48 protein-coding genes, 4 tRNA genes and 1 other annotated feature (2 of these 53 only partly in view) are annotated in these 57,671 nt (G+C 49.4%); of the genes, 22 read left to right on the plus strand and 30 right to left on the minus strand.

The features are described from left to right. Both EWA64_RS14405 and EWA64_RS14410 read left to right on the plus strand, forming a co-directional pair. A protein-coding gene (locus tag EWA64_RS14405; RefSeq protein WP_244881431.1) for a hypothetical protein crosses the window boundary here: on the plus strand, positions 1-19 show its end. 629 nt of this gene lie to the left of the window's left edge; 19 of the gene's 648 nt are visible here — the last part of the coding sequence; the start codon falls outside the window, past its left edge; it ends in the stop codon at positions 17-19. A 117-nt stretch (positions 20-136) separates the two neighbouring features. Further along, complete coding sequence (locus EWA64_RS14410; protein ID WP_061893895.1) at positions 137-787, plus strand: HAD family hydrolase; 651 nt, start codon at positions 137-139, stop codon at positions 785-787. A gap of 70 nt (positions 788-857) precedes the next feature. Here the strand turns inward: EWA64_RS14410 and EWA64_RS14415 are convergent, their stop codons facing one another. The 4 genes from EWA64_RS14415 to EWA64_RS14430 all read right to left on the minus strand — a co-directional run bounded on the left by EWA64_RS14415 (position 858) and on the right by EWA64_RS14430 (position 6,771). Then, on the minus strand, positions 858-2,498 hold the full coding sequence (locus tag EWA64_RS14415; protein WP_061893896.1) for a methyl-accepting chemotaxis protein: 1,641 nt from the start codon (positions 2,496-2,498) through the stop codon (positions 858-860). 294 nt (positions 2,499-2,792) lie between these two features. Then, on the minus strand, positions 2,793-3,500 hold the full coding sequence (locus EWA64_RS14420; protein ID WP_061893897.1) for an SDR family oxidoreductase: 708 nt from the start codon (positions 3,498-3,500) through the stop codon (positions 2,793-2,795). Next, the gene (locus tag EWA64_RS14425; RefSeq protein ID WP_061893898.1) at positions 3,497-4,882 is read right to left on the minus strand and encodes a DASH family cryptochrome; all 1,386 of its coding nucleotides are present in this window, start codon (positions 4,880-4,882) and stop codon (positions 3,497-3,499) included. Before EWA64_RS14425 ends, EWA64_RS14420 begins: the two co-directional genes overlap by 4 nt. 233 nt (positions 4,883-5,115) lie before the next feature. Next, a complete protein-coding gene (locus tag EWA64_RS14430; RefSeq protein ID WP_061893899.1) occupies positions 5,116-6,771 on the minus strand; it encodes a S1 family peptidase in 1,656 nt (551 codons plus the stop codon). A gap of 334 nt (positions 6,772-7,105) precedes the next feature. Between EWA64_RS14430 and EWA64_RS14435 the strand changes: the two genes are divergently transcribed. Beyond that, positions 7,106-8,164 (plus strand): GGDEF domain-containing protein, encoded by a 1,059-nt coding sequence (locus tag EWA64_RS14435; protein WP_061893900.1) that lies wholly within the window; start codon positions 7,106-7,108, stop codon positions 8,162-8,164. On the opposite strand, the gene EWA64_RS14440 is transcribed toward EWA64_RS14435, so the two are convergent. Next, positions 8,152-9,252 (minus strand): linear amide C-N hydrolase, encoded by a 1,101-nt coding sequence (locus EWA64_RS14440; RefSeq protein ID WP_061893901.1) that lies wholly within the window; start codon positions 9,250-9,252, stop codon positions 8,152-8,154. The two genes, EWA64_RS14435 and EWA64_RS14440, sit on opposite strands and share 13 nt — an antisense overlap. Positions 9,253-9,501: 249 nt before the next feature. On the opposite strand from EWA64_RS14440, the gene EWA64_RS14445 reads away from it, so the two are divergent. Then, positions 9,502-9,789, plus strand: a complete 288-nt coding sequence (locus EWA64_RS14445) for a hypothetical protein (RefSeq protein ID WP_061893902.1) — start codon at positions 9,502-9,504, stop codon at positions 9,787-9,789. Positions 9,790-9,817: 28 nt separating this feature from the next. On the opposite strand, the gene EWA64_RS14450 is transcribed toward EWA64_RS14445, so the two are convergent. The 8 genes from EWA64_RS14450 to EWA64_RS14485 form a co-directional block, all read right to left on the minus strand. Next, on the minus strand, positions 9,818-10,735 hold the full coding sequence (locus EWA64_RS14450; RefSeq protein WP_061893903.1) for a helix-turn-helix transcriptional regulator: 918 nt from the start codon (positions 10,733-10,735) through the stop codon (positions 9,818-9,820). Positions 10,736-10,845: 110 nt separating this feature from the next. Continuing rightward, a complete protein-coding gene (locus EWA64_RS14455; protein WP_061893904.1) occupies positions 10,846-11,856 on the minus strand; it encodes an alpha/beta hydrolase family protein in 1,011 nt (336 codons plus the stop codon). Positions 11,857-11,875: 19 nt separating this feature from the next. After that, complete coding sequence (locus tag EWA64_RS14460) at positions 11,876-15,001, minus strand: efflux RND transporter permease subunit (protein ID WP_061893905.1); 3,126 nt, start codon at positions 14,999-15,001, stop codon at positions 11,876-11,878. Further along, positions 14,998-16,134, minus strand: a complete 1,137-nt coding sequence (locus tag EWA64_RS14465; protein WP_061893906.1) for an efflux RND transporter periplasmic adaptor subunit — start codon at positions 16,132-16,134, stop codon at positions 14,998-15,000. Before EWA64_RS14465 ends, EWA64_RS14460 begins: the two co-directional genes overlap by 4 nt. Continuing rightward, positions 16,131-17,012 carry an ABC transporter six-transmembrane domain-containing protein gene (locus tag EWA64_RS14470; RefSeq protein ID WP_061893907.1) on the minus strand — a complete coding sequence of 294 codons (882 nt, stop codon included), beginning with the start codon at positions 17,010-17,012 and terminating at the stop codon, positions 16,131-16,133. The genes EWA64_RS14465 and EWA64_RS14470 overlap by 4 nt, the downstream gene beginning before the upstream one ends. Positions 17,013-17,133: 121 nt before the next feature. Next, positions 17,134-18,900 (minus strand): SulP family inorganic anion transporter, encoded by a 1,767-nt coding sequence (locus EWA64_RS14475; protein WP_061893908.1) that lies wholly within the window; start codon positions 18,898-18,900, stop codon positions 17,134-17,136. Between the two features lie 91 nt (positions 18,901-18,991). Next, entirely contained in the window at positions 18,992-19,894 is a 903-nt protein-coding gene (locus EWA64_RS14480; protein ID WP_061893909.1) for a pyridoxal-phosphate dependent enzyme, read from the minus strand. 81 nt (positions 19,895-19,975) lie between these two features. After that, entirely contained in the window at positions 19,976-22,264 is a 2,289-nt protein-coding gene (locus tag EWA64_RS14485; protein WP_061893910.1) for a YgiQ family radical SAM protein, read from the minus strand. 199 nt (positions 22,265-22,463) lie between these two features. Between EWA64_RS14485 and EWA64_RS14490 the strand changes: the two genes are divergently transcribed. The 3 genes from EWA64_RS14490 to EWA64_RS14500 all read left to right on the plus strand — a co-directional run bounded on the left by EWA64_RS14490 (position 22,464) and on the right by EWA64_RS14500 (position 26,009). Then, positions 22,464-24,953 (plus strand): EAL domain-containing protein, encoded by a 2,490-nt coding sequence (locus EWA64_RS14490; RefSeq protein ID WP_139045648.1) that lies wholly within the window; start codon positions 22,464-22,466, stop codon positions 24,951-24,953. A gap of 83 nt (positions 24,954-25,036) precedes the next feature. After that, a complete protein-coding gene (locus EWA64_RS14495) occupies positions 25,037-25,723 on the plus strand; it encodes an HI_1241 family integral membrane domain (protein WP_061893911.1) in 687 nt (228 codons plus the stop codon). A gap of 85 nt (positions 25,724-25,808) precedes the next feature. Next, positions 25,809-26,009 carry a DUF4250 domain-containing protein gene (locus EWA64_RS14500; protein WP_061893912.1) on the plus strand — a complete coding sequence of 67 codons (201 nt, stop codon included), beginning with the start codon at positions 25,809-25,811 and terminating at the stop codon, positions 26,007-26,009. A gap of 8 nt (positions 26,010-26,017) precedes the next feature. Here the strand turns inward: EWA64_RS14500 and EWA64_RS14505 are convergent, their stop codons facing one another. Beyond that, complete coding sequence (locus EWA64_RS14505; RefSeq protein WP_061893913.1) at positions 26,018-26,929, minus strand: LysR substrate-binding domain-containing protein; 912 nt, start codon at positions 26,927-26,929, stop codon at positions 26,018-26,020. A gap of 261 nt (positions 26,930-27,190) precedes the next feature. On the opposite strand from EWA64_RS14505, the gene metE reads away from it, so the two are divergent. After that, positions 27,191-29,479, plus strand: coding sequence for a 5-methyltetrahydropteroyltriglutamate--homocysteine S-methyltransferase (gene metE, locus EWA64_RS14510; protein ID WP_061893914.1), 2,289 nt, complete (start codon positions 27,191-27,193; stop codon positions 29,477-29,479). Between the two features lie 59 nt (positions 29,480-29,538). Here metE and EWA64_RS14515 read toward each other — a convergent pair whose 3' ends face one another. The 13 genes from EWA64_RS14515 to trpL2 form a co-directional block, all read right to left on the minus strand. Further along, positions 29,539-29,931 (minus strand): GspS/AspS pilotin family protein, encoded by a 393-nt coding sequence (locus EWA64_RS14515; protein WP_065819679.1) that lies wholly within the window; start codon positions 29,929-29,931, stop codon positions 29,539-29,541. After that, positions 29,932-30,228, minus strand: coding sequence for a YciI family protein (locus tag EWA64_RS14520; RefSeq protein WP_039433263.1), 297 nt, complete (start codon positions 30,226-30,228; stop codon positions 29,932-29,934). Positions 30,229-30,339: 111 nt separating this feature from the next. Continuing rightward, entirely contained in the window at positions 30,340-30,732 is a 393-nt protein-coding gene (yciA, locus tag EWA64_RS14525; RefSeq protein ID WP_061893916.1) for an acyl-CoA thioester hydrolase YciA, read from the minus strand. 79 nt (positions 30,733-30,811) lie between these two features. Beyond that, a complete protein-coding gene (locus EWA64_RS14530) occupies positions 30,812-31,375 on the minus strand; it encodes a septation protein A (protein ID WP_061893917.1) in 564 nt (187 codons plus the stop codon). Between the two features lie 149 nt (positions 31,376-31,524). Continuing rightward, on the minus strand, positions 31,525-31,776 hold the full coding sequence (locus tag EWA64_RS14535; RefSeq protein WP_039425771.1) for a hypothetical protein: 252 nt from the start codon (positions 31,774-31,776) through the stop codon (positions 31,525-31,527). 165 nt (positions 31,777-31,941) lie between these two features. Beyond that, positions 31,942-33,201 carry a dicarboxylate/amino acid:cation symporter gene (locus EWA64_RS14540; protein ID WP_061893918.1) on the minus strand — a complete coding sequence of 420 codons (1,260 nt, stop codon included), beginning with the start codon at positions 33,199-33,201 and terminating at the stop codon, positions 31,942-31,944. A 339-nt stretch (positions 33,202-33,540) separates the two neighbouring features. After that, positions 33,541-34,347 carry a tryptophan synthase subunit alpha gene (trpA, locus tag EWA64_RS14545; RefSeq protein WP_061893919.1) on the minus strand — a complete coding sequence of 269 codons (807 nt, stop codon included), beginning with the start codon at positions 34,345-34,347 and terminating at the stop codon, positions 33,541-33,543. After that, the gene (gene trpB / locus EWA64_RS14550; protein WP_039433271.1) at positions 34,347-35,537 is read right to left on the minus strand and encodes a tryptophan synthase subunit beta; all 1,191 of its coding nucleotides are present in this window, start codon (positions 35,535-35,537) and stop codon (positions 34,347-34,349) included. The genes trpA and trpB overlap by 1 nt, the downstream gene beginning before the upstream one ends. A gap of 24 nt (positions 35,538-35,561) precedes the next feature. Next, positions 35,562-36,980: a bifunctional indole-3-glycerol-phosphate synthase TrpC/phosphoribosylanthranilate isomerase TrpF gene (trpCF, locus tag EWA64_RS14555; RefSeq protein WP_061893920.1), complete on the minus strand. Its 1,419-nt coding sequence runs from the start codon at positions 36,978-36,980 to the stop codon at positions 35,562-35,564. Positions 36,981-36,991: 11 nt separating this feature from the next. Next, entirely contained in the window at positions 36,992-37,990 is a 999-nt protein-coding gene (gene trpD / locus EWA64_RS14560; protein WP_061893921.1) for an anthranilate phosphoribosyltransferase, read from the minus strand. Positions 37,991-38,008: 18 nt separating this feature from the next. After that, a complete protein-coding gene (locus EWA64_RS14565) occupies positions 38,009-38,587 on the minus strand; it encodes an aminodeoxychorismate/anthranilate synthase component II (protein ID WP_039462676.1) in 579 nt (192 codons plus the stop codon). 5 nt (positions 38,588-38,592) lie between these two features. Continuing rightward, positions 38,593-40,155 carry an anthranilate synthase component 1 gene (locus EWA64_RS14570; RefSeq protein ID WP_061893922.1) on the minus strand — a complete coding sequence of 521 codons (1,563 nt, stop codon included), beginning with the start codon at positions 40,153-40,155 and terminating at the stop codon, positions 38,593-38,595. A 132-nt stretch (positions 40,156-40,287) separates the two neighbouring features. Continuing rightward, positions 40,288-40,390 (minus strand) — a sequence feature (Trp leader region). Next, a complete protein-coding gene (gene trpL2 / locus EWA64_RS14575; RefSeq protein ID WP_039425796.1) occupies positions 40,337-40,462 on the minus strand; it encodes a tryptophan operon leader peptide in 126 nt (41 codons plus the stop codon). (Overlaps the previous feature by 54 nt.) 85 nt (positions 40,463-40,547) lie before the next feature. On the opposite strand from trpL2, the gene rnm reads away from it, so the two are divergent. From rnm to rluB, 3 genes are all read left to right on the plus strand, one after another. Next, entirely contained in the window at positions 40,548-41,462 is a 915-nt protein-coding gene (rnm, locus tag EWA64_RS14580; RefSeq protein WP_061893923.1) for an RNase RNM, read from the plus strand. After that, positions 41,459-42,079: an L-threonylcarbamoyladenylate synthase gene (locus tag EWA64_RS14585; protein ID WP_045568858.1), complete on the plus strand. Its 621-nt coding sequence runs from the start codon at positions 41,459-41,461 to the stop codon at positions 42,077-42,079. The genes rnm and EWA64_RS14585 overlap by 4 nt, the downstream gene beginning before the upstream one ends. A gap of 290 nt (positions 42,080-42,369) precedes the next feature. Continuing rightward, the gene (gene rluB / locus EWA64_RS14590; protein WP_061893924.1) at positions 42,370-43,326 is read left to right on the plus strand and encodes a 23S rRNA pseudouridine(2605) synthase RluB; all 957 of its coding nucleotides are present in this window, start codon (positions 42,370-42,372) and stop codon (positions 43,324-43,326) included. Positions 43,327-43,393: 67 nt separating this feature from the next. Here rluB and EWA64_RS14595 read toward each other — a convergent pair whose 3' ends face one another. Together EWA64_RS14595 and efpL are read right to left on the minus strand one after the other, a co-directional pair. After that, complete coding sequence (locus tag EWA64_RS14595; RefSeq protein ID WP_061893925.1) at positions 43,394-43,714, minus strand: HI1450 family dsDNA-mimic protein; 321 nt, start codon at positions 43,712-43,714, stop codon at positions 43,394-43,396. Between the two features lie 2 nt (positions 43,715-43,716). Next, positions 43,717-44,283 (minus strand): elongation factor P-like protein EfpL, encoded by a 567-nt coding sequence (efpL, locus tag EWA64_RS14600; RefSeq protein ID WP_061893926.1) that lies wholly within the window; start codon positions 44,281-44,283, stop codon positions 43,717-43,719. A 215-nt stretch (positions 44,284-44,498) separates the two neighbouring features. Here efpL and EWA64_RS14605 point away from each other — a divergent pair, with 215 nt between their 5' ends. Continuing rightward, positions 44,499-45,266 (plus strand): nucleotidyltransferase family protein, encoded by a 768-nt coding sequence (locus EWA64_RS14605; protein WP_061893927.1) that lies wholly within the window; start codon positions 44,499-44,501, stop codon positions 45,264-45,266. Positions 45,267-45,351: 85 nt separating this feature from the next. Beyond that, on the plus strand, positions 45,352-47,436 hold the full coding sequence (locus EWA64_RS14610) for a PTS sugar transporter subunit IIC/EAL domain-containing protein (protein WP_061893928.1): 2,085 nt from the start codon (positions 45,352-45,354) through the stop codon (positions 47,434-47,436). A 10-nt stretch (positions 47,437-47,446) separates the two neighbouring features. On the opposite strand, the gene EWA64_RS14615 is transcribed toward EWA64_RS14610, so the two are convergent. Further along, entirely contained in the window at positions 47,447-49,810 is a 2,364-nt protein-coding gene (locus EWA64_RS14615; protein WP_061893929.1) for a DNA polymerase II, read from the minus strand. Between the two features lie 355 nt (positions 49,811-50,165). Here EWA64_RS14615 and uvrY point away from each other — a divergent pair, with 355 nt between their 5' ends. From uvrY to EWA64_RS14660, 9 genes are all read left to right on the plus strand, one after another. Continuing rightward, positions 50,166-50,810 (plus strand): UvrY/SirA/GacA family response regulator transcription factor, encoded by a 645-nt coding sequence (gene uvrY, locus EWA64_RS14620; protein ID WP_039425820.1) that lies wholly within the window; start codon positions 50,166-50,168, stop codon positions 50,808-50,810. Between the two features lie 2 nt (positions 50,811-50,812). Beyond that, entirely contained in the window at positions 50,813-52,645 is a 1,833-nt protein-coding gene (gene uvrC / locus EWA64_RS14625; RefSeq protein ID WP_082796637.1) for an excinuclease ABC subunit UvrC, read from the plus strand. A gap of 46 nt (positions 52,646-52,691) precedes the next feature. Continuing rightward, positions 52,692-53,249, plus strand: coding sequence for a CDP-diacylglycerol--glycerol-3-phosphate 3-phosphatidyltransferase (pgsA, locus tag EWA64_RS14630; protein WP_039434394.1), 558 nt, complete (start codon positions 52,692-52,694; stop codon positions 53,247-53,249). Between the two features lie 249 nt (positions 53,250-53,498). After that, positions 53,499-53,572, plus strand: a tRNA-Cys gene (locus tag EWA64_RS14635). A 3-nt stretch (positions 53,573-53,575) separates the two neighbouring features. Continuing rightward, a tRNA-Gly gene (locus tag EWA64_RS14640) sits at positions 53,576-53,651 on the plus strand. A gap of 61 nt (positions 53,652-53,712) precedes the next feature. Further along, positions 53,713-53,799: transfer RNA gene (locus EWA64_RS14645), tRNA-Leu, on the plus strand. Positions 53,800-53,813: 14 nt separating this feature from the next. Next, a tRNA-Gly gene (locus EWA64_RS14650) sits at positions 53,814-53,889 on the plus strand. A 540-nt stretch (positions 53,890-54,429) separates the two neighbouring features. Further along, positions 54,430-57,309: a pyridoxal phosphate-dependent class III aminotransferase gene (locus EWA64_RS14655; protein ID WP_061893931.1), complete on the plus strand. Its 2,880-nt coding sequence runs from the start codon at positions 54,430-54,432 to the stop codon at positions 57,307-57,309. A gap of 15 nt (positions 57,310-57,324) precedes the next feature. Next, positions 57,325-57,671: the start of a carboxynorspermidine synthase gene (locus EWA64_RS14660; protein ID WP_061893932.1), read on the plus strand. 898 nt of this gene lie beyond the right edge of the window; the window shows 347 of its 1,245 coding nt (coding positions 1-347); its start codon is at positions 57,325-57,327; the stop codon falls past the right edge of the window.

Here is a 57,671-nt window from a genome sequence, read left to right on the forward strand (position 1 = left end):
TCAAAGGCTCTTTTACTAGCCAGAGGCCTTAGAATACGTTGGGTGAATAGAGATGTGTTCAGCCACCCACCGTATTAGCTTCACGATAGATGGTGAATATCTTTTGGCTGTGATGAAAACAATAACCCCAAATAGAATGGAGACCGTTTTGAAAGAGTATCAGGTATACCTGTTTGATATGGATGGCACGTTAGTCAATTCTGAGCCACTAAAAGGCAAAGCGTTAGCTCTAGCTTGCGGTGATTATGGATCAAACGTTGATTTCAACCTCTACAAGGAAGTGATGGGTGAAAGTTGGTCTGTGGTAACGGGGCACTTTTTCACACACGCGAATCTCTCCCCCGAACTGGCGGAGTTCAATCGCCATTTTCGTACCCACTACGAGCGCTTATTGGCCGAAAATCTAGAGTTGAATCAAGGCGCGAAATCATACATTGAGCACTTGAATGCATCAGGCAAGCAATGCGCGGTGGTGAGTTCAGCAGCAACGTGGATGGTTGATAATATCTTAAGCGCTCTCGAACTGAGGGACGCATTTCAGGTTGTGATTACTCAAGAGCATGTGACGAAACATAAGCCTGATCCGGAAGCCTTTCATTTAGCCTTATCAAAACTGGGAGTGACACCCGAGCAGGCTTTAATATTTGAAGATTCCAATGCCGGCGTCTTGGCAGGCCAAGCGAGTGGTTGTGATGTGGTCGCCGTCAGGCATGCATTCAACGGCAAAAATGATTTGAGCGGAGCGCTTGCTTGCATCGATAGTTTTGAGGAAATGCTGGCAGCGTAAAGCGCTCAAAAAAGCTCAGCATGACAACATACTGAGCTTTTTACGTTTTTTACAGGTCAAGCCGTTCTCGTTACACTTTGAAGAAGGCCACTTCCTGTTTGAGATGGTTGGAAAGGGCATTCAAGTTCTGGCTGGCGACTTGATTATTCTCCATTAAGCGGATGGACTCGTTCGACATACTGGAGATTTGTTGCATGGCGACGACTAACTCGCGAACCACTCCCACTTGCTCATCGGTCGCAATGACAACGTCACGCACTCGATTGAGTGAGTCCTGAGACTGCTGCTCAATGCTCACCAGCAGTTGGCTTGCTTCCGCGGTATTTTTCTGGCAACTCTCGACTTTAGGCTGGGTGTTCTCCATGGCGGTCACGCTTGCTACAGTCTGGGCCTGTACTTCTTTGAGCATTGATTCAATTTGTGTTGTCGCTTCGCCAGTACGTTTGGCTAGGCTTCGCACCTCATCAGCTACCACGGCAAAACCTCGTCCGGATTCGCCTGCACGTGCCGCTTCGATCGCCGCGTTCAGCGCAAGCAAGTTGGTTTGCTCTGAAATACCGCTGATCATATTGACGATTCCACCGATATCGCGCGTTTTTGCCTCAAGCTGTTTGACCTGAGCCACGGTGTCATTGACCGCTGTGGTGACAGAGAGCATTTGTTCAGCAACTGCCGCTATGCGAACGCGACCATCGCGCGCATTGTCCGATGTGTTGACCGAGTTTTGCTCTGTAAGACTGACCACTTTGGCGATGTCATCAATACTCGCGTGCATGGTTTCTAACTGAGTTGCCATATTCTGCGTCAGAATAGCCTGCTGCTGCGCTGAATCAAACACCGAGCTAGATCCGCTAGAAACGGCTTCTACCTGGGTTGCCAACTGCTCTGATGCGCGGCGGATATTGAGCACAATCGAGCTCAGTTTGTCGGACATCAGTGACAGAGAATGGAGAATGCTACCGCGTTCACTGGGTTCATAGTGCTGAGTGAGTTCGCCGCTGGCCATTAATTGAATGGCATTCTGTGCCACATACGGTTCACTGCCTAAGGAAAGACGAAAACTGCGTTCGATCATAAAGGCCACCAGTGCGGAGATCACGACCGCGATACCGCTTAAAGCCAGCATCAGGCTTTGAAATCCATTGGCTTGTGCTCGCGCTATTGGCGTAAGTTGCTGATTGAGAGATTCTTGATAATCAATAAATTCATTGATCGCCGTTAACCAGTTGGCGAAACTTGGCCGAACCTTATCCAGCAGAAGCGGGGTAACATCAACGCCACTGGTTTTTTTCGCGATGACCTCTTGCACTAGGGGCAGAGTCTTGGCTTGTATTTCATCAATTCGTCGCAGAATGTCTCTTTCCTTCGCTGAAAACGGAACGCCGTCGGACATCATACGTTGCATGTTTTGCTCAGATTGCTGATAAAAGGTTTCCAAATGGCGAATATCGTCTTCAAACTGGCTAATTTCCCTTGCGCTTCGGGCCATCGCCACATCACGAATCGCAATCGCTCGGTCATGAACACTGCCTCGATAGTTGATGGCGTAGCGCTGCTTCACGGAGTTGATGTCGGTCACCTCCTCTAAGCTCATATCGATAAAATTGACTTTTTGAATACCAATAATGGTCAGTACGCCCATCAGAGCGACTAAGGTGCCAAAACCTAGAGCCAAACGCGTCCTTACTTTTAATTTTGCGAGGTATTGCATTTCATTCTCCTCATAGCAAACGAAATGGTTGGGGGGCGCCCCCCAAACCTGTATTTTTGTTTTTTTAGAAAGCAGATAGAGCTTGCTCTACTTAAAAAAATGACCAGCAACGAGTTAAGAGCAGATTAGCCACAACAGAGGCGAAATGGGCTTTTAATCGCGCATGTTGTGGTTTCACCAGCGTATCTTTGCAAGGAGTGGGCGGGAATGTCCAATCACTTGCCTCGATTGCATTAATTGGTGGGATCAATTGTATCGAGCTTAATTAACGATACAGCTCGCTCTCTACCCAAGTTACCAAGGAAGCTCCTTGCCATCATAGGCATAAAATCCGCCGCTTTGTTCAGGTGTTGCCGCTGCAATCAAACCAATCAAATCGTGCGCAACACGGGCGGGGTTGAACAGTTTCTCTTGGGCGACATTGCTGTGAAAGGGCGCAGAGAGTTTGGTGTCGGTCGTGCCGGGATGCAGTGCCAACACCACGCCTTTTTTCAGTGAGCGTTGCCATTCAATCGCTAACGTTTTCAGCAGCATATTGAGCGCCGCTTTCGAGGCACGATAGCTGTACCAACCGCCGAGTTGGTTATCACTAATACTGCCGACCTTGGCGGAAAGCGTGGCAAACTTGGCCGCCTCACTCTGCTTCAGTTTGGCGGTGAAATGCTTGGCAAGCAGTAGGCTAGGCAAGGCATTGTGGATCAGGTTGTAGAGGAAAAAATCCGCATCTAAGGCATTGAGGTTCTTTTCTGGTCCTTTATTTGCTGTATGCAGTACGCCGACACAGTTGATAAGCCAATCGACTTGGCTAAATTGCTCACTCAGGGCTTGTACCTGCGCTTCTTGGGTGGCATCGAGTGCGTGCCAAGTCAGCCGCGGGTGCTGCCACGTCGGCGTAGTACTATGGTAAGTCGCATCCACGTTGGCCTTACTAAACCGGTTCAGCGCTTCTTGCACCATCGCCAAACCAATACCGCCGCTGCCACCGATGATCACGATATTCATGATGAGCTTTCCTTATTTTGAGGATGATGGATAAGATGAGACGCGCTGGCGGCGATTGGCCAGTCAACCATATCGACACTGTCGAGCGCCAAATTTTCGAGAGCATTTCGCTTGTCACAAGCCGTTCCGCACCATTTGGCAACGAACTCGCCCTTTGGATCGTAAGTGTGCGCCTGTTTTTCGAGGTTGAATTGCCGCGAGCCGCGTGGGTCGGCTCCGACTCCCGCCAAATATTGCCAGTTGCCCCAGTTGGATCCGACATCGTAATCCACCAACTGGGTTTCAAAATAAGCGGCACCATAGCGCCAATCTAAGCCTAGTTCGTGAACTAGACAGCTGGCGACTAACTGTCGACCACGGTTGGACATGTAACCCGTTTGATTCAGTTGTCGCATACAGGCATTCACAATGGGGAAAGGCGTTTCTCCGTGCTTCCACTGTAAAAAGCGCTGCGCATAGAAACTGGTGAGCGGTTTTTTCTCGCCAATCCCAGAGAAGCGAAACAGTTTTGCGCCATAGCGCCGCGCGTACCAGTAAAAATACTCACGCCACAGTAACTCAAAGAAAATCCAGTAGGTGGAATCGTTCGCGCCATGTAGAGCTTCATAACGCTGCAACATGGCATAAATAGTTTTTGGCGAAACCGCACCGAGCGCGAGCCAAGGCGAAAACTTAGTGGAATAATCCATGCCGTCTAACCCATTGCGTGTCTCTTTATAGCAACTGGGGAGCATGGAGGAGAAATAGTTTTGGCAATGCGTCAGCCCTGCGTGCTCCCCACCGATAAAGGCGCTGTGATTCGGCTCGGCGACAATGTCCAGTAAAGGCAACTGCCAGCCTTGCTCAATGGGTGGCAAAACACGCGGATAACCCATCGGCGCAGAGAGGGAGAGCGTTTCTACTTGCTTACGAAATTGGGTAAAGGTGCTCGGTAGCGCCTCAAGTGCAAACGGCAACTGCGGCTCACTCAATAAGCTGTGCAGAGCTTGCTGATGGATGTGCACAGAAGAAAAGTCCTGATGAATGCGCGCGATAGCTTGACGCTCATCTGAGCCCGCCATTGCATCCACATAAATATCCGTAATCTCGACTTGAGTCAGTAGATGGCGCAGCGCTTGATAGGGCAAAAGTGGCGTCACCCAAAGCTTTTGGCCTAGCGTACTGAGCGAATGATCTAAGTCAGCCAAGGTTTGGTTGAGAAACCTTTGCTTGGCTTCGCCCCATTGAGTTTGCTGGGCATAGTGCGCCAAAAACGGCGTAATCGAGGGATAGCAGTACAAACAGATCAAGCGATCCACTTGCTGCGTTGCTTGCTCAAGTAGCGGGTTATCGTTTACTCGTAAGTCGTTGGTAAACCAGTAAAGGCCAATTTTTTTACTCACGCTATCTTCTCTTGAAATTGCTTACTGAACGTGATTTTTACGTATCTGGCTCTTTATCGATCAAGACAGTATGTGGAGAATTTTCCGCTACATTCTTCTCATTTTTACCCATCTATTGGTGGTCTTTGGAGCCTACTCTGTTTATCAGACGCAAAAAAACCAAGCGACTTAACCTCGCTCGGTTTTGATCAATAGCGCGCTTGGCTGTGATTACTAGAATGTGGGTAGTGCTCTTATTGGCGTCGTGATCGGCGCAGCCACAGCATAGCCAATAAAGCCAATCCGGAGCCGATCCCGAAACTACCCGCGTCGCTACTATTATCGCTGCGAATGAGATCCAGCGTTTCTTGCAGGATATCGGTGAGCAATTTGCCATGTTTTAGCTCAGTGAGGCTCACGTGGCTATCACTCTGCTTACTGTTTTGACTGCGGTGGTACACCAATCGAACTTTGTTACTCGCGCTATACATTTCAAGCGAATAACTGCCTTTACTCAGTATTTCATTGGCATAGCCGAAGAATACTTTCTCTTTTTTACCGTTTAAGTAAACCGTTAATGAATCTAAGCCGCCATCGGACTTGATCCAGTAATCAAATGAAAACTCACCTCTTGGCAGGTTATCAAGCACTAACTCAGAGGTTTGATTTGCTTCTAGGTCAGTTGCACTGGATAACACGTTCCCTTCAACTTGCCAGCGATGATTGTTCTCGTAAGCGCTGTGATGGGGTAGTACGTTGAGGTAGCTTCTGACTGCGTGAGACGCAGGCTGGAGCGCATCATAGTCCAACCATGCGGCGACCTTCCCCTCTTTAAGGTCGCTTGATTCGAACTCAAGCAAAACTCGACCGAGTGTGTACTCAACAATGCTGTAATCCACTTCAATTTGGCACTGCTCGCCGGGAGAGAGGAGGCCTGAACAAGTGTCCTTCGCGGGGGCGATAATGGTCAACCAAGTGTTTCCGTTGACCGTCGCTTGAGGATTTTTCAGCTCAATACTGTTGTTGGATTGGTTGGTAAAGGTAAAAATGTGCTTGCGGTTCGCTGCAAGGTCAATGATGCCAATGTTTTTACTTTGACGATAAGAAAGACCCGCGGTGCGATCCTCAATCCAATTCTGATAGTCACTCACCTTGGTATAGACTCCGGGGTTAAGACCGCAGCCGACGCCCCAACTGACAATACCCATCTGTTTGAGGCCGTTGGTGGCGTCATACATAATTGGACCGCCGCTGTCACCTTGGCAGCTGTCAACACCGATTTCACCTGCGCAAAATACGTGGTCACCAAGATTTTTGTAGCTACTGTTCGATGCTTTGCATTTTGCCAGAGATACAAAGGGCACAGATGCTTGATGAAGCACTCTTGGATTGTCGCTGCTGGCCTTTTTCACCGGGTCATAATGACGGCTACCAAAGCCAATCACATTCAATGAGAGATTTTCGTTTAGCTCATTAAAGTCAGCGCTTTTTGCTACGGAGAGTAAAGGATTATCGATGGCACGAGTCAACTCCAAAATGGCGATATCGTCGCCATCAAAGGCGGTTTGGTAATTTTGATGGCGATAAATCTGTTTTACTTCGACTCTAACCGCAGAAGATAAGTCATCAAAATTGTAGGCATTCACCACCGCCTGTAAGTCGGAAGCGAGCGTTTGTTTGTCAACGCAATGCGCGGCGGTTAAAACATATTGATTGGCGATGAGGCTGCCACCACAAAATGGCTGAGTTGCGCCGTTTCGGGTTAAGGCGACCATAAATGGCCATGCGTTAGGTTGCGCTTTATCACCGCCGATCAGTCGAGCTGTGATATCAGATTCCATTCCAGAAGCAGTAAAAGAAGAAAACAGCAGTAACGTTCCAAATGCTGTCGATAAAAGGTTGTGCTTCATAGATACCTCAAAAGAACCCACACCTATTCGTGGGAACGGTACCATAACAGGTTTGAATAAATAGTAAACAAAAATGTGGTGAATAGGATTTGTTTAATATAAATGCTATTGCATATGAGTTGTTTGTATTTTGTTTGAATAAAGAAATTGTGGTGAAGATCGCCAAAACGTGACAATTTGTGATTATTTTTTAGAAAATTAACGCCATTTAATAGTTTGAATGATGTCAATTGCATACTCTTCATCATTCACTATAATTCGTTATTATTATTGTCAATATACAGCGCTAATCTATCGGGTAATTCTATGGGTTGGTTTAGATTAAGGAAGACACATGTTGAGTGCGTGGATCGCAAAATGGCTGGCGCTGCGAGTCGATGACGAACGCTATAAAGATTACTCTTTTCTGGTGATTGCCTTGATGATTCTCGGTTTCACCAATCTATTCTTTCTCTACTACAATATCTTTGTCATACCCAACACGCCAATGCGTAACACTTTGGCGATTGGTATGGTCTCGTGTGTGATCAGTTTGCTGCTGATGAAAGAGTGTCGAGCGCCAAAAATTGCAGCGTTTATCATGCAGTTAAACATGACCCTTTCGAGCATGTCTATCATTGTTCAGGAAGGGCACCACGAATTTTCACTTGCATTCATTTTTATCACCCCAATGGTGTCTATGCTGATTCTGGGCTACAAGTTGGGCGCTTGGTTTAGCAGCATAACTTACCTTATCACTGCATCCTATATATTAACGACGATGGACTCTTGGCAGCCGGCCTATTTTGAGACGATCAGTTTTATTCATTTCACTACAGTATTTGCCTTTTTGTTTTTTGTCGGTTTTTTTTACGATCATAGCCGTCGTCAGTTATTGGAGTCCTTGCGCAAATCAAACCAAAAATTGCACGAGTTAGCCACTAAAGACCCTCTGACTGGGCTGGCAAACCGCCGATGCTTGGATGATTTTTTGCACAACGTACAGCAGACTCGTTGGATTGCGATGATTGATGTGGATGACTTTAAAAAGATTAATGACCGATTGGGGCATGATGTCGGAGACTCGGTGTTGTCCAATCTTGCTCGCTGCCTAGAAAAAGTGGTGGAGCCGGGCGATTTGGTTGGCCGTTGGGGAGGTGAGGAGTTTCTGGTGTCCATCGATGCAAGCCATGAGCAAATTGCCAAAGAGAAGGTGCAGAGATTGCTAGACAGTATTGCCCAATATGATTTTGCGATTGGACAACCTGTGACGGTCAGTATCGGTTTGGCACTTCATCAGCCAGAGTACCATCGTAGTGCTCTGCTTCATGCCGATGAAGCGCTCTATCGTGCCAAAGCCTCAGGCAAAAATCAGTATTGCCTTGCTATGGATAAGTTTGACTATGCCGTGTGAAGAGGGTGTTGTGTCACAGGGTGCATCTTCTTGGTGACATCGCCCATCACTTGCGCCGCTCTAAAGGTGGCATCCAGACAGATCGACTGTGCTTGTTCAAGCGATTTAGGAAACTCCACCCAGACAGTTTGAATAGTGTCGTTACTTTGTAAGTAGTAGCGCTTATTTTTACAGTCGCTGATGTTGGTCCATAAGGTGAAAGAGTTGAAGGTGATGCCAGCCTTTTTCTCCAATTGCTCTTCAAGATTGTTAGGATGCAGCGCTTCAAACCCTTGTGGGACTTTACATGGGGAAATCATGGCCGCGACTTGAGCAACACGATCAACCTGAGTTAAATTCTCGTTTTGCAGCAACCGATAGTAGCTAGCGCGTTCAAATCTTTGTACCGAGGTATGGCCTCCCGGCGTGGTAAAGACTGGGTTTTGATTCGCGCTTTTGGTTTTGTTCCATTGATAACGCCAGTACGTATCTAGGTTGATCTGGGTCTGATAATCCGGCTCGTTGGTCATGACCGTATAGTCGCGGTGATGATAGATGGTTAGTTTGCCCTGATGAATTTCCAAAATAGCGGAATCACCGTGTCGGTCAGAAATCGCTGCATGAACCTGTGCGGGGGCGTTGGGATCACCGGGTACGCTGCCGCCGAAAAAGCAGATCTCCATACCCGGTTCTGGGAACGAGAAATAGCTCACCGCTTCTCGAACAGACGCGAAACAATCCAGCATAAATTGCCCCCAGCGTAGAACACTCAAGCCTTTTTGCTCGTCACTGAGTGACCCTTGGTGAAAGGTGCAGTTGGTGTCGTATAACACGTTGGCGACAAAACCTTTTTCATTCATGCCATCGCAAAAACCAAAGCTATCTTCGTCATCGCCTAGTAAGGTGGCTATGCTCGCATATTTTGCCTGCCACTTAAGCACTTGCTTTTTTGTTATCCCTTCTTTTTTTCTTTCCGCTTTACTCATGCCGACTGCGCAGTCGCCCGCTGGGGTAAGCATTAGTGTGGCATCAAGGTGAAACTCCCAATCCATGTTGCGAGCCACAGCGACTTGTTTGTTATCCATATTGTTGAGAATGCGTGTACACATTGTATTTTTCTTTCCTTCTGGTTGTCTTCCCGACGGTCTAGGCGAACCAGCTCAACAGCGATTAACGACCTTGTTGAGCCTAACTGAAGATTAGCTTTAGCAGATTATGACGAGCTTGGGCGGAGTGCGATATTTAAAATGAGAGTTGTGCTTACTTTTTGGTGTGAAATTCTACTGTCATATTAAGTGGTTAACTTGTGCGGCGAGTTTATCGAGGCGGTTGATAAGCCCCAAATAATGTGAAGTGCCATGCGTAAGAAATTCAATCCATCCGATTCCACCATTATCAAGCTTTTGCAACAGCGTGGTTTGATCAAAAGTGAAGCCGTTGCAAAACTCAAGCAGGATGTCTATCGCTTACATCCTGAGGAAGTGACGAAAGTGAAGAATTATGCCGAGCATTTTGGCATCCATGCGAAGGAAAAACTCATCGATGAAATTCTGGATCTGCGCCGCGAAGCGTTAATTCATCGCCTGTCGCGTGAGAGCGAAGTGATTCCATCTCAGCCACAAAGATCGTTGTCAGCGGTAGACTGAGTCTCGCAGGATCTAAACGATAGAGAGGTTAGTCTTCGTCATGATTTGGCGTAACGATGGGAAGCTGAAAAGAGAAGGTCGCACCGCCCGTGGGTGTCAGTTCGACATCGCGTACGAACTCCAGCAAAAACGCATTCTGATCGATCTCCAGTTGTTTACGTGCTGCGATCGCAAAAAGGGCATCTAAGGCAGCGCTATAGGCGACATCAGAGACAAGATAAACTTCAGCGCAAAGGTAGTATCCTTCAGGCAAGGTGAAGTCGTGCTGGCTCTGCTGGGCTTGCCAATCGCCGATAAAGGTTTCAATCAGCTGCCAAGGGCTGTCTAACTGCGCGATGGGCGTTGCGCTGAGCAAGCGTCGCGATTTCTCTCCATAGATACCTATGACGTTATCCCAGTCAGGGTTAGCAAGTGTGAGCTTTTTCATCCCGCGCGCAGGATACCAGACCAATTCGGTTGGCATCGCTTGTACCAGTTCTGTTTCGAGCGAATGTTGCGGGCTAGGGTGGGCGAGTTTGGCGATGAGCTCTGCTGTTTCATGCGGAGTGGCGTGATCTGCCATTTGGCGGATGGTTTTGGCGCTGATACCGAGCTCTCTTTTTAAGGCTTTGGCCAGCGCTTGCGAAGAAGAAAAACCACACACATGGGCGACGTCGGTCACGTTGTGCTGCTCTTGGCTCAGCAGCAGGTTCACGGCGTGTTGCAGCCGTAGCCGCGCAAGATATTGGCCCGGAGTCTCGTGAAAAAGCTCGGTAAATTGTCGATGAAAATGCGACGGGGAAATCGCGCTGGCGGTGGCTATTTCTTGCCAAGAGCGGGGTTGCTGCCAATCTTGATGCATCAGCGTTAGAGCATCGGCAAAGCGTTTTTGCCAGTGTTCTGGTAATGGCTGGAGTAGGGCAATTTCTGGCACAAGGTTGAACGGCGATTGGCGTGATGCAGACATCGATAGGGGCTCCAATTTGGCAACCGACTTACTATCGTCCGTTAACTTGATAAGGTCAACACAATACAAAAGTAGCCTCCTTGCTGCGGCTCGCTATTCACGTGCCTAGGTTATTGAGCTTGAGCAACCTGGCTAAGCCAAGTGTCAAGAGTGTCGAAAAATTCGCGGGCATACGCCTCGTCGCCATACCAACTGAGCTTGATGAGAAACCAAAGGTCTGGGGTCTGGGTATTGAATGTGGGATGCTTAAGTAAACTGTGTGTTGCGTTAGCAATTCGCTTGATGGTCAGGCTGCTTTTCCCTTCAAATAGTTTGCTTAGTCGCCGATGAGTGTGGTTGATATCCACATTGAGGTCCTGCTCTCCCAGTAAGATGAGCCCGGGTTTTGTCAGATTATGGTAATCATTGCTCGCATCCGCAAAGGCGTTCAGTTTGGCAAATTGAAAGCGCTCTTCACTCATCAAGTCCGGTTGGTTGGCGTACTGCGTTTTATAATCGGCGTAGGTGGGATTGGCTTGCCAAAAAGCAATCTCTTGCAAATGGTGCTGATAGGCCTTGGCGATGTCACTTTCGTTGGCCCCGTTTGCTTCTAGGCGTGTTTTCGTCAAGTACCAGCTTTGCTGCATCCAATTGATGGCAAAGCCGACGCCGATGAAAAAATCCACCTCATCATTGCTTTTTGCAACGGCCGGTACCACCCATCCTGCTTGGCTAAAGCCCATCAAGCCAAGGCTTTTGGTTTGGTGACGGAAATGGTTTTTGACAAACGCGATGGCGTCGTGAACTTCTTGTTGGCGATCCTGCATGGACTGGTTAAGCCAATTGCCCGTCGAGTCGCCAACGCCCGGTTTATCCCAGCTAAAAACCGCATAGCCATTGTCAATCAGTCGTTGCCAAATTGGCTCATAATAGCCATAGGCGTCATAGCTGAGCGCTCCATCACCATGCACAAAAAGAATCACCCCTTTGCTGTCGGTTGGCTTTTCGGCCGATAAATAGTAGCCAGCGAGGATATTGTCGCCACTTTGAAAGCGAATTCTCTGCTCTTTGGCGTGTAAAGGAAAACTCACGCTCAAACAGAGCAGCAAGGTACTAAGCAGAATTTTGGTCAGGACTTTCATGGTCAATTCTCCATATCACTTAAATAGCGCCATTCTTTGCGCTTTCACCGGAATTTAAGTTTGATTCTACACGCGTAGTCTCAAGCGTCGTTTCTTTCGGCCTGGAGTGAGTTAACGCGAGTAAAAGTGGGACTAACAATAAGGTGACTGCGGTGGCAAACAGTTCACCAAAGACCAACGACACGGCAGCAGGTTTGAGATATTGCGCTTGTTCGGCACTTTCGTTTAACAGTGGCAATAAGCCGCATACCGTGGTCAGGGTGGTGAGAAAAATCGCCCGAAACCGGCGAGCTCCTGCATTGATTAACGCCTGTGTCAGCGTGGCGCCCGCTCGATACTCGCGGTTGAAATAGGTGATCAGAACCAACGAGTCGTTAATAACAATACCGCTCATCGCCATCATACCAAACAGCGACAGCAGGCTGATTGGCAAGTCCAGCAAATAATGTCCAAAGATAGCACCCGCAAAGCCAAATGGGATCACCGTCATAATCAATAGTGGTTGCCAGTATGATTGCAGCGGCACCGCCAGCAGAATATAGATCAGCAACAAGGTCAGCAGCATTGCCGAGCGAAATCCGTCAGACACTTCGCCTATCTCTTCGAGCTCACCGCCTGCGCGGATCGTGACTTGCGGATACTGCTGATTGAGCGATTCAATCGAATCTTGCAGTTGCATCAGCGTTTGTTCGGGAGCTTGAATGGCTCGGTTTTGCAGCCAAAACAGATTGACCACAGGGTCACGATCGCGTCGATAGAGGATTTGCGGCGGCTGTTGGTAATGAAAATCAGCTATATCAGCGAGCAACACACTTTGCCCCTGAGCGAGCGGCAAGCGAGTTTGCTCAAGCTGCGCTATGGTCTTGCGCTCGTTGGAGGGATAGCGCAGCAGCACTTGCGTTTCTTGGCCTTGCTCCAGCAAACGGTGGATTTCTCGCTCGCCAAACGCCTCTCCCGCGAGACGCGCAAGTTGTTCCTGCGTTACACCTAACTGTTGGCCATATGCGTTAAGCCGCAACCGCACTTGCGGTTGCCCGTCTTGGCCATCGTCATAAACGTCATTGACACCGGGTAAACTGCGTAGCGTTTGTGCCAACTGGCGTGTAACTTGCTTGGCGAGCTCTCGCTCAGAGGCTGAGATGGAGAGAAAAATTTCCCCGGCGGGCGTTTCAGCGCTGCTAAATTGCTGAGAATAAACACCTTCGATGGAACCGGTGGCTTGACGCCAAAGCTCGGTCAGCGATGATGCGGGTAAGGTGCCAAGCGCCTCACGGCTCAGTTGCGCCGTGACTTCTATCTCGCCATGGCCGTCCGACCAAGCCAGCAAATTAACCACGGGCGGCGTGGTTAAGCTGCCGTTCTCTAGCAGGTGCTCTTCAACCTGAGTCATGGCGTGTTCGAGTTGCATCACCGCTTGCTTTTGTAGTGGCAAGGGTGCGCCTTGTTGCAATACCACCTTGGCGGTGAGGTATCGACCAGGAATGTCGGGGAAAATAGCGCTGCGAATCGTGCCGTTTGCCCACATCCCATACGCCAGCACCACTGCGGAGATAAAGCCAAACAAGGCGGCAAGTTTGTGGCGCAGCACGGCTTTGAGCAGTGGTAGATAGACGCGAGCAATAAACCAGTTCAGCCCTTGTTGCACCGCCCTTTGCAGCGTAGCGAATCGCCCTTGGCTCTTTTTTGCTACTGACAACTGCGCCAGATGCGATGGCAAAATAAACTTGCTTTCCAGCAGGGAGAAGAACAGAGCAAAGATCACCACGGCCGAAAAACCAGCAAGGAGACGAGCCAAGTCACTGTTGATCCACAACATCGGCGAAAACGCAGCCATGGTGGTGAGTACGCCAAATACCGTTGCCACCGAGACCGAGTGCACGCCCTGCCAAGCGGCTTTGCGAGCGTTTAGTTGTTTGCTGCGTTTGTCATAAATCGCTTCACCGACCACCACCGCGTCATCGACCAGAATACCCAGCACCAGAATAAAGCCAAATAGAGTAATGTCATTGAGGCTGTAATCGGCAATGCGCATCGCCGTCAAGGTGCCTGCAAGCGCAACGGGAATGCCTGCCGCGACCCAAAAGGCTAGTCTTAAGTCAAGAAAGAGGCCAAGCACGACGATGACAATCAATAATCCCTGCCAAGCATTGTTGCCTAAGCGCTGCAGTTGATCTTCAATGTAGGGCGCCATGTCGGCGATGGTGCTGAGCTGGATGTCGGCGGGCAGCGATTTTCGCTGCGCAGCTAAGGTCTCTGCTATCGCCGCGCTGACGTCCAGCAGGTTGTCTGTTTGACTGGTGCTGACTAGCAGGGCAATCGCATTTTCACCATTGTTGCGCACAATGGCACCGCTTGCTTCATAGCCACGGTTTAACTTGGCGATGTCACCGAGAGTGATACGTCCTTCGGTCTGAGAAACGATGGTTAGGCGGCTGAGTTTTTGCAAATCATCGGCGATCCAGTCTCCTCGAAGCAGCACCCTGCCACGTTCGCTCACCAGCTCACCGCTGCGAGTCTGTAGAGACATCCGCTCTATGGTTGTCGCCAGATCTTCCAAGCTAAGTCCCAGTGCGTGCAATCGGGCCGGATCGGGCTCAATCACCAACTGAGGTTTACGCCGTCCCCAATTGGCGACGCTGGAAATATCGGGATGCCTTTTTAGTGCTTGTTCAACCTGACGAGCGATGGGTTGCAGCGCATCATCGCTGCGAGGGCCGGAGATGACGACAAAAGCGGCCAAATTGGTGAACTCATTGCGCGTGACTTGCGGCTTTTCAGCCAGTGTCGGCAAGGTACTTATGGCGTTGACACGATTACGCACGTCATCGAGCAGTTGGTTAAGGTCTGCACTGCTGGTTTTACGTACGATGATATTGGCCATTCCCGCAACGGATTGACTGGTGACTTGCTTGATGCCAGCAATGCCGCTGATGGCTTCTTCAATACGCTGCGTGACACTGTCATCAATCTGCTGCGCACTGCCGCCGGGATAGCTCACCGAAATGGCGATTGAAGATGGCGCGATTTGGGGGAAAGACTCGACACGCAACTGACCATAAGCCAACAAGCCACTGATTAGAATGGCGAACATCAGCAAGTTTGCCCCAACCGGGTGGTGAATAAACCACTTTGTTAGCCAGTTCATCGCATCGCATCCTCGTGTAAGACATAAGCAGTGCGTGATTGTGGTAAAACTTGTTGACCCTCGAGCATAGAAAGCAGCGGATAGAGCACGACGCGGCGGGTTTTATTACTGTTCTCAACAAAACGTACGTACACATGCTCTGGTGTTTGTGAGACCAGAGTCACCCGCTCTTTTTGCAGGCGTTGCTGCTCGTCTAGTGTCCAGACATCACCATCTCGAGTGATGGCACTAAGTGGTAGAGCGGTAATATCGGCCTGTTTGGCAAGCTGGACGATGACATTGACTGATTGGTTTGGGCGTAAGTTCGCGCTACCTTGATAAGGCTCAGTAACGGCAAACACCACTTGCCTTTGGCGAGTAAGAGCATCAACCTCAGGCAACACATAACGCAGATAAGCGGGCCGCGTTTGTCCGGCGCGATCTTGCACCTTAACGTGGGCGCTGGATAATTCCGCTTGCAGTTGCTGCCAATGACGCTCAGAGACTAGGACGGTGACGTCGAGTGAGTCGCTGGCCGCTAAGCTAAACGCAGTTTGGCCAGCATCCAGCCACTGGTTTGGGCTCACCGAACGTTTGAGGATCACCGCGTCAAAGGGGGCGATCATGCTGGCTTGGCTCAGTCGCTCCATTGCACTGGTCACTCTTTGTTTTGTCTGAGCAAGCAAAGCTTTCGCCGCGGCGACTTGAGGCTCGCGACGGGCAAATGCGGAACTTGGCGTGGCAGCTAACATTTTTAGTGCCACGGTTTGTTCGTGTTCAACCTGTTGTAAGTTGAGCTGCGCTTGTTTGAACTGGCTATTCGCCTCGGCTAAATCGGCGGCTAGCGCGTGAGTGTCGAGTTTTGCCAGTTCTGTGCCTTTTTCAACCCGCATTCCGGGTTCTGCCTTTGGATGCAACCAGGTCAGCTGCGCGCTGCTGGTGGCTTTAAGTTCAATTGGCCAGCGAGCCGTAGTGGTGGCAAGCAATATAAGCCGAGGGGCGTAATCAGTTGGCACCACTTCCACTACCGTGGTGGTTGGCAATGGCTGCGCTTTTTCTTTAAATGCGACAGGTTGCGGCTCAAGTGCCTCTAGCGCTAGCAGCGCAGCGATAATGCTGCTCGCACCAGCCAGCAGAACAAGAACTTTTTTCATTTGGCATGCTCCGGTGCGGCTAAGTTGCTCGCTGGCTGATTGAGCCGCTGACTGATCTCTTCTAAACGCGAGAGGGTTTGCAGCGTGATTGGTAGCATGACCGCGGTTTCGACAAATTCCAGTGAGTAGGTGACGACAGCAAATACTTGTCCCGCGGTGGGCGCGGGCAGATGACTCACCAGCCACAAGTTAGCGACCACCGAGCTAAAGAGCGCGATAAAAATCAGTCCATACACCAGCGCTTCAGTATCAGAGAGTTTAATTTCGCACTGTTTCAACCGCTCAAAGTGCGCTCGGATAGCGGCGAACGAACGGCCACCCAGCACGCCGACTTGCTGCTCAAGTTGATCATTGAGTGTGGCGTTGAGACGAGTAAAGGTGCGATGAAACAAAGTGTAAAGCAATAGCATGGCTAGCCCTGCGGCCAGAACGCACAGGGCGAGAGTGAAATGAAAGCTGGCGAGAATGACTAAAGTTGCCAGCAACTGCACCAGCGCGGTAATCACGGCGGGCAGATGTTGCTCTAGAAAGTCCACCAGTTCCCGAGACATGGTCAGGCGCGCATCTTTCACGGAAATGGGCACGGCGCGCAAATTGCGCGCGACCAACTTGGCCAACCTGACTCTGATTGCTCCGTATACTCTGGTGTCGTAGACACGCCGCGCCACGCTGATCACCACCAGCGCAAAGAGGATAAATCCGAGTGTCAGCAGCGGACGCAAGTTTTGCTCAAGCAGACCATCAATGGCAAAACCGATAAAAAGTGGTAACAACATCATCAAGACATTCTCTGCCAAGACGATGAGCCAAGTCAGGGTCACACGCTTGAGACTGAGTTTGATCACCAAGCGCAGTGTGATGGGGTAACGAAATAACATGGTTGATCCCACAAATTGAAGTGGGATCAGTATTGATGAAGTGGGCGAAGAAAAAGTGTCCCAGTTTGCTGTTTTGCGTTTATCAGGCCGTCAAAACAGCAAACTGCTTAGTGGTAGCCGTTTAAGCCACTTCGGGAATCGGCTTGGCGGGCGCCTCGGGGTCGGGTTCTTTTTGGATCGCGGGCACTTGACCGTCGCCCACTGCGCTAAGGTAACAGCCACTCAGTTTCACCGCTAAATAGAGGTCGGCACGCAGCAGGATGCCTCCTTCACTGGTGCTGATACCCGTGAGCTCACACCAGTTTCGCATGCTGCGCTTGCGTCCGGCGAGCACTAAACGGATGCCGCGCTGCTTCAATATGGTATGCACATCCGAGAGCATCGCCATCACACTCAAATCGAGGTGGGTAAAACAGGAAACGGCGTCCACCACCACACAGCCCACATCGCCAGTGCTTTTCTCCGTACACTCTAGCAGCCGGCGTTTAAAGTAGGGCGCGTTGAAGTATGTCAGTGGCGAGTTGAAACGGTAGATCACCATACCCGGAATCGGGTTGGCTTTGCCCGTGCTGTCGATGGTGCGGATAGTGCCTTCTTCGTCTAGGCCGAGCTCCTGGTCACTTGGGCGCATCACAATGCGCAAAAACTGGAATAAGCCGAGTAACACCGCCAAGGTGATACCAGGGATCACACCGACTATTAACACCGCAATAAAAGTGACGCTGGCGAGATAAAACGCGTCTTTGTCCCGCTTTCTTAATGTCCAAATGCCTTTGAGATCGAGCAGCGACAGCGAAGCGAACACTAACACGACACCTAAAGCGGCAATGGGAATATATTGCAGTGGCTGGTAGGCAAACACGGCGATGATGGCAATGACGGTGGCGGCGATGATTGACACCAGTTGCGATTTTCCTCCATTGGCATCATTAACGGCGGTGCGTGAGTCTGCGCCGCTGATAGCAAAACCTTGTGAGAACGCTGAAGCAATATTGGCAAAACCCAAGGCGCGAAACTCTTTATCCGCATCAATGTCGTAGCCATTTTTGGCCGCAAAGCTGCGCGCGGTGAGCATCATGCTGACAAAGCTGACCATGGCTAAGTTCAGCGCTGGCACCACCAGTTCGCGGCTCACGCCGATATCAAATTGTGGAGTTTGAAAATCAGGGAAACCACCTTGCGTTACGCCAACCACGCTCACCCCCATGCTTTCCAGATGGAGCAACCACACCGCTGCGGTCGTGACGACAATGGCCAACATCGCCGCAGGCCAACCCGGGCGAAAACGTTTGGTCAGCAGGTACAAAAAGAGGGTGGTTGCACTCATTGCCAGCGTTGGCCAATGAAGTTCGCTCAGCAATTGTGGCGCTTCCCATAGCCGTTCCAAAAGGTAGCGCTGCTCAAACTTAAGACCGAGAACTTTAGCAAACTGGCCGACGATGATGGTCAGCGCGACGCCGTTAAGCAGGCCAAGCAATATCGGCCGAGAGAGAAAATCCGCGAGAATGCCGAGTTTAAGGCGACTGGCCAAAACACACCAGATGCCCGTCATCGCGGTCATGGTCATCACCAATTGCCAGTGTTTGGTGGAATCGCCTGCGGCCAGGGGGGTGACGACCGCGGCAATTACGGCGCAGGTGGCCGCATCAGGGCCGACAATCAACTGTCTCGATGTGCCCATCAAGGCATAAACCAGCATAGGTAATACGCATGAATAGAGGCCAACAATGGCGGAGACGCCAGTCAACTGCGCATAGGCGATGGCAACGGGCAGTGCGACCGCGACGACAGAAAGTGCCGCGCGCAGATCGGCGGTGAACCAATCGCGCTGGTACTGTTTAAGCTGAAGTAACCCCGGGAACCACTGCTGTAATATTCTCGCTTTCAACGAACGCTGCCTCCCAATCAATCGTTAAGTTACTGTAAAGCATACATCAATTGACTGTAACATTCGTGTCATTTTCCAAACGCGGTGAAATTTATTTATCGCTCCATTTGCGTTGATAGCGGGGCAGCATAGTTTCATTGCCGAGTAGTCCACCTTGATGCAGGTAAATGAGCGTTTTGTCTCGATGATTGGCTAGCCAAGGGCTTAAACATTGCCACATGAGGGGATCGTAAAGCAGATCGAACTCGATGTCGGTTTGGTCTAAAAGCGCTTGCCAAGTGCGGTAGTCTTCGTGATAGAGCTTGCCGAAGTGGTGTTTACGCGGTGCAGTCAGGATGGTCGGATAGTCTTGCTCTCCAAGCTGAGCAAACTGCTCAATCAGGTAGCGCTCTTCGCCAACGCAAGCACAGGTCAGCACTTCGATGCCATGCGGCTTGAGGTATTTGTGCAGGTAGAGGGCGGTGGTGCCAGTGCCAGAGGGCAATGCCACGACGAATGAGTGCTGGCTGGCAAAGCGTGTCCAGTCGAGTATTTCGCGGGCCAGCTCTTTAATGCCTTGTTCGGCCAAGGTAAAACGCCCGCCTTCGGGGACCAGATAACACGTTTCGTTTGGCTGGCGTACTTTTTCTATGTATTCGCTCGGATGCATTCCCGCAGCGAGTGTGCCCACTTCAATGATGTCCGCGCCGAGCTCCAGCGCACCGCGATAATTCCCCATCGGCCGCTGCTTAAGCCAGTTGGGCAGATGGTCGACATAAAACTCCAGTTGCCAACCTTTGATGCGTGCCAGCGCCGCCAAAGAGTAGAGTGAGTTCGCTTGGGCGGATCCGTAACTGATCAGTGTGCGTACTTGAGGTTGTTCCAAGGTGAGCAATGCGCTGAACTTGCGCGCTTTGTTGCCGCAAAAGTGTGAATGCAGCAGATCGTCTCGTTTAAGGAAAAAGGTGCGATCTGCGAAGCGATGTTGCGTGATGGGGCTATTGTTGAGTTTCATAGCGGTGAGTAAGGGTTAAGTTATTGGCTTGAGGAGCAAAATCGCCATCCGAGTGGGATGGCGATTGAGCATGTGCGTCGATTAGCGCTGCGCTGCGCGCTGTCTGTTTTGCCCATTTCCTGTAGAGCGGCCTCGGTTTTGTCCGCCCGCTGGTTTCTGAGCGCCATGCTTTTTCTGCCCACCTTCGCTGCGCGCGTTACCACTGGTGGTGTTCGACGCTGGGCGTGGTTTGTTGCCATGCACCGCTTTGTCTCCCGGGAATCCCGGTTGTGTGCTGGTGTGCTTAGTGGCAAAGCGGTTTGAACCGTGGCGGCCCGATTTACGACGCTGTGCTGGCGTTCTGGAATCCATATCTTCTGCTGGCACCAGACAACCCGGTTTGTCACCAATCAAATATTTTTTACCCATATTGATCAAGGCTTCGCGGATCATTGGCCAGTTCGCTGGATCATGATAGCGCAGCAGCGCTTTGTGCAAACGGCGCTGACGCTCCCCTTTGGCCACCGTCACTTCTTCACGCTGTTTGTACTTAACGCGCTTAAGCGGGTTGGTTTCGGAGTAGTACATCGACGTGGCGTTACACATCGGCGATGGGTAGAAGTTCTGCACTTGGTCACACTCGTAGTCGTGCCTTTTCAGCCACAGCGCCAAGTTCAGCATATCTTCATCAGTGGTACCGGGGTGCGCGGAAATAAAGTACGGGATCAGATACTGCTTTTTCCCGGCTTCTTTACTGTACTTCTCGAACATCTCTTTAAAGCGATCATAGGTGCCCATTCCCGGTTTCATCATCAGGTTCAGTGGGCCTTTTTCGGTGTGCTCAGGGGCGATCTTCAGGTAGCCACCGACGTGGTGCGTTACCAGCTCTTTGACGTACTCAGGTGACTCAATCGCCAAATCGTAACGCACACCGGAGGCGATCATCACTTTCTTAATCCCGTCGACTTGGCGTGCCGCACGATAGAGATCAATAGTGTGTTTGTGATCGGTATTGAGCTTGTGACAAATACCCGGGAAGACGCACGACGGACGGCGACAGTTGATCTCCGCTTTCGGATCGCTACAACCCAAGCGGTACATGTTGGCCGTTGGGCCGCCAAGGTCAGAAATGGTGCCGGTAAAGCCCGGAACTTTATCGCGGATCTCTTCCAGTTCGTTCAAAATCGACTCTTGCGAACGGTTTTGGATAATGCGCCCTTCGTGCTCGGTGATTGAGCAGAAAGAACAGCCACCAAAACAGCCGCGCATGATGTTGACTGACGTTTTGATCATGTCATACGCAGGGATTTTTGCGTTGCCATATTTTGGATGTGGCACGCGTGCGTACGACAGCCCAAATACGTAGTCCATCTCTTCGGTTGAGAGTGGGATCGGCGCTTGGTTGACCCACAGTTCACGATCGCCATGGCGCTGGATAAGCGCACGGCCAGAATAGGGGTTGGTTTCTAAGTGCAAAATACGGCTAGCGTGCGCGTATAAGATGCGATCGTTTTGCAGCTTTTCGTAGTTCGGCAGACGCACCGCTGTGGTGGCAGCATCATGACGCGACGGACGAATCGTAATCGGCTGCGCTTTGGGTTCTTCGTCTTTTTTGCTTTCGCACTGCGTTTCGACCTCGTAAGGGTTTGGCGGAATAAACGCCTCCTTACGCGGTTTTTCAATTCGAGAAGAGTCAATGATGGTGTAGCCTTCCGGCTCCGCAGCGAGGTTGACTGCGGTGCCGCGAATGTTGGTCATCTGGGCAATGGATTCACCGTTTGCCAGACGATGTGCCACTTCCACCAGAGCGCGTTCGGCGTTACCAAATAGCAAAATATCGGCTTTGGCGTCGAGCAGCACTGAGCGGCGAACTTTGTCAGACCAATAATCATAGTGCGCGACGCGGCGCAGGCTGGCTTCAATCCCGCCGAGTACAATCGGTACACCTTTGTAAGCTTCACGACAGCGCTGCGAGTAAACTAAGGTCGCGCGATCTGGGCGCTTGCCGCCTTCGTTGTTTGGCGTATAGGCATCATCGTGGCGCAGTTTTTTGTCAGCAGTGTAGCGGTTGATCATCGAATCCATGTTGCCCGCGGTCACGCCAAAAAACAGGTTTGGTTTACCAAGCGCCATAAAGTCGGTTTTATCTTGCCATTGCGGCTGAGCAATGATGCCCACGCGAAATCCTTGCGCTTCCAGCAAACGGCCGATGATCGCCATGCCAAAGCTTGGATGGTCGACATACGCATCACCCGTGACGATGATGATGTCACAGCTATCCCAACCCAGAGCGTCCATCTCCTTTTTACTGGTGGGTAAAAATGGAGCGGTACCGAAGCACTCCGCCCAGTATTTTTTATATTGATGAATTGGTGTGATATCGCTGTACATAAAATAACCTCAGATTTCGCGAGCGCGAATTATAGCGGCTCGTGTGATCAGTATCCACCTCAACATGACCCCAGATTTCACGTGTGTTTACCATCATCCAGCGTCACTGGAGAGAATTTGCAAGCCGAGTCAAGGTTGTGTCAGCGTGGTTTGAATATACTTATGAAACAATAATTATATTGAGGATGAAGCTTGCTGTATGGATGACCTCACGCAAAAATCATCGGCAATTGTGCCGATGTCTCAACCGACCAAGCCTTGGAATCACATCATTGACTGGCGGATCGACACCTCAGAGCAAACCTTTCATTGTGAGGCCGAGTGTTGTGTTTGGTTTGGCTTTGACGCAACCCCAGTACCTTTGAGCCGATTGATTCAGTCTGTTGCCACAGAACAAAAAAAGCGGGTGATTGAGACCTTCAAGCAAGTCCTTACCTCGGGCAAGGAACAGTTTTTACGCTGCCCGATTTTGCTACCTAACCACGCTTTTAGTTTGGTTGAACTGTATGTGGAAAAAATTTCTGCCCGTGAACTGCAGGGAACCTTGACACCGCTGTTTACTGTCACCAGTCAGGAAGAGGTGGCGCAGGTACTCTACTCGGTATTTGAAAATGCGCATCATGGCATTTTAGTGACCGATGAAGAGACGCGTATTATTGCCTGCAATCGCTATTTTGAGCGCGTTACGGGTTATCAGCGCAGTGAACTCGCAGGTTTAAAAACCAACATTTTTAACGCCGATAAACATTCCGACAGCTACTATCAGGCGCTGTGGCAAAATTTGTCAGAGCATGGTTATTGGACCGGAACCATACTGACACGTACCGCATCTGGTGAAAACTTGCCGCAAGAGTTAACCATTCAGCGCGTCAGCGTCGGCAACGGGCGTAAATTTTATCTTGGCCTTAGCACCGATCTGTCGGCCCATTTTGAGCGAATTAATGATAATGAGCACGGCGGAGTGGATCTGCTCACTCAATTGCCAGCCAAAGATCGCTTTCTCTCGTTATTGGATGGATTATGTCGAAAGCGTAGTGAGGATCCAGACACAGGATGTATTTTGTTGGCCATTCAGCCCAATTTTGCTGAGCAAGATCTGCCGGATATCAAAAGAGCGTTTGCCAACTATTTGCAGCAACAGACCAATGCGGTACTGAGCGGCTACATCGGGCACAATAAGTTTGCTGTGTGTATTGAGTTTCATCATCCGCAGCAGATGCAAAAGATCCGCGCCATCCGCCGAGCGATCAAACTGTTTTTCCACGCATTCAAAGCGGCCGATTTACTGTTGGCACAAGCGCTGACTTCTGGCCGAACGGGGGTCTCCGTGTTGGGACTGGATGCAAAAACCTCGCGCACTTTATTTTCGCATGCCAATCAAGCGCTGCTCGAAATGCACTCCGGGCAGAAAAATCACATCAGTTTTTATGATCACCAAATGCATGAGCAGATTGACAAGAAAAAACGCTTAGAAGATCTGCTGGTTCGCTGCGTGAAAGCGGCAGAGCTTGAGGTTCACTACCAGCCGATTGTCAACATTCACCAATGGCGAGTCGAAAAGTTCGAAGCGCTGTGCCGTTTTCCTCCGGCGCTCAATGCAGAAGCGTCGGTACAAGAGCTCATCACGATTGCTGAAGACTTGGAAATGATTGAAACCTTAGACCAACAGGTGGCGAGACAAGCACTGTGTGATTTACCGAAACTGCAAGCACTGTTTGGGGAACAGGTGGGCATTTCGTTCAATCGTTCAGTTCACTCTTCAGTGAGCGTGGATGCTATTCTCGATCAAAGCGCTTTGCTGATTGATGAAAGTGGCGTTGCGCCGCAGAGTGTGACGTTAGAAATTACGGAAAGTGCCTATTTTGCAAGTGAAGAACGTCATCATCACGCGTTGACGGTACTGCGGAACGCAGGCGTTACCTTAGCGGTAGATGATTTTGGCACGGGTTACTCCTCACTCAGTTATCTCAAAGCGTGCCATTTTGACCTATTGAAGATTGACCGCGTATTTGTCAGCGACATTAAATGTTGCTCGAATCAATACCGCATTGTGCGTTCGTTGACTGAGTTATCTCATCAACTGGGTCTTAAGGTGATTGCTGAAGGCGTAGAAACGGAAGAAGAGCTGGAAATTATCAGCAGTATTGGTGTCGATAGTGTGCAGGGATTTTTGTTCTCCAAAGCTTATTCGTTACAAAGCCTACAAGAGGGGGCATTTGACCCACAACTTTTGCAGCATTACCGCAATAAGTTCGGTGCGAAAGGGGTGATTGCTGAACTGGCCACACCGGCAACGCCACATCTTGATCCAGGAGAACCTATTTCCTTGGCTTATGAGTACCTGGCGAAGGAGGATCTCAATGTATTGCCGGTAGTTGATGAAAAAGAGTGCGTTGGTTTTGTGGATCGTGAAGCAATGAATCTGCATTTAACCCCACATATGGGCACGGATACCGAAAGCATGAAAGAGGCCTCGTTGTGGAACAAACGCATAAATCAAGTGATGGTAACCGCGTTTGAAGAGGTGCATTGGCAAACGCAGCTCAGCGCTTTACCGAGTGTGATTAACCAGACCAAAGCGTTTCCCTGGATTTTGGTCGATGACCAAGGGCATTACAAAGGCTTGGTGGAAATGCATACCGCACTAAAGTATCTGATGCAGAGAAGTTTTTCATCGTCAGGGCAGTGAGATATTAGCTCGATGCTATCGATTGCCGTTGTGAATGGCTTTCGGTATCATCCGAGCTCGGTTTGCATTCAAATTAAACAATCATGATCCAGTTTCTACTCTCTTCATTCGCACCCATGCTGCTTGGTGCCCAATTGGTTCTCACTCTCGTGCTGGTGAAAGGCGACATTTGCCCGGGGCAGCGTGGTCGCATTCACAAAGTGTTGCCCGCTCTGGGGCTGATGTGGATGGCGGTTTCCTCGCTGGAAATCGCGGCGTTTTTAGTGGTATTTGCCATTTTCTACTTTTATTCCAAAGTGCAGACAGGCAAAACGCGTCAAGAAGGGCCGCTTTGGGTACTGTATCTGGCCGACGGTTTAGCCCTCTCTTTTGTTGCTTTGCAAGCCGCAAAACAAGGTCACTGGGGCGGCGCTCTGGTAACGATGATTTTAACGGTATTGCTGGGCGCGATTTTTGCTCATTTGCTGTTGGTGATTGCTCGCTCACGCTTGCAGGCATTTCATCGAATTTTGCCCTTTAGCGGCATTATTGCGGCAATGTTGACGGCGCTGGCTCTTCTGGGCGTCGCTTCTGGGTTTGGTGCTGAGCAGTTAGAGCAAGTTACTCCATTAATGCTCGCAAGCCTCGTGCTGATGATCGTAGGTGTAGTCATGTGGTGTTGGCACATTTTCTCAGGCAAAGCCGCGCACAAAATTCAATTAGCCACGGCGTGGTTGATGCTGTTGGCATCAGCAAGTTGCATGCATATGCTGTTTAGTCTCCCTGTCTGATAGCGCGATTTAGACCTGCTTCACTTTTTATCTACGGATTTGTGGCTACGCTTATTACTTGAAGTACTCAAAAAGGAGCGTAGCGATGGATCTGAGCAATGTAGAGCGCTTAGACAGTATTATTCTACTGGGGATCGTCAATGAAAAGTTGCGCCTAGAATGTGACAGTTTTGACGATCTGATAAGCACGTATGAAATGGATGTTGAACAGGTGATCGTCAAGCTTGATGTGCTTGGTTATCAATACGATCCACTGACCAACCAGTTTAAATCTTACTCACGCTGAGCGATTTTCTAAGCCATCTTGATACCATCAAGGTGGCTTTTGCATTGCTGGCGTGCGGTGGCAAAGAAAGCTTGCAGATAGCGCTTCTCTTTGTCGCTATTGCGCGTTGCGGCAAACAAGCGACGCCACAAGCCCTTGCCCAGCGGGATGCTGGTAATGAGTCCTTGTCGGGAAAATTCGCTAATCGCCCAGTTTGGCAACGCAGCCACGCCCAGACCCGCCGACACCATCTGCACCAACATCAATGTGTTATCTGCTTGCTTCCATTTCGCCGGCTCTACGCCAGCGGGGGCCAGAAAGTGTTTGACCACGTCTAAGCGCTGCTTTTGCACCGGGTAAGTCAGCATGGTTTGATCCGCCAGATCGCTTGGTTCTAAGCGTGTTTTATTTGCCAATGAGTGATTGGTGGCGGTGATAAGTCGCATCTCAAAATCAAACAGAGGCTCATAGTGGATTTCACCGCGCGGTTGAATATCTGAAGTGATCACCAAATCCAATTCGCCCGCCATCAGCGCAGGTAAAGGTTCAAAACCAAAACCCGATGAGAAATCGAGAGTCACGCTCGGCCACGTTAGTTGATACTCTTTCAAAGCAGGCATCAGCCATTGAAAACAGGAGTGGCACTCGATCGCCATATGTAAACGGCCATTCACATCCTCTTTTAGGCTAGCAAGCTCGTTTTCGGCTCGGGCAAGTTTGGGCAAAACCTCGTCGGCGACGCGCAGTAAAATCTCCCCTTCGGAAGTAAATTTTACTGGACGTGTTTTACGCAAAAATAACTGACCACCTATCCTTGCCTCAAGATCCTTGATCTGATGGGAGAGGGCGGATTGAGTGAGGTGCAGCGCCGTTGCTGTCGCGGTGAGTGAGCCAGTATCGCGTAGCGATGTCAGGGTTTTTAAGTGTTTCAACTCGATCATGAATCCCTCTCATCTTCCTTGCTGTGTGCATGAGTCTTTGTAACTTACCTGGATTTTTTGGAGCTGTAAACATCTAGACGTCTATTTGTTTTGTGTCGACGTTTAGTTGGGTCATGAATTTTTTTAATAAACAAGTTGAATATTTGGCGCTTGTTCCATGGTTGGATTGGCGAGATAGTTTAGCCATCTGGACATCCTGACGGGATACAAACCAAATTATCGAACAACGAATAGACCAAGCATAGAAAAAGGAATAAGACCATGACGACCACAACGCACATCCTCGGCTACCCACGTATTGGTGAAAAACGAGAACTCAAGTTTGCGCAAGAAAAGTACTGGCGCGGAGAGATTGACCAAACCGAGCTGAAGCAAGTCGGCGCTCAGCTACGTCAGCAGAACTGGCAAGTGCAAAAAGAAGCAGGGCTGAGCTACGCCACCGTTGGTGATTTTGCTTGGTATGACCATGTGCTGACCACCACACTACTGCTTGGCCATGTGCCGAAACGTCATCGTCATGGTTTTCCTGATCTCGATACCTTGTTTCGTGTTGGCCGCGGTCAATCGCAGTCCGCCTGTGGCTGTCATGGCGCAGCAGCATCGGACATGACCAAATGGTTTAATACTAACTATCACTATATCGTTCCGGAATTTAGCCGCGATGATACGTTTGAGGTGAGCTGGCCACAGCTGTTTGAAGAGGTCAATGAAGCGATTCAAGCTGGGCATAAGGTTAAACCCGTGCTGCTTGGCCCGCTAAGCTACCTCTATTTGGGTAAAGAGGTAGAAGAAGGTTTCGAGCGTCTGACGTTGCTTCCCCGTCTGCTTAGCGCTTATCAGGCGATTTTGGCCAAGCTGGCAAAACAAGGAGTGACATGGGTACAAATTGACGAGCCTATTCTGGCACTTGAGCTGGAAAAGCCGTGGCTGGACTCCTTCAAGTTGGCCTATCAAGTGATCCGTGGTGAGGTCAAAGTGCTGCTGACGACTTATTTCGATGCCGTGACCGATTGCTTAGAGCGAGTGGTGGCACTTGACGTGGACGGTTTACATATCGACCTTGCCGCGGCCCCTGAACAACTGGACGAGGTGCTTGAGCTATTGCCAGCGCATTGGGTGCTGTCGGTCGGTGTGGTCAATGGTCGCAACGTGTGGCGCTCTGATCTCGCAGCGCAATACCAACGCTTGCTGCCTGTGAAAGCGCAGCTTGGTGAACGTTTGTGGGTTGCGAGTTCCTGCTCACTGCTGCACAGTCCGGTGGATTTAGATCTTGAGCCAGCCTTAAATGAAGAAGTACGCAGTTGGTTGGCGTTTGCCAAGCAGAAAGTGTCGGAAGTGGTACTGCTTGGCCGCGCCTTGGACGGAAACGAGGACGCGATTGCGCAATGCGTTGTGTATAGCCAACCAATTCAAGCGCGAAAGTCAGCAAGTCATGTTCATAAGCCGCAGGTACAAGCCCGTGTGAATGCGATTTCGCCCGCGTTTGCCAAGCGCAGTGCCCCTTATGCGCAGCGAGCCGCACATCAGGCCGAAGTACTAAAACTGCCGCTGTTGCCAACCACCACAATAGGATCTTTTCCGCAAACGGCCGAGATCCGGGTTCAGCGCAGTGCCTACCGCGCAGGCCAGTTGTCGCAGGTCGAGTACACACAGGCGTTGAAAGAGCACATTGCCGATGCCGTGAAACGACAGGAGGCGTTGGATCTAGACGTGTTGGTGCATGGCGAAGCGGAGCGCAACGATATGGTGGAATATTTTGCTGAAAACTTAGCTGGCTTTCAAACCACTCAGTTTGGCTGGGTACAAAGCTACGGTTCGCGCTGCGTGAAACCAGCCATCGTGGTTGCGGACATTGAGCGTGAACAACCCATTACGGTTGAGTGGTCCAAGTACGCGCAATCACTGACTTCAAAACATATGAAGGGTATGCTCACCGGTCCAGTGACGATTTTGTGTTGGACTTTCCCCCGTGAGGACATCTCACGTAAAGCGATCGCCCAACAACTCGCACTGGCACTGCGTGACGAGGTCACAGACCTACAGCAAGCAGGGATCAACATCATTCAGATTGATGAGCCAGCGATTCGCGAAGGACTGCCATTGAAGAAGCGCGATCATCAAGCCTATCTTGACTGGGCGGTAGAGTCATTTCGCATTGCGGCGGGCAGTGCCAAGCCAGAAACGCAGATCCATACCCATATGTGTTACAGCGAGTTCAACGAAATCATTGAATCGGTCGCAGCACTGGATGCCGATGTCATCACCATTGAAACCTCGCGTTCAAATATGGAGCTGCTTAAAGCGTTTGAAGAGTTTAACTATCCCAATGAAATTGGCCCGGGTGTGTATGACATTCACTCACCGAACATTCCGACAGAGGAGTGGATTGTGGATTTAATCCAAAAAGCGGCGCAGAAAATTCCGCTCGAGCGTTTGTGGGTGAACCCAGATTGCGGTTTGAAAACGCGCAGCTGGCCTGAAACCGAAGCGGCATTGGCGAATCTCGTTGCGGCGGCGAAAACATTGCGCAAAGCACTCACAGAAGTATAGCGCTAAAAAGAAAAGGGGTTGAGTGAGTCAACCCCTGTCAGTTTCCGTTGGTATAAAGCTTATTTTGCCGCGCAGGTTTGTGCAGTAACCAGTTGGTCTGCGACCAATTGACCGCGGGAGTTACGGATCTTGATACGATAGGCTAAGCCTAACTCTAATTGGCTGCGAATTTCGTCGCTGTTGCAGTAACTTTGAATGCTATTTGCCAACACTTGCTCGGTCGGCTTAGCCCCTTGCGCGTCGCTGTTGTAAATCATCATCATCTCGATCACGCTTTTGTTGGCTGAAATACGCATAACTTTGAGTGGGCCATGTTCTAGCGGTAACCCCGCCGACAGCATGCCAGCACGATTTGAAGCCATCAGTTCCAATTGACGTTCTCGCTCATCATTTGAAGAGCAGCCTGCTAACGCAGAGAAAACGAGAGCAGCGCAGATAATTTTCTTAAACATTTAGAAGACTTTTTTGAATGGTTTGACTATGACATTAGCATACACGCCGGCTTCGATGTACGGATCAGCATCTGCCCAGGATTGTGCTTCTTGCAGTGAGGCAAATTCCGCAATCACGGTTGAACCAGTAAACCCAGCTTCACCGGGGTTCTCAGAGTCAATAGCGGGCATTGGTCCAGCGGTGAGCAAGCGTCCTTCATCTTGAAGCTGTTGTAAGCGGGCCAGATGTTGCGGACGAACACTTAAGCGTTTTTCTAATGAATTTTCTACATCCTGAGAAAAAATAACGTACCACATGGTTGATTCCTTCCGTATTTCAAGGTGAATTTGCGCTTAATCTACCGCAGTTTGCTTGGCCCAGACAGAGAAATTCGACGTTTTGTGAAACGGTGCGACAATTCTAGCCTCTTAACGCACGGGGCGCGGTTTGCCCTCGCCGTCAATCGCCACGTAGTTGAAAGTGGCATTGCATACCATGAAGCGATCTTCCACACCGTGGTCACGGATTGGTTTGACCCACAATTCGAGATCAATCGACATTGAGGTGCGACCAATTTTGGTGCACTCACCATAGCAACACACCACATCTCCGACTTTGACTGGTTTTTTGAAAATGATATCGGAGACCGATACGGTAACAATTCGCCCAGAAGAGATCTCTTTGGCGAGAATACCGCCTGCAAGATCGAGCTGTGACATGATCCAGCCACCAAAAATATCACCATTCGCGTTGGTATCTGCTGGCATTGCAAGGGTTCTTAGCAGTAGTTGACCCTTTGGAGAGTTGTATTTCTGACTCATTTCGACATCCGCAACAAACGAAACAGCGACCAAACGGGTCGCTGTAAGAATAAGTGGCGATTATAGCAAATAATCAGGATTATTCATCGCTTGTGACATCCGATGACTGGCTTTTATCCTCTTTTGGCATCTGCTTATAGATGTAAACACCAGTCAGTACGGTGAAGCTCAGTGTCGCAGCTAAAAGACCAAACACTTTAAAGTTGACCCAAACATCCAGTGGTAGTTCGTAAGCAACGTAAACGTTGAGGCCAGCACAAAAGGAGAAGAAGGCAACCCATGCCCAGTTGATGTTATTCCACACGCGATCAGGCAAAGTGAGCTCTTTGCCAAGCATGCCTTTGATCGCTGACTTACCGATAGCGTGACTAACGGCTAAGCCGATGGCAAACACAACGTAAACAATGGTGACTTTCCATTTAATGAAGTTGTCGTCGTGCAAGAAAATGGTCATACCGCCAAAGACGGCCACCATAAGAAAAGTGATCAACTGCATCTTTTCGACTTTCTTGTACAGCACGTAAGTAACAACCACTTGCAGCGCGGTTGCGGCAATCAGAGCACCAGTCGCGGTATAGATGTCGTACATCTTATAAAGGGCAAAAAAGATAATCAGTGGAATAAAATCAAGAATTTGCTTCATGAGGCAAAGAATTTCCTATTTATTGAATTGTCCACAGTCTATCTAAAACTCACTCAATGTGAAGAGGTCGAGACAAATGGATACAAAATTGGTTACGCAAACCGCGCGTCGGCGGCTTGCGAGTATGAAAGGGAATGCGCCATGGTTGCTTAGTTGTAGTAAGCCCCCGATTGATATTCGCTGATGACTTGTTTCATATCGGCTAAGTAGCCTTCACTACGCAAGTTATCGACGGTGTCGCGCAGCTCTTCATCGGTCATGGCAAAACAGGTAGATTTGCCCGTAGTGAGGTTGAGGTAGTGGTGGTATTCATCTTCGCTGAAGTGGCCGAAGCGGTCTAAAAGCAGTGCTTTATAACCATGATGAATCAAACCGTAGTAAGTGCGTCTGTGTAAGCTCATGACAAAAACCCTCATGTTCGCTTGAAGAGGCCAATAGTAAAACTTTTGACATCTCTTAGAGTGAGAAGTTCAAGCAATAGTAATGCCAGTCTTTATCGCTGTGCGGCGAAATAAAAAGGAGCGGCAAATGCCACTCCTTCATTCTTTCTCTTTGCAATCGGCAAATTACGCTTCTTGCTTTTGCATTTCCGCTTCGCTGGCTTCTTCTTCGATCAGCGCATCAACGATAACGGCACAAGCGGCATCGCCAGTGATGTTCAGTGCGGTGCGGATCATATCGAAGATACGGTCAAGAGCGAACAACAGTGGCAGACCTTCGATTGGAATACCAGCCGCCAGCAAAACCGCCACAACAAGGAAAGATGGCCCAGGTACGCCCGCTTGACCAACGGCGCCTAGGGTCGAAGTAATAATGATCGCAATGTATGCGCCCATGCCAAGATCGATGTTAAACAGCTGTGCAAAGAAGATAGCGACTAAACCGTAGTAAATCGCATTGCCAGACATGTTGATGGTTGCACCCAGCGGCAGAACGAATGAGGCGGTTGAGTTACGCACGCCAAGTTCTTTTTCTACTGTGTCCATGGTGACAGGCAGTGTTGCCATTGATGACGCGGTAGACAGTGCCACGGCTTGCGGTTTTTTCATCGCTAGAATGAATTTTTTCGCCGAGGTTTTAGTAAACAGTTGGATCATCAGCGGGTAAGCGACGAAGCCGAAGATCAGGATAGCAGCAACGTACACCACGAACAGTTTGAACACCACCATGAGTGCGCCAAAGCCGAATGTCCCGACCGCTTCCGCCATCAGACCAAACACGCCAATAGGAGCAATGATCATCACTTTGTTGATCATCCACACCATAGCGTCAACGATGCAGTTTACGCCGTTGATGATAGGTTCCCGTTTTGCTTTAGGCTGCTTAGCGATTGCGATGCCAAAGAACATGCAAAAGACAAGGATCTGTAGAATGTTGGCTTCGTTGAGTGATTGGAAAACGTTGGTTGGGATCATACCAGTAACGGTTGCCCAGAAAGTAGGGAGTTCACCTTTAGAAGCGTATTCGGCCGAGAACATGCTCTCGATGCCTGAAACGTCGATACCTGCACCAGGTTGGAAAACTTCGCCCATCACTAACGCTAGTGCAACGGCAAGTGCAGAGGTGATACCAAAGTAGCTTAAGGTCACCAAGCCCACTTTTCCTGCTGATTGGCTGTTACCAAGACCAGCTGCGCCAGAAATCAGAGCCACCGCCACCAGAGGGATAACCAGCATCTTGATCAAGTTGATGAAAATAGCACCCAATGGAGCAAAAGCTGACGCGCTGTCACCCATGAAGGCACCAACGGTAGTACCTGCAATCATGGCGATGACAACTTGTACGCCAATGTTGTTTAGCAAACTCTTTTCTTTTAACACTTCCATAACCTCTGTGCTAACAAAATTTAAAATTCCAGTGTTACCCTCTGAACAAAAAGTATTCTTTGGATAAATATTTCGAGAAGCTTTTTACACGTTAATTTCACATTTATCAAGATGAGTCATTTTTAAATGTTGCGTTTAACGACAACTTTATTGATTAGTGACAACTTTTTGACCAATAGCAAACGTTTGCTATTGGCAGAGTCTATAAAATTGGCGGATTTTATTGAGGATTTGCTGTTTATTGCTGAGTGGGAGTGGCGGTGGTGAATGTTAAGAGAAAGATCGATTTCTTACCGAAAATAAGAAATCGATCCCATAGAAGTTGACGTGTCTAACACGTCATTTTTGCGTTGCAGATTTCATTGTTGAAACAAAAGTGCTGAGTTTATTTAACATCTCGTCGGGGGTGGACACGTTAGCCTCAATGATTTTGACCACAGCAGAGCCGGAAATTGCCCCCGCAGCACCAGCATCAATTGCTTGTTTGACTTGCGCGGGCTCAGAAATGCCAAATCCGAGTAGGGCTGGCGGCGCGTTGAACTGGGTCAGTTTCGCCAGCATGTCACCGACAGGCATATTTGCTTTGGTTTCTGCCCCGGTAACACCTGCACGTGAGAGTAAGTAGGTGTAGCCGCCACCCAATTTTGCCACCTCTTGGAGCGTTTCATCACTGGCCGTGGGCGGTGCGATGAAAATCGGATGCACGCCAAATTTTTTTGCAGCGGCAACGAACTCGGCGCTTTCGTTGGTGGGCACATCGGCAATCAGTACAGAATCAATGCCTGCCTTGGCACAGCGTTGATAGAAATCTTCAATCCCTCGCGAGTACACCAGATTGGCGTACATCAGCAGGCCAATTGGCAACTGTGGATACTGGGCGCGGATTTCGGCAATCAGGTCGAAGCAGATGTCTGGCGTCGTGCCTGAGTCCAATGCACGGATATTCGCCCCTTGGATGGTTGGGCCGTCGGCCAATGGATCGGAGAAGGGAATGCCCAGCTCTAAAGCGTCTGCACCTGCTTCGACTAAGGTCTGCATGATGTGCAGTGACTGTTCAGGATTGGGATCGCAAACCGTTACGAACGGAACAAATGCGCCTTGTTGTTTCTCTGCCAGACGCTCGAACATGGCTTGATAACGGTCCATCAGATCGCTCCTTTTTCTTCTAAAATTGCGTGTACAGTAAAGATGTCTTTATCGCCGCGACCCGACAGGTTAACGACCAGCAGTTGCTCTTTGTCAGGATTGTTGCGCGCCATTTTCAGAGCATGAGCGAGTGCGTGAGAAGACTCTAGGGCGGGAATGATCCCTTCGCTGCGAGCCAACTCTTGGAACGCATCGAGTGCTTCATCGTCGGTAATGCTGTCGTACTCGGCGCGGCCAATGGCGTTGAGATGCGCATGTTGAGGGCCAACCGACGGGAAATCGAGGCCAGCAGAGACAGAGTAAGACTCCTCCACTTGGCCGTTTTCATCTTGCATAAGTGGTGCTTTCATGCCAAAGAAGATCCCGGTTTTGCCATGTTTGAGCGGCGCGCCGTGTTGGTCGGTATCGATGCCTTTGCCCGCCGGCTCAACACCAATCAAACGTACCGACTCTTCTTCGATAAAATCAGCAAACATACCGATGGCGTTGGAGCCGCCGCCCACACAGGCAATCACCGCGTCAGGCAAGCGACCTTCTCGCGCGAGGATCTGGTTTTTGGTCTCTTCGCCAATCATACGTTGAAACTCACGCACTATGGTTGGGAATGGGTGAGGACCCGCCGCTGTGCCGAGAAGGTAATGCGCGGTCTCATAGCTGCCGGACCAGTCGCGTAGCGCTTCGTTACAGGCGTCTTTTAACGTGGCGGAGCCAGAGTGCACCGGAATCACTTCGGCGCCCATCAATTTCATTCGAAACACGTTCGGGCTTTGGCGCTCCACATCTTTTGCACCCATGTAAACGCGGCATTTTAGGCCAAGCAGTGCGCAGGCCAATGCCGTTGCCACGCCGTGTTGGCCTGCGCCAGTTTCTGCGATGATTTCGTGTTTGCCCATGCGTTTGGCAAGCAGCGCTTGGCCGAGCACTTGGTTGGTTTTGTGCGCGCCGCCATGCAGCAGATCTTCGCGCTTGAGATAGAGTTTGGTTTTGGTGCCTTTGGTAAGGTTGCGCGTTAAGGTCAGTGCGGTTGGGCGGCCTGCATACTCTTGCAGCAAGCCCATAAACTCACTGCGAAACGCATCGTCTTCTTGCGCATCAATGAAAGCCTGTTCAAGCTGCTCTAACGCTGGGACCAGAATCTGCGGAACGTACTGACCGCCGTATTCGCCAAAGTAGGCATTCAGTTTTGCCATGGTTTTCATCCTTCTCGTCAATTTTTAGTAGTTGCGGATCGCAGCAAACGCTTGTTGCAACTTCTGTGTATCTTTTTTACCCGGTGCGCTTTCGACCCCGGAGTTGAAATCCAATCCTAGACAGCCGAGTGAAGCCGCTTGCTTTGCATTGTCTGCGTTCAAGCCACCCGCGAGCATCACCTTGCTCGGGTCGCCGATTAAGCTCCAGTCGAAGGCTTTGCCTGTGCCACCGCTTTGGTTGCCGACTTGGGCATCGAGAAGATGTCTGTCGACATGTTGGGTGAGGCGCTGCGGAGCGTGATCGGTCACGCCGTAGGCTTTCCAAATCGCGATATGCTCGGCGAGTAGGCTACGCAACTGCGTCACATAGTGTTGATCTTCTTCGCCATGCAGCTGCACTGCGGCAAGAACGAGTGAATTGGCGGTTTGCGCCACAAATTCAAGCGATTGATTTTGAAAAACGCCGACGTAGTGCAGCGGCGCGCCACTCATTACTAAGCGTGCGCTGTCGGTATCTACCACACGTTTTGATTGCTCAGCGAAAATCAGCCCGCCAAACACGGCCCCCGCATGGTACGCTTTGGCTGCGTCGTCGGGTCGAGTCAGACCACACACTTTATTCTCACCTAGCGTTACTTTGCGCACCGCCAGTTCAAGATTTTCCTCGGCCATTAGCGAGCTGCCAATTAAGAAACCATCGGCAAACTGAGCCAGGTCGCGCACTTGCTGGTGGGTGTAGATCCCCGATTCAGAGATGACAACAGCATTGGGCGCCAGTTTGCGCAGGGTAGGCGCGAGTAATTTGGTGCGATTCAGATCGGTGGTCAAATCACGCAAGTTACGGTTGTTGATGCCAATGACTCTTGCCCCTAAGTTGACCGCGCGGGCTAACTCTTCCTCATTGCTGATTTCGGTCAGCACGCCCATATTGAGCCGGTGGGCAAGGTTTGCCAGCGTTTGGTACTGCTCATCGTCCAAAACGGACAACATCAGCAAAATTGCATCCGCTTGGTAGTGTCGTGCCAGCATGACCTGATACGGGTCGACCATAAAATCTTTACACAGTACGGGCTGTTTCACTTGCTTGCGTACTTGCGGCAGGAAGTCAAAACTCCCTTGGAAATATTTCTCATCGGTCAGGACGGAAATAGCGTCTGCATGTCGGTTATACACCGAGGCGATGTAATCCAAATCAAACTCTTGACGAATAAGCCCTTTCGATGGAGATGCCTTTTTGCACTCAGTGATGAACACCGTTTTGCCCGTGGACAGTGCTTGATAAAAGCTGCGATCGGAAGGGATGAGATCCGCTTCGAAGGTATTTAAAGGTTGCTGCTGTTTACGTAAAGCAACCCATTGATATTTATCGCGTACAATCTTTGCCAGCACTTCGGCCATTTGCGCTTCTTGCACCGATACGTGCTCGGACAGTTTTTCGCTCATCTCTTTTCCTTTCAGGCGTGTGCCGCGAGTTGTTCAACCAGTTGGTAGGCTTTACCAGAGTTCATCACTTCAATCGCTTGCTGAGTGTTAGCTTTGAGATCTTCATGACCAAACAGGCGCATCAGCAGTGCGACGTTAACCGCGACGGCACCAAGTTGCGCTTCGCTCCCTTTGCCTGTCAAGAGGTGCGTGATGATGGCGCGGTTTTCTTGCGGATCGCCGCCCTTAATCGCTTCAAGCGGGTGCGTTTGCAGGCCAAAATCGGCGGGCGTGAGGGTGTACTCATGGATTTCGCCATCTTTGATTTCCGCAACCGTGGTTTCGCCGTGGATCGCCACTTCATCTAACCCGCTACCATGTACCACCGCCGCGCGCTTCATGCCCATTTTCAACATGGTTTGTGCAATCGGCTTGACTAGCTCTTGGCTGTAGACGCCCATCAGTTCGATGTTGGGCCGCGCCGGATTAATCAGTGGGCCGAGGATATTGAAAATCGTTCGGGTTTTCATGGTTTGGCGCACAGGCATCGCATGGCGGACACCGCTGTGATACTGCGGCGCGAACAAAAAGGCGACGCCAATCTCATCCATCGCTCGGCGGGTATCTTCGGCGCTCATCGCCAAATTGATACCAAACGAGTCAAGCAGATCGGAAGAGCCCGATTTGCTCGACACACTGCGGTTGCCGTGTTTGGCAATTTTCAGCCCGCATGCCGCGGCGACAAACGCGGCTGTGGTGGAGATGTTGATGGTGTTGTGCCCATCGCCACCAGTGCCGACGATATCAGCAAAGTCGTAATCTGGACGAGGGAAAGGGTTAGCGTTGGCCAATAAGGCTTTTGCAGCGCCAGCGATCTCATCGGGCGTTTCGCCTTTGATTTTTAATGCGGTGAGCGCTGATGCCATCAAAATCGGGTCCAACTCACCGCGAATAATAGTGTCAAACAGCTGCTGGCTCTCTTGCTCGTTCAGCGACTGCTGCCCATAAAGTTTGTTGATGATAGTTTGCATAATGGTCTCTCCCTGTCCTTACGCTAGCGCCCAGTCAATGGCATTGGCGAGCAGTGTCGCACCGTATGTGGTCATGATCGATTCTGGGTGAAATTGAAAGCCGCACACCTTGTCTTGCTCATTCACTACCGACATGACCAAGCCGTCCACTTCCGCGGTGACAGTCAAGCTCTCGGGCACTTTTGTCGCGACTAAAGAGTGGTAGCGAGCAATCGCGAGAGGCGAAGGCAAAGTAGAATAAATCGCGTGGCCTTGGTGCGCCATCATCGACACTTTGCCGTGAATAATTTCACCCGCACCAGCAACGGTACCGCCATACGCCTCGACGATGGCCTGATGACCAAGACAGATGCCAATCACCGGCACTTTGCCCTTCACGCGTTGAATCAGCTCCGGCATCGAGCCCGCTTCTGACGGAGCGCCCGGACCCGGTGAGAGAAGCACCACAGGTTGTTCGAGCTTGGCAATGGCTTGCTCAATCACCTTCGCAGGGATGTGGTTACGGTAAATGGTTACCTTATGGCCAAGTGAGCGAAACTGATCCACTAGGTTGTAGGTGAACGAATCGAAGTTGTCGATAAAAACGATGTCAGCCATGTCCGTTACTCCTTATGTGCTTTCTGGATGGCAGAAATAACGGCCTGCGCCTTGCCGCGTGTCTCATCGGCTTCGGCTTGTGGATCGGAGTCAAACACCACCCCTGCGCCCGCTTGCACTTGAGCGATGCCGTTTTCGACGTAAGCTGAGCGGATCACGATGCAGGTGTCCAAGGTACCTTCACCCGTTAGGTAACCGACCGCACCGCCGTAACTGCCACGACGCGCGCCTTCCACATCGCGGATAAGCTGCATCGCGCGGATTTTTGGCGCGCCAGTCAGGGTGCCCATGTTCATGCAAGCTTGGTAGGCGTGCAGCGCATCCAGATCGGCGCGAAGTTGTCCTACCACGCGTGAGACCAAATGCATCACATGGCTGTAACGGTCAACTTTGAGTAAATCGGCAACATGGCGAGTGCCCGCTTGTGAGATTCGTGCGACGTCATTGCGCGCAAGATCCACCAGCATCATATGCTCGGCGTTCTCTTTTTTGTCGGTGCGCAATTCCAGCTCGATACGACTGTCGAGATCAAAATCAATCTCACCATTGGCTCGTTTGCCGCGACGGCGGGTCCCCGCAATCGGATAGATTTCCACTTGGTTGGTGTCGGTTTCGTATTTCAGTGCGCTTTCTGGTGATGCGCCAAATAAAGTAAACAACTCATCTTGCATGTAGAACATGTAAGGGCTTGGGTTACTCAGCTTCAACTCTTTATACGCTGCCAGCGGCGAAGGGCAGGGGAGCGTAAAACGGCGTGATGGCACCACTTGGAAGATGTCGCCTTTGACCACGTACTGTTTGAGATCGCGGACGATTTGGCAAAAAGCTTCGTCGCTGACACTCGGAGTGGCATCCACTTGTGCAAGTTTCACCGCTTGAGGCAGAGTTTTTGGATCGGCGCAGAGTGTACTGATTTGCTCAATGCGTGTTTCAAGTACGGATTTTTGCTCACTGTTGGCAAATAGCGTTGCTTGCAGGTGACAGCTTTCCGTTTGGTGATCGACCACCAGCAGTGTCTCTGCGACATAAAATACGTAGTCTGGACATTGGTTCGTGGCGCTGGCGGGGCCCAAAGGTTCAAAATTGGCCACCAGATCGTAAGCAAACAGACCGCCGATAAACAGCGCATGTTTGTCATGACCACCTAAATCAAAGCTGTGCTGAATTAAACGCAGTGCGTCAAAGCTAGACGCTTCGCGCAGACGCGAATCTTCGTCTAAGGTGTCGTCGGATTCGCTGAAGGTTAACGTCAGTGTTTGTCCGTCGAACTGCTGCTTGATATCAGGTTGGATATTCCCCTGTAAATGCGCCAGCAGATGACGACCGTTATCCGTGAGGGCATTGCAGGTGACGGTTTGCCCGTAGCAGACAATACGCACGGCGGAATCGACAATTAACAGACTCTTGAGATCCTGCTTCGAATCAATCTCGGCAGATTCGAGCAACAAGCTGTCCGTCTTGCTTTCGCATAAGGTATGGAACAGACGAGTCGGGTCTTGTGTGTATGGGACCGATGCCGTAATCACATCTAACTTGCCCAAGGTTTTGATCTTAATGGCCTTGTTCACAAGACCTCCTTATTATTTCAAATCTGTTCTAGCTTCCTGCTGTACATACTCGCACAAAGCAAACGTTCGCCCAACGTACAATTTAGTCAATCTGGTGAATATTTAATCGCTTGAACGTGAGTTATACAACAAAACAAAAAGCCCGCTGTTTAGGCGGGCTTCGTATCATGAGTGTCCTGAATTAAAAGTACACGTTTGCCCACCAAGAACTTGTCCAGATGCGCCACCAAGCTAACTCCGCTGCATTCGATTTCTCGTCATGCAGAGCAAGTTTCGCTTTTTGCTTTTGGTTAAGTTCTTGTAACATAGTCGGCCTTACAGTCAGGTACTTTGTATTTGTGTACTAGTTAACTAGTGCAAGGGTAAAAAGTCAACCCCCAAGAAGCAAATATATGAGAATAGATCTACACAGCCATACCACTGCCTCTGATGGCCGACTCACACCAGCGCAGTTGATTGACCGCGCAATCAGCTTTGAGCTGGATGTTTTAGCGGTCACCGATCATGATACTGTGCAAGCGCTGGAGGAGATTCACCGTTATGTGGCGCAGAATCAATTGTCGCTCACTATCATTAACGGCATTGAAATTTCGACCGTGTGGCAAAACAAAGATATCCATATTGTTGGTTTGAATATCGACCCACAAAATGCTCAATTAAGCCAACTGATCGCTCAGCAGCAAGCGCATCGAGTCGCTCGCTCGGAAATGATCGCGCAGCGCCTTGGCAAAGCAACGCGAGAAGGAGTACTTGAAGAGGTCAGAGCCATTGCCGATGGTGCGCCAGTGACTCGCGCCCATTTTGCCAAATGGTTGGTGGATAACGGTTTTGCAAAGAATATGCAGCAGGTGTTTAAAAAATACCTGACACGCAACAATCCCGGTTACGTGCCGCCGAATTGGTGTTCAATGGCTGATGCCATCGGCGCGATCCATGCCGCGGGGGGCCTGGCCGTGCTGGCTCATCCGGGGCGTTATGATCTAACGGCCAAGTGGTTAAAACGGTTGTTGCAAGCGTTTGTCGAGGCCGGTGGGGATGCTATGGAGGTGGCCCAACCACAACAATCGCAACAAGAAAGACGCACGTTGGCTGATTATGCTATACAATACAAACTATTAGCTTCCCAAGGCAGCGATTTTCACTATCCATCCCCGTGGATGGAGTTGGGAAGAAACCTCTGGTTGCCCTCCGGCGTAGAACCAGTTTGGAAAGATTGGGGTTTAGAGTCCGCTCCTTTGGAGCCAGCACAAGCATCCACACTCCAGTCCTATAGAGCCGAGAGGCTCGATAATGAGGAATTACAATGAGCCAGTTTTTTTACGTTCATCCTGAAAACCCCCAGGCTCGCTTGATCAATCAAGCCGTAGCAATCATCCGTAATGGCGGTGTGGTGGTTTACCCGACCGATTCCGGTTATGCACTCGGTTGTCAGTTGGAAAACAAACAAGCGCTGGAGCGAATTTGTCAGATCCGCCGATTGGATGAAAAACATAACTTCACCCTGTTGTGCCGCGATTTGTCGGAGTTGTCGCTGTACGCACGCGTAGACAACACCGCATTTCGTTTACTAAAGAACAACACGCCGGGCGCGTACACTTTTATCTTCAAAGGAACAAAAGAAGTGCCTCGTCGCTTGATGAATGCCAAACGCAAAACGATTGGTATTCGTGTACCAGATAACCGTATCGCCCTCGATCTTTTGGAAGCGATGGGTGAGCCTTTGATGTCAACTTCCCTGATTCTGCCGGGAAATAACTACACCGAGTCGGACCCCGATGAGATCCGCGATAAACTCGAGCATGCCGTAGATGTGATTCTCAACGGCGGTTATCTGGGCGAGCAACCAACCACGGTAATTGACTTTAGCGAAGGTGAGGCGGTTATTGCTCGTCTTGGCGCGGGCGATCCAGCCCCATTTGAGTAAGCCAAAACGAGAAAAATCTGTTTAAGATAAAGGAGCCGAGTGCTCCTTTTTTATTAATATTCATCAAGTTGTTGCTATAAAGTTAACTCTCACCATCGACAGTGCTAATGGGTGATTTTTAGCGAGAATTTTTCCATGATTCGCCCGATGACGAGGGGCGGAGATCTTACATTGCGGATTTATTTCCCGTATAATTGCCGCCCCCGATTCCGAGCTTCGGGTAGATAACTAAGTCTGGTCTATGCTTGGTATGACTACGACGTCTGAGAAGACGACACATAGGTAGATAAATGAACGAAAAATTACAGAAAGTTTTAGCGCGAGCCGGTCACGGTTCACGTCGCGAATTGGAAGCATTAATCAAATCAGGACGTGTAAGTGTAAATGGTGTAGTGGCGAAACTGGGTGAGCGACTGGAAGACGAAAATGCGGTTGTGCGCATCGATGGTCACGTTGTGTCGGTTAAGGCACAAGAGGAAGTGATCTGTCGAGTGCTGGCGTATTACAAGCCAGAAGGAGAGCTCTGTACCCGTCACGATCCAGAAGGTCGTCGTACTGTATTTGACCGTCTACCTAAGATCCGCGGTTCACGTTGGATTTCTGTCGGTCGATTGGACGCGAACACATCCGGTCTGCTGCTGTTTACTACCGACGGTGAATTAGCGAATCGTCTGATGCATCCAAGCCGCCAAGTTGAGCGTGAATACCTAGTTCGAGTGTTTGGTGAAGTGAACGAGCACAAAGTACGCAACTTGGTCAATGGGGTACAACTGGAAGATGGCCTCGCTCGCTTTGAAGACGTTGTCTACACTGGCGGTGAAGGAATGAACCACACCTTCTATGTGGTGATCAACGAAGGTCGTAATCGTGAAGTTCGTCGTCTGTGGGAATCACAAGATTGTACGGTAAGCCGTCTGAAACGCGTGCGCTACGGTGACATCTATCTGGATAAGAAATTGCCCCGCGGTGGTTGGATGGAGCTGGAGCTGAAAGACGTCAACTATCTGCGCGAACTGGTTGAACTGCGTCCAGAAAAAGAGACGATGATTGAACTGAACAGCTCATCGCGTAAACGTGACCGTGCCCGCAGCCAAAAAATCCGTCGTGCGGTGAAGCGTCATGAAGAGCGAGTGAGTACACCAAAAGGTCGCAGCAATAATCCGTCACGTCGCAAGCCCGCGACTAACAAGGCGGGTAGTGCAAACACGCCAAGCGCACGTCCATCTCGCAGCAATACTCAGCGCTAAGTGCTTAAAAGTGATAGCAAAATAGATAATAAAAAGGCTTGCCAGTGGCAAGCCTTTTTTATCGCGGTTAATCGCGTTTCCACAGAATGTGGCAGAATTTCTGATCGGGATCTCGGCTAATCAGCATTCTGGCGAACACATCGTCTAAGACATCGTTCTCTTCGTTGACTAAACCGATCAGCACTTCGGCGTAGACTTCGTCATCAACATCAAAGCCAACGTGGGAAGGCCAATCGCTCGCGACATCAACCAGCTCCGCCGCACCACGCTCATCGAACTGTGCGGTGAACAGGATCACGTCAGCTGGCTCCAAGTTATCTGGCGCCATTTCTAGAAAGATATCGTACGCGGCATCAATCGCATCATCGTAAGAGATCAGATCCGTCATGCTTACGCTCGGCTCATGTATTTGCGTTCTGCGGTGTTGATGATCACACGATCACCAGTCGCAATGTACTCTGGCACCTGTACAATAAGGCCAGTGCTGAGACGAGCCGGTTTGGTACGAGCAGAGGCAGAAGCGCCCTTGATCGATGGGTCGGTCTCTTCAATAACCAACTCAACAGAAGAAGGCAGCTCTAGGCCTACCGCGTCGCCGTTGACGAGTATTACGTGGATGCCTTGAGTTTCTTCGTTAATGAACAGCAGATCGTCTTCAACGTCAGCGTGTTTGAACACGTACTGAGAGTAGTCGCCGTTGTCCATGAAGATGTAGTCATCGCCATCGATATAAGAGAAAGAAACCGCGTGTTTGTTCATTTCAACGGTTTCTACCACGTCGTCTGACTTGTAACGCTCTTCTACGCGAGCACCAGTTGTTAGGTCTGTACAACGCATTTTATAGATTTTTGAACCGCCACGGCCACCAGGGGTTGTCACTTCAATATCTTTAACTAGAAGAGTCTTGCCGTTAGATTCGATTGCAAAACCTTTCTTAATTTCACTTGCCTTTGGCATATCTGTTCCTATTGCGTTTTTTAAGAGTTACTCAAAATCGCTGAATTATATACTCAACTCCTGCTAACTTGCGAGTACCAAGAAAAATTACTTCATCACGCGGTTTTTGCTCTGAATCGCGCTTAGCTTTGGCGACGTTGTATTGCGCTTGATTCCGTGGGCTAACTGGGCGAAGATTGCCTAAACATCATAATTATCAAGAATCTAAACTGGTTATGACCTTACCTGTAATCGATCCCAAAACACCTTTTCAACCTGAATTTCAACCAGTTATCAATGATGTATTGATGTGTCTTAAAGGTGGTCTCGGAGAAAATCTGCACAGTGTTTATGTTTACGGCAGTGTGGCACGCAAAACAGCCATCGCAGGTTTGTCTAATTTGGATCTTGTGGTAGTGACTCACCGCCCATTTACGGAAAGTCGTGCCACGGTTCTTAATACCCTAAAATGGCGTGTGCAAAAGGGCTTTCCTCAAGTGATTGGCGTGGCGGTAAAAACCGCTGAAGTGAAAGATATTGCGTCACTTGATAGCCTGTTCACTTGGGGTTTTATGCTTAAACATTGCTGTGTCTGCGTTTATGGTGATGATTTAGCAGAGTGTTTTGGTGAGTACGTTCCGAGCTGGGAAATTGCCAAACACTGGAATATGGATGTAGAAGACTGGCTGGCGGTCTATCGCAATAAAATTGTCCGCGCCAATACGCCTGAACTGTTGGTGACAAATCAGAAAATCATCGCTAAGAAGCTGCTGCGAGCCAGCTATTCGCTGATCATGCATAAAGACCAACAATGGTTTGATGATCCGATCGAGTGTGGAAAGCACTTTGTGCAGTATCATCCGGAAAAATCGGTTGAGATCCGTCGTCTGATGATTTTGCTGTCTGGCAAACTGATAGAAAAGCGTTCGGTGATTGGTTTGTTAGACAGTTTTGGCGATTGGCTTGTGAAGCACTATCAGAAAACTGAATTTAAAATCGGCTAATTGATCGCATTGTCATTAGAGTCGATACCGACTCATCCTGCTTGTGCTAACTTTAATTGGTAAAAGACAATTTTCAGGTGAGCATATGGATAAGCAAGCGGCTGCGCCATTGTATTGGCTCGGATCTGGTTTGAAAAAACGGCTTAAGTCGCTCTCACTATCCTTATTGGCGGTTAGAGAGGGAATGATTTGGCTGATCCCATGCCTGATGCTTTCTGCGTTTGCCCTTTTTTTGGCCAGCATTGGCGAGTTTTTTAGCGGAGGTCGAAGCTGGTGGATCGTCACCCTTTACGACATTCATAACGCTATCGCGACTTTTTTTCCCTACTTGATGACCGCGACAATTTCTTACGTCTTGGCAATGCAATGGAAGCTTGCTCGCCCACCGATGGCGTTGTTATCCATGTTGTTTCTTTTGATTGTCAGCCAAATTGTGCCTGAAGAGCGCACAATGCAGATGTTTCATATTGTCATTGCTATTATTACGCCGCTTTATGCCGTGCCGATCTTAGCCCGTTTGCAACATGTGCCACAGCTGCGTATTACCTCTTCTGAAAGCGGTGGCAAACTGGTTAAGGAGTCACTTAACTTAGTTTTTCCCTCCTTAATCACAGCGGCCATTGTACTCATCATCAATTATCTACTTTTTAGCTTACTGAATGTGAGTATCAGTTTTCAGTCGATAGGTCTTGACTATGCGAATGAGCCGTATCAGTTCGGTGTGCTATTCAGTGCACTCAATTCAGTGTTGTGGTTTTTAGGCATCCACGGGTATTACTCGCTGCTGCCGATGGTGGATCTGCTTCAGCAAGCCAGCCAACTCAACTATTCAACTTTTGTTGCAGGGGGAACCGGTCAGTACGTGATGAATTTGTCGCTGATGGGGACGTTCGTCTTTATCGGAGGCAGTGGAGCAACATTGTCACTGGTGATTGCCTTGTTGTTGTTTTCCAAACAAAAAAGTCACCGACTTATCGCTCTCGCATCGATACCTATTGGGCTGATTAATGTGAATGAGATTTTGCTCTTTGGTCTGCCAATTATCTTGAATCCAAGGCTGTTTTTGCCCTTTTTGATCACGCCGGTGGTGAATGTGGTTGTTAGCCTGCTTGCGGTTGAAAGCGGTTTTATTGCTGTGCCTAGCGCCAGTGTTCCGTTTAATGCCCCGATTCTGGTGAATGCATGGCTGGCGACGTCCGGAGATGTCAATGGTATGTTGCTACAGCTGTTGAATATTCTGACGGGAGTGGCGATTTACTATCCAGCGGTACGAAGCCTGAATCGGTTGTACAGTAACCAAGCGATCAAAATTCATTTCCTCGACACAGTGTATGTGCGCCGCCAAGAAGAAGCGGAAACACTTAAAGAGGATCCTATTGCGACTGCCAATGACAGAGCGCGTCGTGCTCGAGAAATTGAGAAAAAATTGGAACACATTGGCAGTAAAGAATTTTGCGTAGAGTACCAACCGCAAGTATCGGCGGAAAATGGTCGTGTGGTCGGTTGTGAAGCGTTAATTCGGGCAACAGAGCCCGATGGTACATTGATTTATCCTGGCGCTTTTCTTCCTTGGCTCGAGGTGGCGGGGTTAATGAAAGAGGTGGATCTATGGGTGCTGAAAAAAGTGGTTTCTGACATCCAGCAATGGAATCGCAATGAAATTTATATCCCAGTGAGTATTAATATCACCCCCGAATTTTTGGTTGACCAAGAGTATATGGAAAAGTTGGAGTACATCATTGCGCCTGTGGCGTCACAAGTCCATATCGAAATCACCGAAGAAACACTATTGGTTGACGAGCAAATGCTGGCGATCTCGTTCAACCGTTTGCATCAGTTAGGCGTGGAGATATCGATAGACGACTTTGGTACCGGGTTTTCATCCCTCTCTTATCTCAATCGCTTTGACGTTGACGCTATCAAAATCGACCGATCGTTTGTTTTGGCGTTGGATAATGACAAAGGGAAGAAAGTGTTTATGAGCTTATTGTCGGTTGCTGAGCAGCTCAAATTAAAAGTCGTAGTGGAAGGGGTTGAATCGAAACAGCAGTTAAGCCACATTCCTATCCGCGATCATATTTCGGTGCAAGGATGGTTTTATAGCCGTTCGTTGCAATACGCTGATTTTATTCACTACTGTAAAAAAGCAAATAATATCAAAATCCTGTAGTCTTTTCTGACTAGAATAGCCCTAGCTGTGGCGCAGCGAGTTGGTCAAAATCCATATCGATAAACGGCAGAATCGCATTTGCTACCGGTTTCAACTGTTTGTCGATATAGTGCTGATAATCAATGGCACTCGAGCGATAATCTCTTGGCTCTGGGCCATTGACTGTGATCAGATACTCAATCAACCCCTTGTTCTGATACTGCAAAGGGCGGCCAAAACGAGTATTCATTTCATCGGCAAGACGTGCTGCCCGAACCTGCGGTGGCACATTCTTTTGATATTCATGTAATTTACGTCTTAACCGTTTTTGGTAGACCAAATCGTGGTCAAAATCACCATTTTGTGTTTGTTCTACGGTGTGGCGAATATAGTCAGTCGGATCTTCGCCATGGAATATCATCATATAGAGCTGCTGCTGGAACTTTTGTGCCAGTGGCGTCCAATCTGTACGTGCACTCTCTAGCCCTTTGAATACAATACTTTCGTTTTTTCCTTCACTGATCAGCCCTGCGTAGCGCTTTTTCGAGCCCGTTTCCGCGCCCCGAATGGTTGGCATGAGAAACTTGCGATAATGGGTTTCATATTCCAACTCCAAAATCGAAGTGAGGTTGAATTCTTGCTGCAAATGCCGTTTCCACCACAGATTGATGTCGCGCACCAGTGACTGGCCAATTGCATCCGCTTCTTGTTGGGTATAAGCGCCATTGAGCGAAACAAAAGTAGAATCGGTATCGCCGTAAATCACCTGATAACCTTTTGCCTCAATCAACTTGCTGGTCTGTTTCATGATCTCGTGACCGCGCATGGTAATGCTAGACGCAAGTCGCGTATCAAAGAAGCGACAACCCGAGGAGCCGAGTACCCCATAAAAGGAGTTCATGATGATTTTAATCGCTTGGGAGAACGCTTTCTCATTGTTCTTTTTCGCCACATCGCGAGCGGCCCAAAGTTGTTCGATCAAGTCAGGCAGAAAATGTTGGCTGCGATGAAACTGCCCCCCGCGAAAACCGGGTACGGCTTGATACACCTCTTTACCCATCTCAAGTCGTAAACCTTCGATAAGGCCAAGAGGATCGATCAAGAAGGAGCGAATAATGGATGGGTATAGACTTTTAAAATCGAGCACCAGTACCGAATCATACAATCCGGGAAGTGAATCCATCACATACCCGCCAGGGCTGGCTACCCAATTCTCTGGTTGAAGATTCGGCGCAACATAACCAGCGCGATGCAATCGTGGCAAATACAAATTAGTAAAGGCGGCCACCGAGCCGCCAACTCGATCCAGCTCTACGCCAGTAAGACGGGAGCGTTCGATGGCAAACTCAAGCAAGTGAGTGTGGGCAAAAATGCGATTCACCAAAACACAGTCTTGTAAGTTGTACCTAGCGAGTGAAGGTTTGTCTTCGCGAAACATGGTGTTAATTTCCGCCATGCGATCGTGGACATTGTGGATGGCTTTGCCTTCACCAAGCAGTTCTTGGGAGACCGATTCCAAAGACCAAGAACGGAAATGGTAGGTGGCCGTTTTGAGTGTATCGATGCCGTCTAGCACCACCCGACCGGGAATGGTGATGAAGCTCTGCTGACTTTGCGTTGAAGAGCGAAAAAAGCTGCTTTGATTGCCTCGGCCCAAGGTGAGCTTTAGTTTGTGCCACTCAGCCCGTTTGTGCAGTAAACGAAAGTCAAAATCAATTACGTTCCAACCGATGATGACATCCGGATCGAACTGTTCAAACCAGTGAATCAGCCGCTCAAGCAACTGCTTTTCGTCATCGACCCACTCAATGGGCGTGTGTGAATCTTGAGCTTGGCCAATCATGATCACTCGGCTATCCATTGGACTGTCGAGGCCGATAGAGTAGAGGATGCCTTTTTCCGAACATTCAATGTCCAGCGACACCACCGAAAGCGTCGGCACATAGTCACCTTTACGGCATTTGGCCTGTTTGACGCGAACAAACTTCTCCTGTGGTTGAGGCTTGCCGATAAACTCCACCGAGCCTTGAATGAAACGCTCCATCAGAAATCGGTCTGCGAGACGAACATCGGCCTCTAGCACCAGAATATCGTGTTGTTGTAACCAAGCCGCGAGGCTAGTTGACTCTTTGATGGTGGCACAATAGCAGGCCGCCACAGGGCGGTACTCAAAGTTTTTCAGCGGTAGAGGAGTAAGCTGCGCGTGATGCCCGCCCTCCAGAAGCAAGTTTTCGATACGAGGCAGATCACTTTGCAGCACAAAGAAGACGGGTTTTTCACCTTCGATCAGCAGTTGGTAAGGGCCATGTGGCGTGCTCAGCCACAACTCAAGTTGAGTTGTGGCAAACTTATCGCGAGATTGGCGTGTTAGAACGAACCCAGGTGTGGTGGTCAAAATATCTGCCTGTAGATGCTATTGCTCTGCTGATGTTAGCAAAGTCTACAAAAGGTTCAGAACTTTATCGTCAGATAAGCCGTGATTGATGGATAATTGAACATTTACTCTATGATAAACATGATGTAGGTAAAATTACTGAGCATTGGTCACAACTAACAGTCTCCTTTTTAAAACAAAATTGTTAGAGTGGCTCGCTATATTCGCGTCGGCATTGAATAAGTCCTTGCTAAAGTTTGCGATTAGGCACATATTCTTAGCAGGCATTTCTGAGGAAATGCGGTAGTATAGGCAAGCGTACTGATATCCACATTTATGTGGGTGCAGAGCCATTAAATAGTGTGGAGATACAAGTTTGATTAATGTTTTCCTTGTAGATGATCACGAGCTGGTTCGCACAGGGATACGACGTATTATTGAAGACGTCCGTGGAATGAACGTAGCAGGAGAAGCTGATAGCGGTGAGAATGCAGTAAAATGGTGTCGCACGAATCATGCTGATGTCGTTTTAATGGATATGAACATGCCTGGAATTGGCGGCTTGGAAGCAACCAAAAAAATCCTGCGTGTTAATCCGGATGTAAAAATCATCGTCTTGACTGTTCATACGGAAAATCCGTTTCCAACTAAAGTGATGCAAGCCGGGGCTTCTGGCTATTTAACAAAAGGGGCTGGTCCAGATGAAATGGTCAATGCAATCCGCATTGTGAATAGCGGACAGCGTTATATTTCTCCGGAAATCGCACAGCAAATGGCATTGAGCCAGTTTTCGCCAGCCTCTGAAAATCCGTTTAAAGATTTATCAGAGCGTGAGCTGCAAATCATGATGATGATCACTAAGGGACAAAAAGTCACCGACATCTCTGAGCAGTTGAACCTCAGCCCGAAAACGGTCAACAGCTATCGCTACCGTTTGTTTAACAAACTGGATATTAACGGTGACGTTGAATTGACGCACCTTGCCATCCGTCATGGAATGCTGGATACCGAGACTCTCTAGTTGTGACCCTTCCTTTCGACTCGGTATCTTTCCTTAAGACAGTGACTCATCAGCCCGGCGTTTATCGAATGTATAACGCCGACGCTGTGGTGATTTACGTCGGTAAAGCCAAAGATCTTAAAAAACGCCTCTCGAGTTATTTTCGTAAGAAAGTCGACAGTGAGAAAACGCGCGCGTTGGTCAGCAATATTGCTAAGATCGACGTCACGGTCACGCATACAGAAACAGAAGCGCTGATCCTTGAGCACAACTACATCAAGCAATACTTACCTAAATACAATGTGTTGCTGCGTGATGACAAGTCCTATCCTTACATCTATGTGAGTGGTCATAAGCATCCTCGAGTCTCTCTGCATCGTGGCGCGAAAAAACGCAAAGGTGAATATTTTGGACCGTATCCTGACTCCGGAGCGGTAAGAGAAACGCTGCATCTGTTGCAGAAAATTTTCCCGGTGCGTCAGTGTGAAGATACAGTTTATGCTAACCGTACTCGACCATGTTTGATGTATCAGATCGGCCGCTGTGCAGGGCCTTGCGTGAGCAGTGTGATTTCCGATCAAGAGTACGCTGAGCTGGTGAATTATCTTCGCCTGTTTTTACAAGGTAAAGATAATCAGGTACTTGAACTGCTGGTTAGCAAGATGGAAGACGCCAGTGTGGCACTGCGCTTTGAAGATGCTGCTCGTTTTCGCGACCAGATCCAAGCGATTCGTCGAGTGCAAGAGCAGCAATATGTCTCTGAAGACAGTATGGATGATATGGATGTACTGGGTTTTGCCCAAGAAAATGGCATAGCTTGTATCCATATTTTGATGATTCGGCAGGGTAAAGTGCTGGGAAGTCGCAGCCATTTCCCGAAAATTCCACAAAACACCACAGCGCAAGAGGTATTTGATAGCTTCTTAAGCCAGTACTACCTTAGCCACAATGAAGCGCGAACCGTTCCGACGCGCATTATTCTCAATAAGGATCTGGCGGTGGATGTGGCGGCTATTCAGGAAGCGCTCAGTCAGGTTGCCGGGCGTAAAGTTGCTTTTCATGCCAATCCAACTGGGACGCGTAGCCGTTATCTTAAACTGGCGAATACCAATGCGCTGACTGCTATTACCACACAAATCAATCACAAGATGACCATCAACCAACGTTTCAAAGCATTGCGCGAAGTGTTGGGTAAGGAAAATATTCTAAGAATGGAGTGTTTTGATATTTCACACACCATGGGTGAAAGCACCATCGCGTCGTGCGTGGTCTTCAACACCGAAGGGCCCGTCAAGCAAGAGTACCGCCGCTACAATATTAGCGGGATTACCGGTGGCGATGACTATGCTGCGATGGGGCAGGCTTTAGAACGGCGTTATTCGAAGCAACTCGACGTGGAAAAAATCCCTGATGTGATCTTTATCGACGGTGGTAAGGGGCAGTTAAATCGTGCGCACGAGATCATTGAACAGTATTGGGGCGATTGGCCCAAACGACCTGAAATGATAGGAATAGCGAAAGGCGTGACGCGCAAGCCGGGTTTAGAGACCTTAATTACCGTGTCAGGTGAGGAGTTTAACTTGCCAAGTGACGCGCCAGCTTTGCATTTGATTCAGCATATTCGTGATGAAAGTCATAACCACGCGATTGCGGGCCATAGAGCTAAGCGAGGAAAGACGCGTAAAACCAGTGCTCTAGAGGGTATTGAAGGAGTTGGACCGAAACGACGCCAAGCACTGCTGAAGTATATGGGCGGTTTACAAGAGCTTAGACGAGCCACTGTTGAAGAAATCGCCAAAGTTCCGGGGATTAGCCATTCTTTAGCAGAAATTATCTATCAAGCATTGAAACAATAGTGAAAATCCAGCACCATTAACGCGCAAAGTGTAAGAGAATAATAATATGCGTCTAAATATCCCTAACCTCCTGTCATTAATGAGATTATTTCTCATTCCGGTGTTCGTGGTTGTATTCTATCTTCCTTATTCATGGGCACCGTTTGCGGCAGCGATGGTCTTTTGGGTGGCGGGCTTTACCGATTGGCTCGATGGCATGCTGGCGAGAAAATTGGGCCAAACGTCTCGATTCGGCGCATTTATCGATCCGGTCGCAGACAAAGTCTTAGTCGCGACAGCGCTTATCCTGATCACCGAGCATTACCACACGATTTGGGTGACGATTCCGGCAGTCACGATGATTGCGCGAGAAATTATTATTTCTGCCTTACGTGAGTGGATGGCGGAGATTGGTAAGAGGGCAAGTGTTGCCGTCTCTTGGATTGGCAAAGTGAAAACACTGTCACAGATGTTTGCTTTGTGGGTGTTGATTTGGCGCTATGATGACTGGATGATTTGGCTCGGTTATGCAGCGCTCTATATTGCGACATTCTTAACTTACTGGTCGATGGTGCAATACCTGATGGCGGCCAAAGATGACTTACTGAGTGAAGAGAATCACTGAATTTAAGAAAGCGGGCGAAAGCCCGTTTTTTATGTTTGAAAATAGCCATTCTGACCCGTTTAAAGCACATTTGTGGTGAAGTCAAAAGCTCCTTTTTAAAGACTAACTGCCTTTAAAATAAGCAGTTTGCTGTGTTTCGCACACTTTCTGCTCAAACGATTCAAAAAAATAAAAATAGTATTGACTCAGTGAGATGATTGCGTAGAATGCATCCCGTACCCGAGAGAGAGTTATCTCTTAAGGTTTGAAGGCGCGTTGGCAGAGTGGCTATGCAGCGGATTGCAAATCCGTGGACCTCGGTTCGACTCCGGGACGCGCCTCCATTTGCGACACTAGCTCAGTTGGTAGAGCGCAACCTTGCCAAGGTTGAGGTCACGAGTTCGAACCTCGTGTGTCGCTCCAAATTAAAAGATACGGCGAAAGCGGTATTTATAGATGGTGTCTCCATCGCAAAGATTTGCGTGCCCTGGTGGTGAAATCGGTAGACACAAGGGATTTAAAATCCCTCGACTTTCGAGTCGTGCCGGTTCAAGTCCGGCCCGGGGCACCATTAAAAGACAATATGCGACACTAGCTCAGTTGGTAGAGCGCAACCTTGCCAAGGTTGAGGTCACGAGTTCGAACCTCGTGTGTCGCTCCAAACATTAAACCCAGCAGCAATGCTGGGTTTTTTATTTGTCTGTTTTCTGCGATTTATCTCTTCTGAAACATTAACTTGTCGAAGGAAGCGGAAATTTGTTGGTAAAAAGGATTGCCTGTTGCTTTCTAGTTATGATAAATTCGCGCGCAATCTCGGGCAGTAGTCCTGGGGGATACGCGTAGTGACCATTCAGGCTGATTGGGAAACTACGTAGGGTAGGTATCGGCAGAGCCTTTTGTCGATAGACGGGATACTAATGTTGCTTAAGCAGCGGCATGTAAATGGGAAACCCAACGTTGAACTTTTTTAATAATCTCACATTAATCAGCTTCATACTTCCTAAATGCCCTGTATTGCAAAACAGAAGCATTACCGAGCCTTGATTTTTAACACCGACATCTACCATTCGTCGTAATGGTCGCTATTCCGTAACCGTCTTTTTAGACCCAATCGGAAGGCTTGGTCATGTCCCAATCTCGTACTAAAAAGCTACACAGTGCGCAGGGGGCGAGAATCATTTTTTGTTTCAAGGGAAAATGTATGAGCACCGCCTTTGAAGTCGATACTAACGCTATCGCTACAATTTTTTCTTCCCAAGTTCCTGTTGTTGAGGGAACTTACGATTTAACTCCGGATCAAGTCCTGCTTGATCAAGCTGCACACGAGTCTGAAGTGCGTTCATACCCTCGTCGTATCCCAATTGCGATTAAGCAAGCGTTCGGCTGTTTAGTTGAGGATACGCGTGGTCAGATCTTTCTTGACTGTCTGGCGGGTGCGGGTACTTTGGCGCTGGGTTACAACCATCCAGAAATTAATCAAGCGCTAAAAGAGCAGTTGGACTCGGGTCTGCCATATCAAACGCTGGATATCGCAACTACGGCGAAAACCAACTTTATCAAAACAGTGAAAGGTTTCTTGCCACAAGAGCTGGGTGATAACTGTGTCATTCAATTTTGTGGCCCGTCGGGCGCGGATGCGGTCGAAGCGGCTATCAAACTGGCGAAGCAGACGACAGGTCGCAACACCATGTTTGCTTTCCGTGGTGCTTACCACGGCATGACCAACGGCACCATGGGCATGATGGGTAACCTAAATACCAAAGCCCGCCGTACTGGCTTGATGTCTGATGTTCACTTTATGCCGTTCCCTTACAGCCTGCGCTGCCCGTTTGGTCTGGGTGGTGATGAGGGCGCGAAAGCAAGCATCCGTTATATTGAGCGTCTTCTTAATGATGATGAAGCGGGCATCATGAAGCCTGCAGCCATCATCGTTGAGCCAGTTCAAGGCGAAGGCGGTGTGATCCCTGCGCCTGCATTTTGGTTGCGCGAACTGCGTCGTCTCTGTGATGAACACGGCATGCTATTGATTTTCGATGAAATTCAATGCGGTGTCGGTAAGTCTGGCTACAATTTTGCGTTTGAAGAAGCGGGCATTGTGCCAGATGTTCTGTGCCTTTCTAAAGCCATTGGTGGCGGTCTGCCGATGTCTTTGCTGGTTATTAACAAGCAGCACGATACCTGGCGTCCTGGCGAGCACACGGGCACCTTCCGTGGTAACCAGCTTGCGATGGTTTCTGGCGCGAAAGCACTGGAGATCATTACTCGTGATAATCTGGTTGAACATGCCAACGTGGCGGGTCAATACCTGCGTCACGGACTAGAGAAAATCCAACAACGTGTGAACTGTATCGCTGAAGTTCGCGGTAAAGGCTTGATGCTGGGTGTGGAAATTCGCAAGCCAGGCAGTGAACTCAACAAATTTGGTGAGCCTGTTTCGGATGGCAAACTGACGTTGGCGATTCAGCGTGCGGCGCTGGAGCGCGGCCTGATGGTTGAGAAAGGCGGTCGTGACGGCTCTGTGATTCGTTTCCTTCCACCGTTGATCATCTCTTTCGAGCAGATCGATTTTGCTCTACGTGTGCTGGAAGAAGCGATTCTTGCTGCGGGCGGTGAACGTGTTGAAGCAGAACAGAACCCTGAATGGAAAAAACACTTCATCCACACGGGTGCCAATGGCAGCAAAGAGTTTGCCTCTGTGATGAATCACACCACAGCAGCAATGAAGTCGGTGTTTGAACAAGTCAGCGCCCCGTACTCAGGAATGGATCCGAAAGCACTTGAGCAAGCGATCTATGCCGTTGATCTAGACAACAAAAACGCGTCATTGAAAGCGGTGATTGACGAAACGGCGGAGCTGGTGGCGAAAAACTCGATTTTCACTCAGCATCCAGACTGTATCGCACACTTACATACGCCTCCTTTGATGCCTGCGGTGGCTGCCGAGAGCATGATTGCGGCGCTAAACCAATCCATGGACTCTTGGGATCAATCTTCTTCGGCAACGTATGTTGAGCAGAAAGTGATTGATTGGCTATGTGATAAGTATGAACTAGGCGATAAAGCTGACGGCATCTTTACCAGTGGCGGTACGCAAAGTAACCAAATGGGTCTGATGTTGGCGCGCGATTGGATTGCCAACAAGCTGAGCAACCACTCCATCCAAAAGCTTGGCTTACCTGAGTATGCCGATAAGCTGCGTATCGTTTGTTCGAAGAAATCGCACTTCACAGTACAAAAATCCGCTTCTTGGATGGGCCTAGGTGAAAAAGCAGTCCTGACCGTTGATGCACATCCAAACGGCACTATGGATGTCAGCAAGCTAGCTGAAGCCGTTGAGCAAGCCAAAGCAGAAGGATTGATCCCATTTGCGGTGGTTGGCACGGCAGGTACCACCGACCACGGTGCTATTGACGATCTTAATGCAATTGCTGACGTAGCAGAGCTGCACGACATGTGGATGCATGTCGATGGCGCTTACGGTGGTGCGCTGCTCCTCAGTAGCCAGAAACCACGTCTAAAAGGTGTGGAGCGCGCACAATCTGTGAGCGTGGATTTCCACAAATTGTTCTATCAAACAATCAGTTGTGGTGCGTTGTTGGTGAATGATAAGCAAAACTTCACTTTCTTGCTTCATCACGCTGACTACCTAAACCGCGAACATGATGAGTTGCCAAACTTGGTTGACAAATCTGTGGCAACAACAAAACGCTTTGATGCATTGAAAGTCTTTATGACTATGCAGAGCGTCGGTCCGAAAGCACTGGGTGCAATGTACGACCACATTCTGGCTCAGACACTGGAAGTGGCTGATCTGGTTCGTCACCATGAAGGCTTTGAGCTACTGGCAGAACCTTCGCTGTCCACCGTTCTATTCCGTGCAACTAACGGAACGGATCTGGATGAACTGAATAAAACGCTAAGACTGGAAGCACTGACTCGTGGTGTAGCGGTCCTGGGTGAAACGATTGTAGATGGTAAGACTGCTCTGAAGTTTACGATTCTTAACCCATGTCTGAAGATTTCAGATTTTGAAGCTTTACTATCTAAAATCAACACTCTAGCGGAAGAGCTAGCGCAATAAAGGTAACGGAAAACAATGGCAATTTTACAGATTGGTGCAGGCGGCGTAGGCTGGGTAATTGCACACAAAGCAGCACAAAACAACGATGTTCTGGGTGATATTACTATCGCTTCTCGCACGCTAGACAAATGCGAAAAGATCATTGAATCGATTCATGGTCGTAACAACCTGAAAGATTCGAGTAAGAAACTACAAGCTCGTGCTGTTAACGCTGATGATGTGGATGCACTGGTTGCACTAATCAAGGAAGTTCAACCTGATCTCGTTATCAACGCTGGACCTCCTTGGGTAAACCTGACCATTATGGAAGCGTGTTACCAAGCGAAAGTTTCTTACCTTGATACGTCTGTGGCCGTCGACCT

The organism is Vibrio cidicii (assembly GCF_009665415.1).
GTDB lineage: Bacteria > Pseudomonadota > Gammaproteobacteria > Enterobacterales > Vibrionaceae > Vibrio > Vibrio cidicii.

Excerpts from the sequence above, each read along its gene's own strand:
- rluB (WP_061893924.1), top strand. The coding sequence starts at position 42,370 with ATGAACGAAAAATTACAGAAAGTTTTAGCGCGAGCCGGTCACGGTTCA.
- EWA64_RS14515 (WP_065819679.1), bottom strand. The coding sequence starts at position 29,931 with ATGTTTAAGAAAATTATCTGCGCTGCTCTCGTTTTCTCTGCGTTAGCA.
- rnm (WP_061893923.1), top strand. The coding sequence starts at position 40,548 with ATGAGAATAGATCTACACAGCCATACCACTGCCTCTGATGGCCGACTC.
- EWA64_RS14430 (WP_061893899.1), bottom strand. The coding sequence starts at position 6,771 with ATGAAGCACAACCTTTTATCGACAGCATTTGGAACGTTACTGCTGTTT.
- trpL2 (WP_039425796.1), bottom strand. The coding sequence starts at position 40,462 with ATGTTACAAGAACTTAACCAAAAGCAAAAAGCGAAACTTGCTCTGCAT.
- EWA64_RS14480 (WP_061893909.1), bottom strand. The coding sequence starts at position 19,894 with ATGAAACTCAACAATAGCCCCATCACGCAACATCGCTTCGCAGATCGC.
- EWA64_RS14465 (WP_061893906.1), bottom strand. The coding sequence starts at position 16,134 with ATGAAAAAAGTTCTTGTTCTGCTGGCTGGTGCGAGCAGCATTATCGCT.
- EWA64_RS14585 (WP_045568858.1), top strand. The coding sequence starts at position 41,459 with ATGAGCCAGTTTTTTTACGTTCATCCTGAAAACCCCCAGGCTCGCTTG.
- yciA (WP_061893916.1), bottom strand. The coding sequence starts at position 30,732 with ATGAGTCAGAAATACAACTCTCCAAAGGGTCAACTACTGCTAAGAACC.
- EWA64_RS14655 (WP_061893931.1), top strand. The coding sequence starts at position 54,430 with ATGAGCACCGCCTTTGAAGTCGATACTAACGCTATCGCTACAATTTTT.
- metE (WP_061893914.1), top strand. The coding sequence starts at position 27,191 with ATGACGACCACAACGCACATCCTCGGCTACCCACGTATTGGTGAAAAA.
- EWA64_RS14505 (WP_061893913.1), bottom strand. The coding sequence starts at position 26,929 with ATGATCGAGTTGAAACACTTAAAAACCCTGACATCGCTACGCGATACT.
- trpA (WP_061893919.1), bottom strand. The coding sequence starts at position 34,347 with ATGGACCGTTATCAAGCCATGTTCGAGCGTCTGGCAGAGAAACAACAA.
- EWA64_RS14485 (WP_061893910.1), bottom strand. The coding sequence starts at position 22,264 with ATGTACAGCGATATCACACCAATTCATCAATATAAAAAATACTGGGCG.
- EWA64_RS14445 (WP_061893902.1), top strand. The coding sequence starts at position 9,502 with ATGCGTAAGAAATTCAATCCATCCGATTCCACCATTATCAAGCTTTTG.
- trpCF (WP_061893920.1), bottom strand. The coding sequence starts at position 36,980 with ATGAGCGAAAAACTGTCCGAGCACGTATCGGTGCAAGAAGCGCAAATG.
- EWA64_RS14610 (WP_061893928.1), top strand. The coding sequence starts at position 45,352 with ATGGATAAGCAAGCGGCTGCGCCATTGTATTGGCTCGGATCTGGTTTG.
- trpB (WP_039433271.1), bottom strand. The coding sequence starts at position 35,537 with ATGGCAAAACTGAATGCCTACTTTGGCGAATACGGCGGTCAGTACGTT.
- EWA64_RS14595 (WP_061893925.1), bottom strand. The coding sequence starts at position 43,714 with ATGACGGATCTGATCTCTTACGATGATGCGATTGATGCCGCGTACGAT.
- EWA64_RS14450 (WP_061893903.1), bottom strand. The coding sequence starts at position 10,735 with ATGTCTGCATCACGCCAATCGCCGTTCAACCTTGTGCCAGAAATTGCC.
- pgsA (WP_039434394.1), top strand. The coding sequence starts at position 52,692 with ATGCGTCTAAATATCCCTAACCTCCTGTCATTAATGAGATTATTTCTC.
- EWA64_RS14495 (WP_061893911.1), top strand. The coding sequence starts at position 25,037 with ATGATCCAGTTTCTACTCTCTTCATTCGCACCCATGCTGCTTGGTGCC.
- EWA64_RS14490 (WP_139045648.1), top strand. The coding sequence starts at position 22,464 with ATGGATGACCTCACGCAAAAATCATCGGCAATTGTGCCGATGTCTCAA.
- EWA64_RS14420 (WP_061893897.1), bottom strand. The coding sequence starts at position 3,500 with ATGAATATCGTGATCATCGGTGGCAGCGGCGGTATTGGTTTGGCGATG.
- EWA64_RS14520 (WP_039433263.1), bottom strand. The coding sequence starts at position 30,228 with ATGTGGTACGTTATTTTTTCTCAGGATGTAGAAAATTCATTAGAAAAA.
- EWA64_RS14410 (WP_061893895.1), top strand. The coding sequence starts at position 137 with ATGGAGACCGTTTTGAAAGAGTATCAGGTATACCTGTTTGATATGGAT.
- efpL (WP_061893926.1), bottom strand. The coding sequence starts at position 44,283 with ATGCCAAAGGCAAGTGAAATTAAGAAAGGTTTTGCAATCGAATCTAAC.
- EWA64_RS14470 (WP_061893907.1), bottom strand. The coding sequence starts at position 17,012 with ATGTTATTTCGTTACCCCATCACACTGCGCTTGGTGATCAAACTCAGT.
- EWA64_RS14435 (WP_061893900.1), top strand. The coding sequence starts at position 7,106 with ATGTTGAGTGCGTGGATCGCAAAATGGCTGGCGCTGCGAGTCGATGAC.
- EWA64_RS14440 (WP_061893901.1), bottom strand. The coding sequence starts at position 9,252 with ATGTGTACACGCATTCTCAACAATATGGATAACAAACAAGTCGCTGTG.
- EWA64_RS14530 (WP_061893917.1), bottom strand. The coding sequence starts at position 31,375 with ATGAAGCAAATTCTTGATTTTATTCCACTGATTATCTTTTTTGCCCTT.
- trpD (WP_061893921.1), bottom strand. The coding sequence starts at position 37,990 with ATGCAAACTATCATCAACAAACTTTATGGGCAGCAGTCGCTGAACGAG.
- EWA64_RS14500 (WP_061893912.1), top strand. The coding sequence starts at position 25,809 with ATGGATCTGAGCAATGTAGAGCGCTTAGACAGTATTATTCTACTGGGG.
- EWA64_RS14460 (WP_061893905.1), bottom strand. The coding sequence starts at position 15,001 with ATGAACTGGCTAACAAAGTGGTTTATTCACCACCCGGTTGGGGCAAAC.
- EWA64_RS14605 (WP_061893927.1), top strand. The coding sequence starts at position 44,499 with ATGACCTTACCTGTAATCGATCCCAAAACACCTTTTCAACCTGAATTT.
- EWA64_RS14540 (WP_061893918.1), bottom strand. The coding sequence starts at position 33,201 with ATGGAAGTGTTAAAAGAAAAGAGTTTGCTAAACAACATTGGCGTACAA.
- EWA64_RS14455 (WP_061893904.1), bottom strand. The coding sequence starts at position 11,856 with ATGAAAGTCCTGACCAAAATTCTGCTTAGTACCTTGCTGCTCTGTTTG.
- EWA64_RS14415 (WP_061893896.1), bottom strand. The coding sequence starts at position 2,498 with ATGCAATACCTCGCAAAATTAAAAGTAAGGACGCGTTTGGCTCTAGGT.
- EWA64_RS14565 (WP_039462676.1), bottom strand. The coding sequence starts at position 38,587 with ATGGCTGACATCGTTTTTATCGACAACTTCGATTCGTTCACCTACAAC.
- EWA64_RS14535 (WP_039425771.1), bottom strand. The coding sequence starts at position 31,776 with ATGAGCTTACACAGACGCACTTACTACGGTTTGATTCATCATGGTTAT.